The organism is Neochlamydia sp. AcF65 (genome assembly GCF_018342435.1).
GTDB lineage: Bacteria > Chlamydiota > Chlamydiia > Chlamydiales > Parachlamydiaceae > Neochlamydia.
Genome location: NZ_JAEMUE010000039.1, coordinates 1 through 57,671, shown reverse-complemented (window position 1 = coordinate 57,671; position 57,671 = coordinate 1). Strand labels below are relative to the sequence as shown.

The 57,671-nt window shown below is 38.6% G+C and carries 48 protein-coding genes, 1 tRNA gene and 1 other RNA gene (1 of these 50 running past the window's edge); 24 read left to right on the top strand and 26 right to left on the bottom strand.

Going from position 1 to position 57,671, the window contains the following annotated elements:
• The 6 genes from NEOC65_RS04495 to NEOC65_RS04470 form a co-directional block, all read right to left on the bottom strand.
• Positions 1-119: the beginning of a helix-turn-helix domain-containing protein gene (locus tag NEOC65_RS04495; protein WP_166154811.1), read on the bottom strand. Its footprint begins 193 nt before the window's first position; the window shows 119 of its 312 coding nt (coding positions 1-119); it begins with the start codon at positions 117-119; its stop codon lies beyond the left edge, outside the window.
• Positions 112-465 carry a type II toxin-antitoxin system RelE/ParE family toxin gene (locus NEOC65_RS04490; protein ID WP_213155884.1) on the bottom strand — a complete coding sequence of 118 codons (354 nt, stop codon included), beginning with the start codon at positions 463-465 and terminating at the stop codon, positions 112-114. The genes NEOC65_RS04495 and NEOC65_RS04490 overlap by 8 nt, the downstream gene beginning before the upstream one ends.
• Positions 466-847: 382 nt before the next feature.
• Positions 848-1,138 carry a transposase gene (locus NEOC65_RS04485; RefSeq protein ID WP_349305295.1) on the bottom strand — a complete coding sequence of 97 codons (291 nt, stop codon included), beginning with the start codon at positions 1,136-1,138 and terminating at the stop codon, positions 848-850.
• A 19-nt stretch (positions 1,139-1,157) separates the two neighbouring features.
• A complete protein-coding gene (locus NEOC65_RS04480; RefSeq protein WP_213155880.1) occupies positions 1,158-2,621 on the bottom strand; it encodes an efflux transporter outer membrane subunit in 1,464 nt (487 codons plus the stop codon).
• A complete protein-coding gene (locus tag NEOC65_RS04475) occupies positions 2,614-5,775 on the bottom strand; it encodes an efflux RND transporter permease subunit (protein ID WP_213155878.1) in 3,162 nt (1,053 codons plus the stop codon). The genes NEOC65_RS04480 and NEOC65_RS04475 overlap by 8 nt, the downstream gene beginning before the upstream one ends.
• A gap of 3 nt (positions 5,776-5,778) precedes the next feature.
• Positions 5,779-6,957: an efflux RND transporter periplasmic adaptor subunit gene (locus tag NEOC65_RS04470; RefSeq protein ID WP_213155877.1), complete on the bottom strand. Its 1,179-nt coding sequence runs from the start codon at positions 6,955-6,957 to the stop codon at positions 5,779-5,781.
• 152 nt (positions 6,958-7,109) lie between these two features.
• On the opposite strand from NEOC65_RS04470, the gene NEOC65_RS04465 reads away from it, so the two are divergent.
• Positions 7,110-8,234, top strand: a complete 1,125-nt coding sequence (locus tag NEOC65_RS04465; protein WP_213155876.1) for an acyl-CoA desaturase — start codon at positions 7,110-7,112, stop codon at positions 8,232-8,234.
• A gap of 81 nt (positions 8,235-8,315) precedes the next feature.
• On the opposite strand, the gene NEOC65_RS04460 is transcribed toward NEOC65_RS04465, so the two are convergent.
• Positions 8,316-9,734: a hypothetical protein gene (locus NEOC65_RS04460; RefSeq protein ID WP_213155875.1), complete on the bottom strand. Its 1,419-nt coding sequence runs from the start codon at positions 9,732-9,734 to the stop codon at positions 8,316-8,318.
• Between the two features lie 214 nt (positions 9,735-9,948).
• Here NEOC65_RS04460 and NEOC65_RS04455 point away from each other — a divergent pair.
• The 4 genes from NEOC65_RS04455 to NEOC65_RS09955 all read left to right on the top strand — a co-directional run bounded on the left by NEOC65_RS04455 (position 9,949) and on the right by NEOC65_RS09955 (position 12,704).
• Positions 9,949-10,019: transfer RNA gene (locus NEOC65_RS04455), tRNA-Cys, on the top strand.
• Positions 10,020-10,101: 82 nt separating this feature from the next.
• Positions 10,102-10,932: a 16S rRNA (cytidine(1402)-2'-O)-methyltransferase gene (gene rsmI, locus NEOC65_RS04450; RefSeq protein WP_213155874.1), complete on the top strand. Its 831-nt coding sequence runs from the start codon at positions 10,102-10,104 to the stop codon at positions 10,930-10,932.
• A gap of 91 nt (positions 10,933-11,023) precedes the next feature.
• A complete protein-coding gene (locus tag NEOC65_RS04445) occupies positions 11,024-12,301 on the top strand; it encodes an OmpP1/FadL family transporter (protein WP_213155873.1) in 1,278 nt (425 codons plus the stop codon).
• A 292-nt stretch (positions 12,302-12,593) separates the two neighbouring features.
• The gene (locus NEOC65_RS09955) at positions 12,594-12,704 is read left to right on the top strand and encodes a transposase (RefSeq protein WP_213155871.1); all 111 of its coding nucleotides are present in this window, start codon (positions 12,594-12,596) and stop codon (positions 12,702-12,704) included.
• Positions 12,705-12,865: 161 nt separating this feature from the next.
• On the opposite strand, the gene NEOC65_RS04435 is transcribed toward NEOC65_RS09955, so the two are convergent.
• Complete coding sequence (locus tag NEOC65_RS04435) at positions 12,866-14,419, bottom strand: leucine-rich repeat domain-containing protein (protein WP_213155870.1); 1,554 nt, start codon at positions 14,417-14,419, stop codon at positions 12,866-12,868.
• Between the two features lie 596 nt (positions 14,420-15,015).
• On the opposite strand from NEOC65_RS04435, the gene NEOC65_RS04430 reads away from it, so the two are divergent.
• The 8 genes from NEOC65_RS04430 to NEOC65_RS04395 all read left to right on the top strand — a co-directional run bounded on the left by NEOC65_RS04430 (position 15,016) and on the right by NEOC65_RS04395 (position 24,802).
• A complete protein-coding gene (locus NEOC65_RS04430; protein WP_213151044.1) occupies positions 15,016-15,243 on the top strand; it encodes a hypothetical protein in 228 nt (75 codons plus the stop codon).
• A gap of 138 nt (positions 15,244-15,381) precedes the next feature.
• A complete protein-coding gene (locus NEOC65_RS04425; RefSeq protein WP_213155868.1) occupies positions 15,382-15,573 on the top strand; it encodes a hypothetical protein in 192 nt (63 codons plus the stop codon).
• Positions 15,574-15,831: 258 nt separating this feature from the next.
• Complete coding sequence (gene groL, locus NEOC65_RS04420; protein WP_213155866.1) at positions 15,832-17,433, top strand: chaperonin GroEL; 1,602 nt, start codon at positions 15,832-15,834, stop codon at positions 17,431-17,433.
• A gap of 181 nt (positions 17,434-17,614) precedes the next feature.
• On the top strand, positions 17,615-18,811 hold the full coding sequence (locus tag NEOC65_RS04415; RefSeq protein WP_213155865.1) for an ABC transporter substrate-binding protein: 1,197 nt from the start codon (positions 17,615-17,617) through the stop codon (positions 18,809-18,811).
• 1 nt (position 18,812) lies between these two features.
• On the top strand, positions 18,813-19,886 hold the full coding sequence (locus tag NEOC65_RS04410) for a FecCD family ABC transporter permease (RefSeq protein ID WP_166154785.1): 1,074 nt from the start codon (positions 18,813-18,815) through the stop codon (positions 19,884-19,886).
• Complete coding sequence (locus NEOC65_RS04405) at positions 19,879-20,589, top strand: ABC transporter ATP-binding protein (protein WP_213155863.1); 711 nt, start codon at positions 19,879-19,881, stop codon at positions 20,587-20,589. Before NEOC65_RS04410 ends, NEOC65_RS04405 begins: the two co-directional genes overlap by 8 nt.
• Positions 20,590-21,008: 419 nt before the next feature.
• Positions 21,009-22,778 carry a phospho-sugar mutase gene (locus NEOC65_RS04400; protein WP_213155861.1) on the top strand — a complete coding sequence of 590 codons (1,770 nt, stop codon included), beginning with the start codon at positions 21,009-21,011 and terminating at the stop codon, positions 22,776-22,778.
• Between the two features lie 125 nt (positions 22,779-22,903).
• The gene (locus NEOC65_RS04395) at positions 22,904-24,802 is read left to right on the top strand and encodes a gamma-glutamyl-gamma-aminobutyrate hydrolase family protein (RefSeq protein WP_213155860.1); all 1,899 of its coding nucleotides are present in this window, start codon (positions 22,904-22,906) and stop codon (positions 24,800-24,802) included.
• A gap of 381 nt (positions 24,803-25,183) precedes the next feature.
• Here the strand turns inward: NEOC65_RS04395 and NEOC65_RS04390 are convergent, their stop codons facing one another.
• From NEOC65_RS04390 to NEOC65_RS04380, 3 genes are read right to left on the bottom strand one after another with little or no spacing between them, the layout of a single operon-like run.
• Positions 25,184-26,350, bottom strand: coding sequence for a DEAD/DEAH box helicase (locus tag NEOC65_RS04390; RefSeq protein ID WP_166154777.1), 1,167 nt, complete (start codon positions 26,348-26,350; stop codon positions 25,184-25,186).
• On the bottom strand, positions 26,347-27,156 hold the full coding sequence (locus NEOC65_RS04385) for an SDR family NAD(P)-dependent oxidoreductase (RefSeq protein WP_213155859.1): 810 nt from the start codon (positions 27,154-27,156) through the stop codon (positions 26,347-26,349). The genes NEOC65_RS04390 and NEOC65_RS04385 overlap by 4 nt, the downstream gene beginning before the upstream one ends.
• Positions 27,125-29,305 (bottom strand): HD family phosphohydrolase, encoded by a 2,181-nt coding sequence (locus NEOC65_RS04380; protein WP_213151059.1) that lies wholly within the window; start codon positions 29,303-29,305, stop codon positions 27,125-27,127. The genes NEOC65_RS04385 and NEOC65_RS04380 overlap by 32 nt, the downstream gene beginning before the upstream one ends.
• Before the next feature lie 391 nt (positions 29,306-29,696).
• On the opposite strand from NEOC65_RS04380, the gene galE reads away from it, so the two are divergent.
• From galE to NEOC65_RS09950, 6 genes are all read left to right on the top strand, one after another.
• Positions 29,697-30,677 (top strand): UDP-glucose 4-epimerase GalE, encoded by a 981-nt coding sequence (galE, locus tag NEOC65_RS04375; protein WP_213155858.1) that lies wholly within the window; start codon positions 29,697-29,699, stop codon positions 30,675-30,677.
• A gap of 489 nt (positions 30,678-31,166) precedes the next feature.
• The gene (gene dnaX, locus NEOC65_RS04370; RefSeq protein WP_213155857.1) at positions 31,167-32,876 is read left to right on the top strand and encodes a DNA polymerase III subunit gamma/tau; all 1,710 of its coding nucleotides are present in this window, start codon (positions 31,167-31,169) and stop codon (positions 32,874-32,876) included.
• Positions 32,877-32,884: 8 nt separating this feature from the next.
• Entirely contained in the window at positions 32,885-33,199 is a 315-nt protein-coding gene (locus NEOC65_RS04365; RefSeq protein WP_213155856.1) for a YbaB/EbfC family nucleoid-associated protein, read from the top strand.
• Between the two features lie 313 nt (positions 33,200-33,512).
• The gene (locus tag NEOC65_RS04360; RefSeq protein ID WP_213155854.1) at positions 33,513-33,968 is read left to right on the top strand and encodes a transposase; all 456 of its coding nucleotides are present in this window, start codon (positions 33,513-33,515) and stop codon (positions 33,966-33,968) included.
• A complete protein-coding gene (locus NEOC65_RS04355; RefSeq protein WP_249299047.1) occupies positions 33,968-34,801 on the top strand; it encodes an IS5 family transposase in 834 nt (277 codons plus the stop codon). The genes NEOC65_RS04360 and NEOC65_RS04355 overlap by 1 nt, the downstream gene beginning before the upstream one ends.
• Before the next feature lie 185 nt (positions 34,802-34,986).
• Entirely contained in the window at positions 34,987-35,286 is a 300-nt protein-coding gene (locus NEOC65_RS09950; protein WP_502710350.1) for a tetratricopeptide repeat protein, read from the top strand.
• Here NEOC65_RS09950 and NEOC65_RS04345 read toward each other — a convergent pair.
• The 4 genes from NEOC65_RS04345 to NEOC65_RS04330 form a co-directional block, all read right to left on the bottom strand.
• Positions 35,251-35,622 (bottom strand): IS66 family transposase, encoded by a 372-nt coding sequence (locus tag NEOC65_RS04345; RefSeq protein ID WP_213151089.1) that lies wholly within the window; start codon positions 35,620-35,622, stop codon positions 35,251-35,253. The genes NEOC65_RS09950 and NEOC65_RS04345 overlap by 36 nt on opposite strands.
• Positions 35,595-35,771, bottom strand: coding sequence for a hypothetical protein (locus tag NEOC65_RS04340; protein WP_213151087.1), 177 nt, complete (start codon positions 35,769-35,771; stop codon positions 35,595-35,597). The genes NEOC65_RS04345 and NEOC65_RS04340 overlap by 28 nt, the downstream gene beginning before the upstream one ends.
• A 602-nt stretch (positions 35,772-36,373) precedes the next feature.
• Positions 36,374-36,631 carry a hypothetical protein gene (locus NEOC65_RS04335; RefSeq protein ID WP_213155851.1) on the bottom strand — a complete coding sequence of 86 codons (258 nt, stop codon included), beginning with the start codon at positions 36,629-36,631 and terminating at the stop codon, positions 36,374-36,376.
• Positions 36,612-36,770, bottom strand: a complete 159-nt coding sequence (locus NEOC65_RS04330; RefSeq protein WP_213151085.1) for a hypothetical protein — start codon at positions 36,768-36,770, stop codon at positions 36,612-36,614. The genes NEOC65_RS04335 and NEOC65_RS04330 overlap by 20 nt, the downstream gene beginning before the upstream one ends.
• A 311-nt stretch (positions 36,771-37,081) precedes the next feature.
• Between NEOC65_RS04330 and NEOC65_RS04325 the strand changes: the two genes are divergently transcribed.
• Positions 37,082-39,835 (top strand): NB-ARC domain-containing protein, encoded by a 2,754-nt coding sequence (locus NEOC65_RS04325; protein ID WP_213151082.1) that lies wholly within the window; start codon positions 37,082-37,084, stop codon positions 39,833-39,835.
• A gap of 235 nt (positions 39,836-40,070) precedes the next feature.
• A complete protein-coding gene (locus tag NEOC65_RS04320) occupies positions 40,071-41,042 on the top strand; it encodes a histone deacetylase family protein (protein WP_166154620.1) in 972 nt (323 codons plus the stop codon).
• Here NEOC65_RS04320 and dapF read toward each other — a convergent pair.
• The 3 genes from dapF to NEOC65_RS04305 form a co-directional block, all read right to left on the bottom strand.
• Complete coding sequence (dapF, locus tag NEOC65_RS04315) at positions 41,005-41,814, bottom strand: diaminopimelate epimerase (RefSeq protein ID WP_166154622.1); 810 nt, start codon at positions 41,812-41,814, stop codon at positions 41,005-41,007. The genes NEOC65_RS04320 and dapF overlap by 38 nt on opposite strands.
• Before the next feature lie 101 nt (positions 41,815-41,915).
• A complete protein-coding gene (locus NEOC65_RS04310; RefSeq protein WP_042241773.1) occupies positions 41,916-42,527 on the bottom strand; it encodes an ATP-dependent Clp protease proteolytic subunit in 612 nt (203 codons plus the stop codon).
• 57 nt (positions 42,528-42,584) lie between these two features.
• The gene (locus NEOC65_RS04305; RefSeq protein ID WP_166154624.1) at positions 42,585-44,069 is read right to left on the bottom strand and encodes a glycine hydroxymethyltransferase; all 1,485 of its coding nucleotides are present in this window, start codon (positions 44,067-44,069) and stop codon (positions 42,585-42,587) included.
• A gap of 553 nt (positions 44,070-44,622) precedes the next feature.
• Here NEOC65_RS04305 and cdsZ point away from each other — a divergent pair.
• Both cdsZ and rnpB read left to right on the top strand, forming a co-directional pair.
• Complete coding sequence (gene cdsZ / locus NEOC65_RS04300) at positions 44,623-45,396, top strand: zinc ribbon domain regulatory protein CdsZ (RefSeq protein ID WP_166154626.1); 774 nt, start codon at positions 44,623-44,625, stop codon at positions 45,394-45,396.
• Positions 45,397-45,541: 145 nt separating this feature from the next.
• Positions 45,542-45,906, top strand: an RNA gene (gene rnpB / locus NEOC65_RS04295) — RNase P RNA component class A.
• 313 nt (positions 45,907-46,219) lie between these two features.
• On the opposite strand, the gene folE is transcribed toward rnpB, so the two are convergent.
• From folE to NEOC65_RS04260, 7 genes are all read right to left on the bottom strand, one after another.
• Positions 46,220-46,924 carry a GTP cyclohydrolase I FolE gene (gene folE, locus NEOC65_RS04290; protein WP_166154628.1) on the bottom strand — a complete coding sequence of 235 codons (705 nt, stop codon included), beginning with the start codon at positions 46,922-46,924 and terminating at the stop codon, positions 46,220-46,222.
• On the bottom strand, positions 46,905-47,624 hold the full coding sequence (locus NEOC65_RS04285) for a TrmH family RNA methyltransferase (RefSeq protein WP_166154630.1): 720 nt from the start codon (positions 47,622-47,624) through the stop codon (positions 46,905-46,907). Before NEOC65_RS04285 ends, folE begins: the two co-directional genes overlap by 20 nt.
• Positions 47,625-47,673: 49 nt before the next feature.
• Positions 47,674-49,269 (bottom strand): ATP-binding cassette domain-containing protein, encoded by a 1,596-nt coding sequence (locus NEOC65_RS04280; protein ID WP_166154632.1) that lies wholly within the window; start codon positions 49,267-49,269, stop codon positions 47,674-47,676.
• 251 nt (positions 49,270-49,520) lie between these two features.
• Positions 49,521-50,516, bottom strand: a complete 996-nt coding sequence (locus tag NEOC65_RS04275; RefSeq protein ID WP_166154634.1) for a tyrosine recombinase XerC — start codon at positions 50,514-50,516, stop codon at positions 49,521-49,523.
• 11 nt (positions 50,517-50,527) lie between these two features.
• Positions 50,528-51,439 carry a ribonuclease Z gene (locus NEOC65_RS04270; protein WP_166154636.1) on the bottom strand — a complete coding sequence of 304 codons (912 nt, stop codon included), beginning with the start codon at positions 51,437-51,439 and terminating at the stop codon, positions 50,528-50,530.
• Positions 51,440-51,451: 12 nt separating this feature from the next.
• Positions 51,452-52,630: a rhomboid family intramembrane serine protease gene (locus tag NEOC65_RS04265; RefSeq protein ID WP_213155850.1), complete on the bottom strand. Its 1,179-nt coding sequence runs from the start codon at positions 52,628-52,630 to the stop codon at positions 51,452-51,454.
• An 11-nt stretch (positions 52,631-52,641) separates the two neighbouring features.
• Positions 52,642-53,142 carry an adenylyltransferase/cytidyltransferase family protein gene (locus tag NEOC65_RS04260; protein WP_213151074.1) on the bottom strand — a complete coding sequence of 167 codons (501 nt, stop codon included), beginning with the start codon at positions 53,140-53,142 and terminating at the stop codon, positions 52,642-52,644.
• 217 nt (positions 53,143-53,359) lie between these two features.
• Between NEOC65_RS04260 and NEOC65_RS04255 the strand changes: the two genes are divergently transcribed.
• Positions 53,360-54,847, top strand: coding sequence for a leucine-rich repeat domain-containing protein (locus NEOC65_RS04255; protein ID WP_213155848.1), 1,488 nt, complete (start codon positions 53,360-53,362; stop codon positions 54,845-54,847).
• 246 nt (positions 54,848-55,093) lie between these two features.
• Here the strand turns inward: NEOC65_RS04255 and NEOC65_RS04250 are convergent.
• On the bottom strand, positions 55,094-57,671 hold a 2,578-nt coding region (locus tag NEOC65_RS04250; RefSeq protein ID WP_213155846.1), incomplete at its 5' end, for a tetratricopeptide repeat protein.

Below are 57,671 nucleotides of genomic sequence, written 5' to 3'. Positions count from 1 at the left end.
TTATATTCATTTGGAGGCTCAGGGATTTCGATAAGCTCTGACTTAAGCGTAACCTTTCTTTCTGTGAATGCTAGAGCTTCCTCAAGCCCTTTTTTAAGCCCTTTAAATAACTTACTCATTTTTAATCCTTTTTTTGATTGCTTCAGCTATTTGTTTTAACTCCCCTTTCTCTTCTTGGGATAAATTTTCTTGCTCATTTTTTGAATAAATGAACAACAAGAAAAGAATTACTCGATCTTCTATATTTAAATAGCATACTCTAAATCCACCCCTTTTCCCTTTAGAAGTTGATTTCAAACGAGCTTTCCTTATTCCCCCTGTTCCAGTAATTACATCCCCTTGCTCTGGGTTTTCGGCTAAGCTTTTTTTGAAATCATCGAAATCTTCCTTTTTTAGCTTTCTTTTCTTTATGAGCCTTTCAATCTCTTCTTCGAAAATTTTTGTCTGTAAAATCTGTCTTTTCATAACTTAATTGTACTACCTTGTAGGATAGATAGTCAAATGCTTTCTATTTTGTATTGCATAAGTTAACAGCCATTCTAATATGCCATCTTTATAATCCGCTTATCAAGCTATCATTTTTAATGCATTTGCCTTTATAGACATTTTTTGAGAAATTAATTTTTTAATGCTTTAAAACTTGCATCAAGCATTTAATGTAGAAGAGATAAATTATACAAGTCAGCTTCTAGGGAAGATATGATAAAATCTCGATACAGCTTATGACCAGCCACTGATGTATTTGATTTCTTTATACAAGCTCATAAACTTCCAGCAAGTCCTGCTCAAGCCCCTATACTGTAGTTATAGTGATTTAAATTTTATACTTCTTATCATCGACATATACTTAAAAAAGATTAATTAATGGTTTGGCAAGAGTAGAAGATGTGCTTAAGTTTGCTGCTACGATCTTCTTAAAATTAGGCCAAAAGGTTTCAATAAGGTTTAAACCTGGAGAATAAGGCGGCAAGAATAAAATCTCACATCCTGCCTTTTTGATAAGTTCATGAGTGGCTTGCGATTTATAGAGGGTAGCATTATCCATAATCAGAACTTGCCCTACTCTAAGCTCGGGTATCAATTTTTTTTCTAGCCAAAAGTTAAACACAAGAGAATTACAAGTACCTGTATAACAAATCTGAATAGAATATAATTTTTTAGGGATAAACGCAATTTTGCCCTTCAGTAGCTAATGTATCCGCCTCTTGTACCCATCCCCCTCCTAAAGCTTTATAGACTCCAATAAAGGTAGTATAGGTAGCACTGCGAGCTTGCACTAAGTTAAGCTGTGCGGAAAACAGATTTCTTTGGGCATCCAAAACATTTAAGTAATCCACCTGGCCATTATCATAGGCTAGTGAAGCCAGTGCAAGAGATTTTTGTAAAGCTTGCACTTGATCTTTTTGTATTTCTAATACTTCTAAGCTCTTAGAATGGCTAATTAATGCATTTTCTACTTCTTTAAAAGCAGTTTGTATAGTGTTATAGTAAGAAAACAACGCTTGCTTTTCTTGCGCATGCGCCTTATCTAATTGAGCAATGTAGAGACCCCCATTAAATATCTGCTCGCTAAAAGTTGTACCGACTTGCCAAGCGCAAGCAGCACCTTTAAAAAGCGTATTTAATGCAAAGCTTTGATTTCCATAATAACCGGTAAGAGATATACGAGGGAATAGATTAGCTTTAGCCACTCCCACATTGGCATGGGCAGCTATTAAATTCAATTCGGCTTGCATCACATCTGGCCTTTGCTCTAGCACGTCGGAAGGCAATCCAGCAGGAATGGAAGGAGGTTGCGCAAGCTCTTCAAGTATTTTACCCCGCCTAATATTACCGGGATTACGCCCTAGTAAAATACATAAAAGATTTTCTTGCTGAGCTACATTAACTTCTAGTTGTTTAACAAGGCTAGCAGCAGTGTCTCTTTCTGCGCTTGCTTGGGTAATAGGTAATTCAGAACTTTCTCCTTGCTCCCATTGATCTGTCATCAATTCCAAAGACTCTTGAAAGGAGTTTAGAGTTTGCTGCGCCACTTGCAATTGCTCATCATATTGCCGTAAAGTAATATAGCTATTGGCTAGCGCACTTACTAAGGTAAGGATAACAGTGCGGCGCGCTTGAATTTCCCCTAAATATTGAGCTAAAGCCACATCAGAAGCAGAACCTAGACGTCCCCAAATATCTAATTCATAAGCACAAGATAACAAGGCAGAAAAGCTATTTATTAAACGTAAGTTTTGCGCAAGACCTAAATTAGACTGAGCCGAAAGCCCTTGCCTTAAGGCGCTACCATCCCCCGTGATTTGAGGAAAAAGCTGGGAGTTAGTGGCTCTGAATTGGCTATAATAAGCTTCTACCGAAGCCATCGCTGCTTGCAGAGTGTAATTATTTTTTAAAGCTTCTATAATTAAAGCTTCTAATACAGGATCGCCTAGTTGCTGCCACCAATAGATATTTGCTAAGCCACACGCCTCATGAACAGGCAAGCGCCAATTTTCAGGAACATTGACAGGGGGACGTGTATAATTTGGCCTAAATACACAAGAGGAAACTATAAATAAGCCTATACAGGCGAGAAAAAAACGCCCGCCTTTGTAAGCTTTTGCCTTTAAATTATACATTTGTCTTGTCCGATGTTTCTTTAGAAGTTTGTATGGATGGATAGCCAGCTTTTTTTCCTCTCCAATTTGCTATTTCTTCTAATAGCTTATAGAAAAATGGAACAAAAAAAATAGCTAGAAAGGTAGCTGTTATCATTCCCCCTAAGACGCCCGTGCCCACCGAATTACGGCTGGCAGCTCCTGCTCCTTTAGCCATAAATAAAGGCACAACGCCTAGTATAAATGTTAATGAAGTCATCATAATAGCTCTTAAGCGCAGCTTTCCAGCTTCTAAAGCCGCTTCTGCTAAAGGCAAGCCTTCTTGGTGCTTGATCACCGCAAACTCTACAATAAGAATTGCATTTTTTGCAGAAAGAGCAATTAAGGTAATCAAGCCTACTTGAAAATAGACGTCATTGCTCATTCCATTCATCCACACAGCCAAAAAGGCTCCCAAGAGGCCAAAAGGCACTACCATTAAAATGGAAAAAGGCAGAGACCATTTTTCATAAAGGGCTGCCAGTATCAGAAAAACCATGAATAGACCCGCCGCCATGACTTTAAGGCCTGTGCCTACCATTTTTTTCTCTTGATAGGATTGTCCCCCCCATGAGAATGACATTTCAGGAGGAAGTATCTCTCGCGCTATCTCCTCCATAGCAGCCATGGCCTGGCCTGAGCTAAAGCCTGCCGCTGCACTTCCATTGATTCTGGCGGCATTAAAACTATTAAAGCGGCTAATCAGAGAAGGCCCTTTGATATTACGTATATTTATCAAGGATTTTAAAGGAACCATGCTTGCATTTAAAGATCTGACATAGATCTCTCCAAGCTTATAAGGAGTACTACGGTAAATATCTTCTGCTTGCACATAGACGTTATATACGCGGCCAAACTTGTTAAAATTGTTAACATATAAAGAGCCCATCATGGCTTGTAGAGTTTGATAAACCTCAGCAATGGAGACAGCCATGCTTTTAGATTTTTCACGATCATAGGAAAGAAAAAATTGTTTAGCCGTAGCGTCAATATTGGTAGAAACACCCCTAAGGACAGGACTTTGGTTAGCCTTAGCAACAATTTCTTTTGCGTATTTTTCCAAAGATTCAATATTACCTGAAGATCTGGACTGTACCCAAAATTCAAAGCCGCCCACACTGCCAATGCCTTGAATAGCAGGTGGATTGAAAGGAATAACCACCGCCTCTTGCAAAGCTGCATATTTAGGAGCTAACTGCTGCAATAAGGCTGGAGCCGCTTGATTCTTGCCCGTTCGCTTACTCCAATCTTTGAATACGATAAAATAGCTAGATTGGTTATTTCTATTTAAACCATCTAATAATCCAAAACCATCTAGGGCAACCACATCGGTGACAGCAGGATGAGTCTTGGCTAGGTTATCTATCTGGCTAGTTACAGCATCGACGCGATGTAGGCTAGCCCCATCGGGCAGCATGCCGACTGCCATGATATAACCTTGATCTTCGATAGGAATAAAACTAGAAGGTACTAGTTTATACATAAAACCTACGGCCGAGCAAACGATTACAAAAATAGATAGAGCCCATAGAGGATTCATAAGGAGTAGGCGTGCAATTTTTACATATCGATTTCCCAACCTTTCAAAAGCATGATTAAATCTAATCGTAAATTTTGAATCCTCTTTTTTATGCTTCAACAATAGAGCAGCAAGCGCAGGACTTAAGGTTAACGCAACCACGCCTGAAATCACCACGGCAATGGAAATAGTAATAGCAAACTGACGATAGAGCTCGCCTGTAATTCCACCTAGAAAGGCTACGGGAATAAAGACTGCACACAGTACAAAAACAATGGCTATTACAGGACCTGAGACTTCGGCCATGGCTTTTTTAGCAGCTTCTGGGGCTGATAATTTTAAGGCGCGCATATTATGTTCAACATTCTCAATAACGACAATTGCATCATCGACTACAATACCGATAGCCAAAACCATTGCAAATAATGTTAAAGTATTGATGGAGTATCCCAGAACAAGCATCCCTGCAAATGCTCCCACGATAGATACAAGCATGGCAAGCATCGGAATCAAGGTAGCCCGCAAATTTTGCAAGAAAAGAAGCACCACTAAAACCACTAATATGGCAGCTTCTAAAATAGTAATGGCCACTTCATGAATAGAGGCTTTTACAAATTTGGTGGTATCATAAGGGATAGTATATTCGATGCCGTTGGGAAATCTGGTAGCTAATTCTTTCATCTTCGTTTTAACCTTATCGGCAACTTCTAGAGCATTGGCTCCATATTGCTGATAAATAGCAATGGCTGTCATCGACTTATTATTAAGCTTAGCATTTACGTCATAATTAGCAGCACCCAGCTCAACTTCTGCTATATCTCTCACAAAAACCATCGAACCATCGGCATTTGCTTTGATAATAATGTTTTCAAATTCTTCTGCCGTCGTTAATCGCCCAGTAGCTAGCATGGGTAAAGTTAGCTCAATAGGTAGAGAGGTAGGGTTTCCTCCTATCATACCAGCTGGTACCTGGCTGTTTTGCTCCCTAATAGAATCCACTACATCGGATGTCGTAATTCCCAATTGTGCCATCCGATCGGGTTTAAGCCATATGCGCATCGCATAATCTCGAGCCCCTATAATGCTAACTTGGCTTACTCCGGGAATCAACTGTAATTCAGTTACCACATTAATAGTGGCATAATTACTCATAAAAATATCATTATAACGACCATCCGGCGATTGCAAAGCTACAAACAAAAGAATATTAGGAGTCTGCTTTTGTACGATTACTCCCTGGCGTTGCACTTCCTCAGGTAATTGAGCCAATACCTTACTTACGTTGTTATTGACATCAATTTGGGCTTTTTTAGGATCAGAACCCACTTCGAAATACACATTCAAAAGATAATTGCCTGAAGATGAATTTTGGGAAGACATATAAATCATATTCTCCACCCCATTGATTTGCTGTTCTAAAGGAGCGGCCACGCTATCAGCAATGGTTTGGGCCCCCGCGCCTGGATAATAGGTAGAAACTTGGATAAGTGGGGGGGTAATGTTGGGGTACTGCTCAATCGGCAAATTCATTAAAGCAATGAAACCGGCAAACATGATAATAATCGACAAGACGCTAGCAAAGATGGGGCGGTCGATAAAAAAGTTGGAAATTTTCATTCTTTATTCCCCTATTTGGGGCAAGATGGGCTCTTGCTTGTGACTCTTATCCACCTTAATTTCCTTGGTGACCTTGATGGGAGTGCCCTGTCCCACTTTGTTAATACCATCGACAATCACTTGGTCTCCCTCTCTCAATCCCTCTTCTATAATCCAGTCATCGCCATACCAATCTCCTACAGTCACATTTTGTATGGCAGCTTTCCCTTCGCTTACGATGTAAACATACATCCCGGTCTTACTTTCCAAAAGGGCTTTTTGAGGAACATAGATGGTGTTAGGTTTAATAGCTCCTTTAACCTTGACGCGGACAAATTGACCCGGCTTAAGAATAAGGTTAGGATTAGGAAGCTGGGCACGCATCGACAAGGTGCCTGTTTTTTGATCATAGGTGGGAGCAGAAAAGTTAACTTCTCCTCGAAAAGGATACCGGCTGCCATCCGCTAATATCACCTCTACCCCATAATTTTTATCCTTTGGTAAAACTAACGTACGATTTTTAACCTCTTTATCTATTTTTAAAATCTCATTTTCAGAAATACTAAATGAAATCCAGATAGGATCCAAAGCTGTGATAGAAGTCATTAGCTGATTAGAGCCAGGGGAAATAAGAGCGCCTTGACGATAGCTTGATTTTCCCGAAAGACCGTTAATAGGAGAAGTTAGGAGAGTATAGCTTAAATTAATTTCCGCCACCTTTAAAGCAGCCTCTGCTACTTGCACACTAGCTTGGGAAGCTGATAAATTGGCTGTAGCCTCATCTAAATCTTTTTTGCTGGCGGCATGTTTGGCATACAAAGGTGTTAAGCGCTCTACAGTTTGTTGTGCATTCCATAAAAAAGCTTTTTCTCTTGCTAGGTTTCCTTTTGCTTGTTCAACAGCCGCTATAAAAGGAGTTTGTTCTAATTTGAAAAGCAGCTGCCCTTTTGTTACTTCGGCCCCCTCTATATAGGCGATCTCTTCCAAGTAACCTTCTACGCGGGCACGGATTTCAACCTGATGAGAACTTTCGGCATAGCCCACCGATTCATAAATCCAGGGAATAGTGGTTTTTTGAATAGTTAAAGCACTTACTTCTACTAAAGGAGGAGGAGGCAAGGATTTTTCACCTTTGCATGAAGTAGCTAGCAAAAGCATTAAAGCTATTAATAAGAAGGGGCGTAAAAAATCTACTTTTATCATAATCTGTCATCTTACGTGCTTGATCAAAATTTTTATCTTGTAGCAGAAGATGGAAATGCAAACAATAAATTTTATCCTTACATTGACTTTTATACTTTAGCGCGTTACACTCCCCCTCTTAAACATCTATTCTTTATAACCTATGGCTTTCCATGATAAATTTAAAAAAGGGAGTTAATTGGTCTCCCACCATTTTTCTTATCATTTTCCAGGCAGCATTAATTATCTGGCTTCCTTTTTATTTTTATTATAATAAGCCTACTTTTTCGATGGGGGCGACAAGCGTGGGGCTTTTATATGCTACTGGCTTAAGCATTACAGGCGGCTATCACCGTTTTTATTCTCATCGTTCTTATAAAACAAATCTTTTTCTAGAAGGACTTTTACTGTTTTTTGGATCCATGGCAGGCCAAGGAAGTGCTCTACGCTGGTCTTACGATCATCGTCTGCATCATGCCTTTGTAGACACTGACCAGGATCCTTACTCTATCCAAAAAGGTTTCTGGTACGCTCACTTCTTGTGGATCATCGAGAAACCTCAGCCCATCAACCCTAAAGTAGTTTCTGATTTAATCAGCAATCCTTTAGTTGTTTTCCAACACCGCTTTTACCTGCTTTTATTTATTTTAACCAATTCATTAGTTTTCTTCAGTTTAGGCTGGTTTTTAAATGATTATATAGGAGCTTTAACTTTTGCCGTAGGAGTAAGATTATTTTGTCTTTATCATTCCACCTGGTTCATTAACTCTCTTGCTCATACCTGGGGAGATCAACCCTTTTCACAGGAGCATTCGGCCGTTAACAATTATATCATTTCTTTTCTGACTTTTGGAGAGGGATATCATAACTATCACCATACCTACGCTAACGATTATCGCAATGGTATCTATTGGTATCAGTTTGATCCTACGAAATGGCTGATCTGGCTACTTAGCAAATTAGGTTTAGCCTATCATTTACGTAAGACCGATAAGTACACTATCAAAAAGCGAATGGTGACAGAGCATGCCTACTTGCTTCGAGAAAAATTAGTAAAGTCGTGGGAAAGCAAAAGGGTAGAATGGGATCCTATCATTAATGAATTGTCTAGTAACATAGTCAGAAAGATGACAGATTTTTCTCAGCTTAAGAGCCATTATGGAGAGTTAAAAGCGCATTGCACCGAAACTCCTTTATTAAAAGAGATTAAAAGGGAAATGAAAGCCTTACAAAAAAGCCTTCGTCAAGACTGGAAAAAATGGTGGCAGCTTTCTAAAACAATAATGACCCATGCCTAAAGAAAAAGAAGCTTTGAATGCGGCGTGTGGGCAACGCTTTCAAAGCCTTTCAAAGGAAAGAAGCCTATAAAGCTTTTGTGTTCATAGATAAATGGATTCAATTTTAAAGTCTGCTTTTTTTATCCCCGCTTCTAACTTATCTTGTATTTTATTTTTAGTCTCTTGCCAAAGTCCATCCTCTTTAGCGGACATCTCATTCAAATAGGTTTCTATCTCTTTGTAAAATTTATTTAGCTCACCATAGAATTGCTGATGATCTTCTTTGGTTTCAGACTCGGCAATATTTGGAGTAAAGGAAGGAGCTACTTTGATCTCATGCTTTATCCATTGGATAATTACCCGAGCAAGATCAATGGCTTGATGCTGCAAAGGGATCTCGCCTTCATCATAAGGATCAATAATGACACTGTGATCTTCTTTAGTACGGACATTACCAGGCGATAAGTCCGCAATGTAATAAGCCGGGTTAGCAAATATCTGAGAAAATACATCCTTTATATCTTTAAAAGCAGTTTCTCCGGCAATATATTCATAAATGTAGTAGCCTCTCTCCCAAATATCCTCAATGTTATAAATATGGGCAACAGATATTCCTTTCATCTGAGGAGTCAAATTTAACAGTTTTTTATAAGCCCTTTCCGTAGTGATAATCGATTGTTTTCTCTTCATTTCACTTAATGTATCATCTCTCAATATTTTAATCACCAGATCAACATTTTCCACCTTCCATACATGATGAAAATCTCCATGCCCTAGATAAGTTAAAACTAATTTCTCTCCTTTTTTTATCAATATTTTCCCCGCTTTATCCTCTAAGTCCGGGCCCTCATAGAGCAGACCTTTTTTATCATCCGGCAATAGCTCCAGCTCAGGTTTTACTAATTCTTGTTTATAATAGGAAAGAGGAAGAACAGCACTTTGAGTTAAAGCATTTTGCTTTTTTTCTTCTTTTGGCGGAAGTGAAAATTGCAAGCGCTGGGGCTTCTCAGCAACTTTACCTGCACCAGGAAGGGAAAAAAGTTTTCGAGCTAAAACAGAACTTTTTGAAAGCATCGTAGGTTTAGTGCCAGCAAATGGCAAAGGTGGAAGAGAAGAGGAAGTCCCAAAAGCGATCTTTAACGCAGGCTTATTCTTAGGCAAAGCTGTCTCATCAAAATCTAATTTGCGATGCTTACAATTGAGGCTATCTACATCCTTTTCATCATGGCTAAGCTCTTCGATGGTTCTTGCTCTTTTTGTACAAGGCGGGAAAGATAGCTTTTTGGGCTCATTTAAAGCAGCCCCGAAGTCTAATTTTATCCCCAGACTGGTTTTGGGTGAAGGAGTATCCTCCTGTTCTAATTTAGGTAATTTAAAAGGAGGTAAAAGCAAATCTTTTTCTTCGTTTCTAGGATGTTTTCCTCTAGAAGCGCTATTTCTACTTGGCGTAGGTGGGGGTTGCTTAGGCTCACGAGGGGGTGAAAGATTCTTGAGGTAAGAACCGTTAGGGGAAATGTTCATTTTATCTCCATATTAGCAATAAATCTATATTTATGGTAAATATTGTAGTTAACCACCTTATAAACTTCAATATAATAAAATATAAAACTTAATATTATTTAAAAATATATTTATATAAATAAAAAATTTAAGCTTAAGTCTTTAAAATCAGTCCAACATTTTTATATTGACGGTATAAAAGGTGATAGGATATAAGGTTCTCTTGCTTAACTAAGGTGGCATGGCCAAGTGGTAAGGCAGAAGCCTGCAAAGCTTCGATCCCCAGTTCGAATCTGGGTGCCACCTTAATTTATTAGGCTTTCCAGCTCTCTCTTAACATTAACTCATTCTTAAAAGCTCTTTACCCTCTCTCTTCGAGGTATTTAATTTGCTATACCTAGTTGCAACACCGATCGGTCACTTAAAAGATATTACCTTAAGAGCAATTGAAACTCTGCAAGCCTGCGATTATATTTTATGTGAAGACACACGGCATAGCCTGATCCTACTTAAACATTATGAGATTCATAAGCCTTTAATTAGCTTTCATAAATTTAATGAAGCTTATAAAGAAGAACAAGTTATCCAAGATTTAAAAAACAGCAAAACCATCTGTTTAATCTCCGATGCAGGTACCCCTGGTATTTCTGATCCAGGTGCTCGCCTGGTTAAAAGATGCCTACAAGAAAATTTAAAAGTTTCCTCTATTCCCGGCGCCTGTGCAGCCATAAGCGCTCTATGCATTTCAGGATTGGAGACCGACCATTTTTTATTTTATGGTTTTCTGCCGCGTCCACAAGGCGTCTTAATAAAAGCTCTTGCAGAAATTTTAAACCAACCTTTTACCTCCATTTGTTATGAATCCCCTGAACGCATTCAGAAGGCATTAGAAGCCATCCATCGTCTAGATGCTCATCGCGAAGTCGTTATCGCCCGTGAGCTTACCAAAAAATTTGAAGAAGTAGTGCGCGGCACAGCCCAGCAATTAATTGCCCGTCATTTAGAGAAGAAATTCAAAGGTGAAATTGTGTTGCTCATTGCTAAAAATTCTGGTCCTTCTTATGAAGAATGGGCCGACCTACCAATTGAAGCACATGTTTTTAGGCTTCAGCAAGAAAATGCTATCTCTTTACCAGAAGCCATCAAACAGGTCGCTACCCTGCGTTCTATTCCTAAACGACAAGTTTACAATAAAATTCATCATCCTAAAAAACTTTAGTTTTTATTTGATTTTTTTACCTTTATACTCTACAGTACCCACTAAAAACTGCTTTATTTAATTAAAGCAGTCCAAACATAAAGGAGAAAAAGTGGTAAAGTTTTCATTTAAAAAAATGATAGCCTCTCTGTGCTTCGTGCCCTGTCTTGTCCTAACACCTACAAGTGCCCACGCTGTTATTGCTAGCGTAAAAACCTTTGGTATGGCAGCTACCGGTATTGCTTACCCTCAAGATGCTCAAGCAGCTGTTTTTAATCCTGCCGGGATGGCTGACGTGGGAGATCGCTATGATCTAGGATTTGAAGTAGCCCGTACCTCACGCCAAGCTACAGTTAGAGGTAATCTTTCACCTCTTCCCGGTGTAAATGGCAAATTTGACGCCAACCATAAGGCAAAATATGCTTACAACGGCGATTTTGGTATCAACAAAATGTTGGGAAACAACATGTCGTTAGGCTTAGTTGTTTATAACCGCAACTTTAGCAAGACCAAATATAAACATGCATTACCTTTGTTTGGCACCTCCAAAGTAGGTATGGAATATGCTCATGAAACCATTTCCCCCACATTTTCCATCAAATTATTAGAAAAACATAATTTTGGTGTTTCTCTTAATTATATGATTCAACGTCTATGGGTTCAAGGGTTGCAAAATTTTGCTAAAGAAGCATTTGGCGTAGGCATTTTCAGCAAATTTCCAAAATATGTGACGAACCATAAATATAGCTATTCACAAGGGGTAGGCTTTACCTTCGGTTATAGATGCCAAGTGGCAGATAGATTAAGCGTTGGTGTCACCTATCAGCCAAAAACTTACATGAGCAAATTTAAAAAATACAAGGGTTTCTTAGCAGGAAAAGGAAGACTTAATATCCCTCAAAAAATTGGGGCAGGTTTTGCTTGGCGTCTACTCCCCTATGCAACCTTAGCCTTTGATGTCGAATATATCAATTGGCGAAAAGTAAAAGCCCTTCACAGGCCTTTACAGGATAACTTAACAGCTCATAAGCTTGGCGCCCATAACGGTACCGGTTTTGGTTTCCGCGATCAATGGTTTTATCGTTTAGGCTTAGATTACGAACTTACCGAATGGTTAACTGTTCGTGCTGGCTATCGCCATACTCGAGCTCCTATCAAACGCTCTCAAACAGCTGTCAATGTTTTGACTGTTGACACCATCGAAGATTACCTTACACTAGGTGCGACCGCTTGTCTTAACTCGAGTAATGAAATCTCGATATTTTATGGACATGGTTTCAGCCATAAGATTAAGGGTAAAAACTCTATTCCTCCTTCATTTGGCTTAGGAGAAGCCAATATTAAACAGTCTGACGATGTACTTGGCATCTCTTGGGGCCATACCTATTAGACAAGTTTAATATGGCTATCAATTAAACGCTTAAGGGCTAAAACTTTTGTTTTAGCCCTTTTTTATTTTAATGCCTTTTTATAAACTTTTTCTGAAGCAAAAGCTTGCAATCATCTCTAAGAATGTGCCTCGAAACTCTTGCTTATTGATAAAATGAAAGCAGACTCCAAAAAGGAGGAGCATCATGCGTGAAAGCTATCCTGAGGATTTAAAGTGATAAAGAGTGGGAAGAAATCAAGCCTATTTTCTCTGTTTTCTATGAAAAAGAAGGGAAGCACTGTAAATCTTCTAAATGAGACTTATTGATGCTATCTTTTATATGAACTATACTGGATGCCAATGGAGACATCTTCCTCATGATTTTCCTCCTTGGAAGACAATGTTTGATTGTTTTTCTAGGTAGAAGCTTGCTGAGAAATTTGAGGAGATGAATGCTACCTAAGAAAGAAGAAAAGATATTAGTGACTTTTGATGAGACGGAAAGCTCTCTACATTCTTGGAATCTTTTAAGCATATGATTTGTTCCTTTAACCTATTAGCTGATGAAGACGCAAGCCATTTCAGTTACAAGCAAAAACGCTGCTTTATTATATTTGGAATATTTTCCAGCGGATTTTCTTTCACCTGAAGCTTTCGTAGAGCTGGTAGCTGTCCTATCTCGGCAGGGAGTGAGGTAAGGTGGTTGTTGTTTAAGTAAAGACACTCCAGCTGAGAAAGCTGTCCTATCTCGGCAGGAAGAGAGGTTAGCTGGTTGTTATCTAAGTAGAGCTCTTGCAGCTGAGAAAGCTGCCCTATCTCTGCAGGAAGAGTAGCAAGCTGGTTACCTTCTAAGTGAAAATATTCTAGCTGAGATAGCTGCCCTATCTCTGCAGGAAGAGTAGCAAGCTGGTTACCTTCTAAGTAAAGCTCTTGCAGCTGAGAAAGCTGCCCAATTTCCGCAGGAAGAGAGGTTAGCTGGTTGCTGCTTAAGTAAAGCTTTTGCAGCTGCGATAGCCGCCCTATCTCTGCGGGAAAGGCGGTGCGTTGGTTATTGCTTAAGTTAAGCACTTCCAGTTGCGATAGGTGTCCTATCTCTGCTGGAAGGAAAGCAAGCTGGTTGCTGTTTAAGTAAAGCTCTTGCAGCTGAGAAAGCTGCCCTATCTCTGCTGGAAGGAAAGCAAGCTGGTTGTTGTTTAAGTAAAGCTCTTGCAGCTGAGAAAGCTGCCCTATCTCTACAGGAAGAGTAGCAAGCTGGTTACCTTCTAAGTAAAGCTCTTGCAGCTGAGAAAGCTGCCCAATTTCCGCAGGTAGAGTGTTTAGCTGGTTGTATTCTAAGTTAAGCATTTCCAGTTGCGATAGGTGTCCTATCTCTGCTGGAAGGGAGACAAGCTGGTTGCTGCTTAAGTCAAGTTTTTGCAGCTGCGATAGCTGCCCCAACTCTGCAGGAAGGGAGATAAGCTGGTTGCTGCTTAAGTTAAGCGCTTGCAGTCGAAGCAGATGGCCTATCTCTGCAGGAAGGGAAGTGAGCTGGTTGCTGCTTAAGTAAAGGCCTCTTAGCTGTGATATCTGCCCTATCTCTGGGGGTAAAGAAGTCAAGCCAGTTCCTGTTAAATTTAAGCTCGTAATATTTTTGCCATATCTTATGATCCACTCTCTAAACAGCTCTCCTTTCTTTTCTAAAGGCAAATACTTGATTTTTTCTTGGTCTAAGTATTTCTCTCCACCAGGAATTTTTTTCCACACTAACAGGCGATTAATATTCACCAGATGAGAAGAGTAATTAGTCAGAGTAAGATATCTTTTTTCCTCGGTTATCCATTTAAATTCTAATTCTAAAGGTGAAAGAGAGCTAGCTAGAGTGAAGGTTTGTTTAAAGATGGCATTTACCTTTGCTGTTTTGGAAAGCTCTTCTTCTAGCTTATAAATCCTATCTAGAACAATAACCTGCTTAGCAACATCTCCTTGAGGAACATGCACTTTACCTATTTGCCAATAAAGAGAAGGCATGACCTCGTTAGTTAGCAGATGGCGCCATCTTCCACATACGCTAAATAAGGAAGGGCTAGCACAAGCCTTTAAAATAGGGACTAGTATTTCATTAGGTAAATGCTCAATGTTGGCAGAAGAGCTAGGGTTCATTGTATAGTCTCTTTAATTGTCATGCATATTTTTAATCGTTTTTTAGGCAATATATAGAAAAGAACACAAAACATACAAGAAAATATTAGAAACAAGACCCTTAGCCTTTAAGTTTGGAAGTAGTGAAATATCAAATGGATGTAAACAGAAGTATTGGCAAGAAGAAGATAAGGAAGGATGAATACATACTAAAAGCGTAGCAAAATGAGATTGCATATGCTCGAAAATGGTTTAGTAAGATGTTATAGATATATGGAATAAAGATTGGATTTGATGAATTATAAAAGTGCTTTAGATAAAGTTTTATCCATTGGCTTTAGGCGAGATAGAAGATAACCTTAAGGTATGCCAAACGAGGCTGAAAATAGCGGGAGCGTGGCGGAAGATAGAAAATGTTCATGCAATGCTGAACTTAAAAATAGGTAGATTAGATGATCTCATTGGGAAGCTTACTGGAATTCTTATAAAGCTGCTGCTTAGAAAAAATTGCCAACAATTTTTTTATACCCTCCTAGAGACTCTAATAAGCTTTTTACTTGCCACACTACTTATGATTTTGCTATGTTGATTAGACTTTTCACCTGGAGATTCTAGCTATGGCCTTCCATCCACATAAAGACCTTAAATACATTCTACACCCTTATATATTCGTGCTTAAAGAAAACCAAGGAATCCAAAACGACCTTTTCGACTATTCACTGTGGATGATGCGTATTTCTCCTGAAACTATACGTTCTCCTAAAGGCGTCGAAGGGAAAAAAGGAGTAGTGGGGAACGATTTTGATGCTCTTCAAGCGCATCTAAATTTTTCTTCCCTTCTATAAAAGATTTAGAAAATTAAACCTTCGAGAATAAATTTTGACAACTAGCACTCTTCTGATTGAAGTGCTAAAAAAATCTAAAACTCCTTGCAAACTTTTCCCGATTCCTATATCTTTTGGTTTTCAAATTAAGGTAGAAAAATGAATTTAACTTCTGCGATTCACTGCCTAGCAAATGTAGTGATTAGTACAGATAGAGGTATAGGCAATCTTTTATTTTCAGCTTTTCTAGCTAACAAATTAAGTAAACACTATCTTCGCTCGCCGGGTGAAATTGAAACTAGAAATCTTGGTAATTTACAGAATTTTTTAAAGACTAGGACAACCTCTTAGAATGGATCTGCCTTTTGATAAAGGGGTCTCTATCCTTTGAAAGCTAAAAAAGCAACCAAAATTTAGGCTAAGCGGACATAAAGGTTACTATAATATCTACCTTACAAGGGTAGGATAAAGTATTTAGGATGGATAGATTAACAAGTGAATGGTTTCAGTTTATCTAGTCCCCTAACTCTATAATAGGCAATTAAAACAAACTTTTTTTTGTATTTTAAATAACTTGTACAATTCGTTGACAACAAGGAGTAAAGAACAATGTCTTCTGCACCAAAACAAATTATATTTGAAGAAGAAGCTCGCGAAAAGCTACTTGCGGGTATTAAAGAACTTTCTACAATTGTAGCATTCACTCTTGGACCACGGGGTCGAAACGTTGGCTTAGAAAAATCCTGGGGAGCACCTACCATCACTAACGATGGGAGCACGATTGTTAAAGACATTAGCTTAAAAGATCAGTATAAAAACATGGGCATTTCCATGGCTAAAGAAGCCGTACAGAAGATGAAGGAAACCTGTGGGGATGGAACTACGCGAGCCACCTTACTTTTAGGAGCGATGGTAGAAAATGGCATTAAATTAATTGCCTCCGGTGCAAGCCCTATCAGCGTGAAAAGAGGGATTGACAAAGCTGTTGAAGCAATAGTGAACGAAATAGATAAGCAAGCTATCTCTGTACAAAGTGATCGGGAGATCCTTTCTATTGCCAATGTGGCAGCTTCTGGTGATGAAGAAGTGGGCAAAATGATTGCCGAAGCTATAAAAAAAGTAGGTAAGAATGGCGTAATCACCATTGAAGAGGCCAAAGGGACAGATACAACTTTAGAGATGGTAGAGGGGATGCGTTTTGACCGTGGCTACTTGAGCGCTTACTTTTGTACGAACAACGACAAAATGATTGTCGAAATGGAAAATCCTCAGATTCTTCTTATCGATCGTAAAATTAATAGCATTCATGAATTATTGCCCATCTTGCAGTCAGTCGCTACCACAGGTAAAAATCTACTCATTGTTGCTGAAGATCTAGAAGGAGAGGCATTATCTACACTGGTAGTAAACAAACTAAGAGGAACTTTGAAAGTAGCTGCGGTAAAAGCTCCCGGATTTGGGGATAGACGAAAAGCTATGCTAGAAGATATTGCTATCTTGACTGGAGCAGGAGTCGTGTCGGAGGAGACAGGAATTTCCATGAAAGAAATTCCTGATCATGTCCTAGGGTCTGCTGAAAAAGTTATCATCACTAAAGAGCATACCACTATTATGAATGGTGCTGGCCAGCCCGATGCTATCCAAGCCAGAGTGAAGCAAATTGAAAACGAAATTAATAATACCACTAGCACTTATGACAAAGAAAAGCTAGAAGAACGTAAAGCTAAATTAAGTGGTGGAGTAGCAGTCGTTCGCGTAGGAGCAGTGACTGAAGTCGAGCTCAAGCCCAAAAAACAACTTTTCGAAGATAGTTTAAACTCTACCAAAGCTGCTATTGAAGGTGGCATTGTGCCTGGTGGAGGGGTGGCTTTCATTCGTGCTAGCCAAATTGTCCCTACCCTTAAACTGGAAGGTGACGAAGCTCTTGGAGCTAAAATTGTGGCCACTGCCTGCGAGGCCCCTCTTAAGCAAATCGTATTTAATGCTGGACATGATGGATTAGTGATGCTAGCAGAAGTGCGACAAGCAAGCGCCAACTTTGGCTTCAACGTAATGAGTGAAAAGATTGAAGATTTAGTAGCTAGTGGCGTAGTAGACCCGGCTAAAGTCATAAAAAATGCATTAACCTATTCGGCTTCCGTAGCAGGTATTGTGCTGATTTCTGAAGCGCTTATCGGCGATGCTGAAGAAGAGGAAGAAAAACAGAAATAATAAGGGTGGAGTGTAAGCCAGATAGAGGATAGAAAAACTAAAACATTCTAGCTTAGCATCCCTTACACTCCTCTTGCTTTTCTACTTCTCTTGTTTTTCAATTTGAGCCTCCTTTTATCTAAAAATGAAAAAAAAATATTTTCTTGGCCCCTTTGCTTTTTATGTCCTTCCAGTTAGTATCATGCTCATCTGGTGGTCTGTAGCTTTTAAACCATCTAATGATCAATTATCCGACCTGTATCCCCCTTGTCCTTCCTCTAGGCCCCTACCCTCTATATTTAAATACCTCTCTACTCTCCAACGTGAAAACATTCATCAAGCGTTAAATGGAGATTACTCCATGATGAGTAAGCTCATCACTGACTGGGACCATGATGCTCAAATCATGGAGCAGTATGGCTATAACACTGTCAAGCGCTTGTTAAGAGAGGATTTTCTAAGATGCCAGCTTTTGGCAAGGCAAATTAATAATAGTTCTAGAGAAGATCTTAATCTTCTTCATGATCATTACCGTCTTCCCTCTATTCAAGATGATAATGGGAACATATTTGATTTATCAACTTCTTATAAACGCTTTCTTCCGCAAACTTTTGTGGCAGCAAGCTTTTTGTTAGCGCTTAGTGAGCCCGAATTGATCGTTGCTTTACCCGCTGGAATGCGCAAGCAGGCCGCTATCTATCCTAAAAAGCTCACCCATCTTATTGCTTTAGATGCAGATCGCTATCATACAGAAAAATTGTACAATGCCCGCCCTGATATCGCTTTTGTAGCAGACTATTCAAACCCCTCCACACTGGAAGCCTTAAAAAAGCAAGGGATTCCCCTCTTTACTTTAAAACATGTTAACTCGCCTGAAGAAGTTCAAAATGCCCTACTTCGTATTGGACACATCATCAATCGCCCGATAGAAGCTGAGCTGCTAAATTATTTTGTTGAAGCGGCTATGCTAGCTATTGATAATCGCTTTAACATGATAAGCAGCACCTTCCCTTCTACCCATCTACCCCCTAAAGTTCTTTTCCTTAAGCACCATCTGACCTTTTCAACGCCTTCCTCTCATACCCTTACAGGCAAGCTACTCAATCGTATGGGCGTTAAACAATTATTGGGCAGCGCGGGAAATTCACATAAGCACGCTTGGACACTACCCATCCATCAAGAGCACATTAGGCAGATGGATCCAGATTATATCATTATTGCTACCTCTGATATGGATAGTAATAAGCGTAGTTTCCTTAAAAAACAACTCTTCTGCCTATTAAAAGAAAAGACAAATAAACCTATTGCTTTTGTAAATGAAGCCATTCAAGAAAGTCCTTCCCAGTATATGGTTTTGGCTTATTATGATTTGTATACAGCGTTAACGCGAGTCAATTAAAATGCATAAGCATCTTTTATACGTTATCCTTTATTTGATTCTCCTTTTATCTATCATCCTTACTTTAACAAGTGGCGAGACAGAATTTATTCAAGTGTGGAAAGATGCGTTAGCACAATTATCAGGTTCTTCATCCTATTGGAATCCTCTTTTAGACGAGAGGCTTCCAAGGCTTATTGTATTGTTATGTACAGGAGCTTCTTTAGCTGTAGCAGGAACGGTCACTCAAGCCCTTTTCCAAAACCCTCTAGCCTCTCCTGGTGTTTTAGGAATCCCAGCGGGAGGCAGCCTACTGGTTGTGATAATTTTTATTTGTGAATTACACTACCATTATCCCTACGCTATCCCTATTGCCGCATTTATTGGTTGTTTAGGTACCCTGCTTGTCGTCTACTCTCTTTCTCGTAGAAAAGGGTATGTGGAATTAACCCATATGGTCTTGACAGGTATTGCTGTGTCTACGCTTATAGTTACTATTCAAAGCTCTATTATCTATGCTTTTCGAGATCGCTGGCATATTATACAAACTTTAACCGAATGGGAGGCTGGGTCTACCTCTGATCGCAGCTGGATGCATGTGCATTTGCAACTTCCTCTTACTCTTTTTGGCCTCTCAAGTTGCTGGCTCTATAGCAAAGAAATCAATATCATGGCCTTTGGAGAGGAAGAAGCTAAAAATCTAGGGGTAGAAGTAGATAAAATTCGCTGGCGGCTATTTTTAAGTATCTCTTTATTAATTAGCGGCGCTGTTGCCGCGGTGGGAAATATAGCATTTTTTGGTCTTCTACTCCCCCATCTTATTCGCCGCTTTGCAGGTCCTAATAACCAGCAACTGATCCCTCTTGCTATTCTTGGCGGTGGTGCTATTTTAACTGCTATGGATGTAGGCTTGCGCTTTTTTTCCTTGCAAGCTTTTTCTATAGGAAATATCTCAGGTATAATGGGAGGAATCTTTTTTCTTTGTATTTTAATGGGAAGTCGTTATAGGCACGCTTTGTTCAGAAAAGGAGACTATGCGTGTATGCTTCCACTAGCTTTCATTCTGGCTGCTAACTTACAGGAAATTAATGCTTGAATTAAAGAATTTAACTTATAAAGTAGGCCATAAAGTCCTAATCGATAATATTTCTTTAAAATTTATACCTGGCTCTATCTATGGTATTATTGGCCCTAATGGTGCAGGAAAAAGTACTTTGCTTAAAACTTTGACAGGTATATGGAAAGCTACCGCGGGAGAGGTATTTTGGAATAACCAAGAACTCCTCTCTCAGGATAGGACAACAATTAGCCGCACCTTATCCCTCGTTCTTCAAAATCCACAGCCCCATTTTGCTTTTAGCGTAGCTGAAATGGTGGAAATGGGCACTTATCCTCGCCATGACCTTGGAAAAAAAGAAAAAAAAGCTAAAGTTCAGTGGGCTTTAGAATTAGTCAATGGTTGGCATTTAAGAGATGAACGTATAACTGAAATCTCGCAAGGAGAAAGGCAAAGAATTTATATTGCTCGCTCGTTAGTCACGCAATCGCCTATATTGGTATTAGATGAACCTACCTCTAATTTAGATATCAAACATCAACTAGAAATATGGAATTTACTGCGCCAATTGTCTCAAGAAGATAAATTAATTATTGTAGCCAACCATGATTTATATGCCACTGAACGTTTTTGCGATCAAGTAGCCGTTTTGAAGCAGGGATGTCTTTTCTATCAAGGACCCTTTGCCGCCATGAAATCCTCCTCTTTGCTTTACGAAGTGTTTGAAATAGCCCACCTATGAGGGAGCTTTTAAAGGAATAGCTTTGTTTCTTGCATGAATACCTTAAATTTTAGCTTACACCTTTTAAAGCAACTACGTCTGTTTAGTCAAAAAGAATTAACCTTTTTCTAAGCTGACTCTCCCCGTAAAAACGAGCTTTTTATTAAGTGTATGGCTACATAAAGAGTTGCTCAAAAAGCGTATTATTATTTGATCATACAAGCAGCTTTCTTATCTTTCAGGCAATATGCCTACCCTAAAAAATCCAGTAAGCTTATAGGCTTTTAACTTAGATTTTTAATTGCTTTTTCTCTAAGCAATTAACTTTTTTTACTTTTTATTTATATGTTTTTATATTAAAATCATTTATTTAAACTAACACCTCTCTATTTTTCATTTTATTTATGACCCAAATTTTGTGCGTTACCCAGTTTGATGCGGTGACTAATCGTAATATCAATGCCTGGCTTAAAGAAGGGTATGATGAACAGACAAAGTTAACCATAAAGAAATTACTCAAAGAACATCCTGAGGAAATAGCTGATGCATTTTCTACCAACCTCTCTTTTGGTACAGGAGGTCTACGGGGGCTCATAGGAATAGGAACCAATCGCATCAATCAATATACCATTAGGGCTTGTACGCAGGGCCTGGCTAATTACTTAAATAAACAGCCTACCCACGCTGCTCAGATTTCTGTATTAATTGGATACGATTGCCGTCATTATTCGCGTGAGTTTGCAGAAGAATGCGCTAAAGTTTTAGCAGGCAACAACATTCAGGTATATATCTATCAAGATATTCGCCCTACTCCTTTAGTCTCCTTCGGATGTCGTTATAAAAAATGTGACGCTGCTATTATGCTAACAGCTTCGCATAATCCTGCGCAGTATAACGGCTATAAACTGTATGGAAAAGATGGAGCACAGGTATCACCTCCTCATGATCAACTGATTGTTAAAGAAATTAATGAAATTACCGCTCTTAAAATGATTAAGTATGAAAAAGAGCTCAATCACCCCCTTATAAAATGGATAAAAGATGAAATCGATCAAGCGTATTTAAAAGCTATCATGCCCCTGCAACTCTATCCAGAAGAAAATAAAAAGGAAGGCAGTACTTTAAAAATTGTCTACACTAGCTTGCATGGGACTGGGATTACAATTTTGCCTACAGCTATGAAAAGCTGGGGATTTTCAACTATAAAATTAGTGACTAAACAAGTAACTGTTGATGGGAATTTTCCTACAGTAAAATCACCTAATCCGGAAGAAGAAGAAGCCTTAAAGCTAGGCAAAAACACCCTTAAGTATGTTAAGGGAGAAATTTTAATCGCTACTGATCCGGATGCTGATCGCGTCGGCATCGTGATTAACCATCACGGCCACATGTATTCTCTTGATGGTAATCAGCTGGCTTGTCTATTGCTGGATCATATTTTAGAAGCACTTTCCAAGCAAAAACGTCTTCCTAAAAATGCTGCTTTTGTGAAAACTATCGTTACCTCAGAACTTTTTCAAAAAATATGTGAAAGCTATGGTAAACCATGCTTTAATGTACTTTCAGGCTTTAAGTATATAGCGGAAAAAATTCGTGAATGGGAAAGCTCATTGCCCTGTTATCAGTATTTATTTGGTGTTGAAGAGTCTTGCGGCTATCTCTATGGAACTTTAGCACGCGATAAAGATGCAGTCCTCACCTCCCTATTAATTTGTGAAATGGCTTTACACACCAAACTTCAAGGCAAAACATTAATAGATAAACTCCACGAGCTTTGGCAAAAGTATGGCACTTATGTAGAAAAAACTTTTGTTTTAAAATTCAAGGATACTAGCGCTGGCAAAGAGCAAATACTAAGAGGAATGAGTGCATTACAAACAAATCCTCCTCAAGCAATTGGAGGGATTGAAGTGATTAGGATGGAAGATTACTTGACATCCAAACGAATGGATTTGAAAACAGGAAAAAGTGAGGAAATTTTTCTTCATAAATCGGAATTTTTGGTATTTTATTTAGCTGATGAGTCTAAACTAGCCATTCGCCCTTCAGGAACAGAACCCAAGCTTAAAGTTTACTGTGGGGTGAGAAAGAAAAATTTTATAAATGTGGAAGAGGCTGCAGCGGAAGGAAAAAAGCATGCTCAATTTCTTCTAACAGCCTTTCAATGCCAGCTTTATAAAGATTATCTAGGAAGCATAAGCAATGATTAGCCCCACTTTTTCTTCCAAGCGATGCTATCTATGTGAAGGCGAATAGCAAAGCTAGTAAGAAATAACTAACTTTTCAACATAATTAAGCTCCTTATTTTGAAGATAGCTTAAGGAAAAATTTTTGTATGATGCCTATAAATTCAGATGATCCTTTTAGTTGCTTAAGGCAAAGCTTTTTAGAAATAGATCCTGCTCGAAAAAAGCTACTTTTGAATCAACTCTCTTATTCCCAACGAGAAGATCTTCTTAAAATCATTCGTCAGGGAGCTAAGGCGCAAGTTAGTAAAGAAAATTTTCTTTTTCTAAAAAGCCAAGTAAAAAACATTCATCATTTAATGCCTAATTTAACGAGCACACGCAATTATTCCATTCTTTCTCAAATGCTTGCCAAATGCAAAGCCTTGGTAAAGCATCTACTAGCTTTTTTCAATATTATGACTGCTATGGCTACTCACTTAGTGGCTCAAAAGATTTTATTTAAAAATAAAACTTCCGTAGAACAAAAACCCTATATTACTGAACTGGCTTTTCTGAAACTTCTCCAAGCAATCCCCAGCTCTCAGGAAGGTAGCCATAAAATCAACTTCGCAAAATTACTAACCGAGCATGGCTATGCTGCCGAGTTTAAAAATATTGAATTTTCTGCTGACTTTCAATTTTTTAAGAATGCTGATTTGGAAGGAATTGTTTTTAACCACTGTACCCTTCGCTGGAATCATTTTGGAAAATCAAAATTAGAAAATGTGGTTTTTCAGGGATGCAATTTATCGAATATATCTTTTATGAATACCTCTCTTACAAATTGTTTCTTTAATCACTGTGAAATGCGCGAAGTAATGTTTACAGCAGCCGAGCTGCATAACACGGCGTTTAAAAGCAGCTCGCTTATTACTTGTAGTTTTGAGGACGCCACTCTACGCCAATGTTCTTTTCATAAAGTTATTATGCCAGCCACACATTTTCTTGAAGCGGTAGTCATTGATACTGCCATCCAAAAAAGTGAATTAAAAAATACAGTATTTTTTGGCAACTTAGATAAGTTTGATTTTCCTGCCCATGATCCATCTCGTCAAAGTGCTATAATTTCTAAACCCGCTACAGCTATTTTAGTCGATCCTGAGAATCGAGGGTTAAGTGTTCCCAAAGTATTCATCAAATTAGATAAGATTGCTGGCTTGCTGCCGCTTCGTATTACCGTTCAACCACAAAAGCTTACTAAAGAAGCTACAAATCAAGAAGCTGACATTCTAATCAATAAGGTAGGCCCCTATCACAAAAGTAAAACTCCTATTCCTCAACGCATCATGCAGGCTATAGCTGAAAACCCTCATCTCTACCCCAGCTGTGCTTCAATTTTAAAAAAAGCTCACGCATTAGCCTCTGAAGTAGATTCTTTCTTACTGCCTGGTGGTGAAGATATACCCCCTGCCCTTTATGGAAGAAAACAGGAAAAACCTACAGAATGGGATAGAGATTATCGTCGTTCTTTTCTAGAATTGTCGATGATGCATTACGTCCATCATCAAGGGCTTCCTCTAATGGCTAATTGCCGAGGCTTCCAGCTAGCCAATGTTTATTTTGGAGCCCAGCTTGAGCAACATGTGGAGGGGCATAACAATGTTTTACAAATATTACATCGTGCGAAAAAATTTTATCACGGGCTTACTTATAAAGCCTTAAAAAAGCCTATGATTAGCTTAAGCTCCCACCATCAGGGGATTCCCACGGAATTAGCAGCCACTGAATTTATTGAGCCTTTAATAGAATATGAGGGCTTAGTGAAGGCTTCTGAAGCTAAACATTCGGGAGCCACGCCCCTAATATTATTGCAATTTCATCCCGAATTTCTCAAAGCTCAAACTGCTCACACATTTTTTTTAGAGTTAATTGATAAAGCCCTAAACTTCCTTCTGTCTAAAAGAAACGATCTCTTTTGGAAAATATTTTTCGACAGTGCGAATACCCATCGCTACCGCAAAATTGCCTTAGCGGCTTTAAAAAATTCTGTAAAACTTCATCGATAATTTTTTTGAGAGCACTTTCGGCATCTTTCAAAAATATGATTATGGATTTGAAAACTTAAGCTTACCAAGTAAACTTTCTAATAGTTATTTCTCTACTTAAAAAGAGGGCTTATAAAATGGGGAGTAGCTTAAAAGGCTTATTATACGTTTAAAAAAACATAAGTCTGTATGCCCAATCCTTTAAAAAGCTTCTCTTTACTTTAACAAGAGGAATTTTATAAAGTACCGGGCGGCATAAGGAGCAACTCAAAAACGTATGAGGGGTTTTTAAAAAAATTACGTGGATAGCCTGAAAAAAAATCTCCTCTCCGATCATTTTTCCTCTACTTTAATGCCTACTTTTTTAAGATGAATGAGTGATTAAGAAGTTACTTAAGAAGCCTATGATTTATTATTTTTATGAGCAACCGCCCGTTTTCTAGGATGATTACGCTCAGGAGGAGGACTTCCTATCCAGATAGGCTTGCGTCGAATGTGGTGTAAGACGCGGCTTAAAGCTTTTAGCTCTTTATCTGTCACCAAAGTAACGACAACTCCTGCCCGCTCTTGACGGCCCGTACGGCCAGAGCGATGGACATATACATCGGGGCTATCAGAAAGTTGATAGATAAACACATGGGTGATATTAGAAAAATCTAAGCCTCTTGCCGCAATATCAGTAGCTACTAAATGACGTATTTTGCCATGGCGAAATTTATTGGTAATTATAGAACGTACATCTTGACCCAATCCCGCATGCAACAAATCAACATCCCCCATTTTACGTTGCAACGTTCGGCAAACTTTTTCGCATTGGATTCTTGAATGGCAAAAAATAATGGTTTGCTTAGGCTTTAATTCTTCTAATAAGCTACATAAAGCTTGATCTCGCTGATCATAACGGCAATATAAAAAGCGATGCTCTATTGACTCTGGAGAGACTTCATTTGACAACAAAGAGATTTCTTGCGGCGCTTTCATATGTTTTTTTGCCATGCTACGAATCTCTTCTTGCATCGTCGCAGAAAATAATAACGTTTGATGCTCATGGACCAGGCAATTAATAATGAAGGCCAGGTCATCATAAAAACCCATGCCAAGCATTTCATCAGCTTCATCTAATACTAGGATATCTACTTGTGTCAAGTCGATTTGTCGGCTATAGATAAAGTCAATTAAACGCCCTGGTGTAGCTACTAGCACCTGCACACCCGATTTTAGTTTAGCTTGCTGCATGGTCGCATCTTCCCCTCCAAAAATAGCAAAAGCTTTCACTTTTTTTTCATAGCCAATTTTTTGAGCTTCCGTGGCATATTGCATAGCCAGTTCACGCGTGGGAACAATGATAAGAGCTTGTACGTGAGGAGAGTCAGGATTTACTTTATTACAAATCGGGATTGCACAGGCGGCTGTTTTACCTGAGCCTGTTTTAGACAAAGCGATAAGGTCTTTTCCTTGTAGTATCAAGGGGATAGCTTGGGCTTGAATAGCAGAAGGTTGTTTGTATTGCATCCTTTCAAGAGATTTAAGAATCAAAGGATCAAGGTTCATATTTTCAAATAATGTCATTGGCACCGTTTTTTAATATTATTCGCAAGAATTTTTATAGATATAAAACTAGGGATAAAATGACGAAAGAAGACAGCTAAGCGGTATTTCCAGTTAAAAACATTGATAGTTTTTAAGCTTTTAATTTGCTTCCATATCTGTTCAGCAGCAAACTGAGAAGTCATAATGCCCTTTTTATTAATCGCAGGATTTCCGCCTGCGCGGATTCTAAAATTAGTGTCAACCATGCCTGGGCAAGCTACCAAAACTCTTATTCCTTTCGAACGCAGCTCATAATCTAAAGAATAGGACAGCTTATTCACAAAGCTTTTGGAGGCAGCATATACCGAGAAATAAGGAAATGTAAAAAATGCAGCCACCGAAGAGACATTCATAATTACCCCTGTTTTATTAGCTTTTTCCATAGCTTTAGCGGCCTCAAGGCTTAATTCAAGTAAAGCCACACCGTTAACCTCTAATATTTGCATCTGTTGTTCTGTAGTATAGTTAATAGCTTCATTATATAAAGCAAAACCAGCATTATTGATAATTAGATCCGGAGCTTGTTGACGAATAATCTTTACGAGAGCTTGCCTTCCTTCTGAGGTAGAAAGGTCTGCTGGGGCAGTCTCCACGCTTACTTTTAGCCTTAAGACTTGCGCAGCTTTTTCCAGCTGAACAAGATGACGGCCACTTATAATTAAACGAATGCCCTCAGAAGCTAGAACCTCACAAAGAGCATAGCCAATTCCTGAGGTAGCACCGGTCACTAATGCTAAAGAAGGGGCTGGCACTCTAAGCCTCACAGGAAGGAATTGTTTCACCATTAGCTGTTTCTTTTTTAAGCTCTTTGGTAGGATATTTGACACGAGAGTGACCTGAAGCCACCAGTGTTTTAATCAATGTTTCTTTCACCATAGCTAATTCTTCAAAAGTCAGTAAACAATCATCAAACTGCCCATCATCTGCTTTTTCACGAATTAAGCGATTAGACAACTCGGATAAAGTATGCTCAGTTACTTTATCTAAAGATCTTGAAGCAGCCTCTAGGGTATCCGCAATCATAATGATGACAGATTCTTTGCTACGTGGCCTAGGTCCTGAATAGCGGAAATCTTTTTCATCCACCCGATCGATATCCCCCTCCATTTTTTCTAATTGCTTACGATAGAAATAATAGACCCGCGTAGTTCCATGATGTTCTTTAATAATATCGATGAATTGTTCAGGCAGACCTGCTTTGCGCCCCATAGCTACACCTTCACTGACGTGAGCCAAAATCACCTGTGCTGATTCTAAAGGCGTTAGCAATTGGTGAATATTCATCCCTCCTTGTTGGTTTTCAGTAAAATATTGAGGGGTTGCCAACTTGCCCACATCATGGTACAAGGTGGCCACTCTACAAAAAAGTCCATTAGCTCCTATAGCAGAAGCAGCTGACTCTGCTAGATTACCCACAACTACCGAATGCTGATAGGTACCGGGGGCTTCTATAGTCAGACGGCGTAGCAAATCGTTATTAGGATCCATGTATTCCATTAAAGTGACATCGGTCATGATACGAAAGACTGATTCGAAAAGAGGTAGAAGCCCTACCACGAGGATAGCACTTAAAAGTAGAAAAAAAGCTACACACATAATATCGGGAAAAAGAGAAAAATTCCATAAAGAATTATTATAGAAAGACATGGCTAATATCAGTCCCACTGCACTAACCCAGGCTTTGCCACAGACTACAAATATTTCTTTACGTTTACGCAGCGAATGAGTACTTAAGATGGCCACTAAGGCAGTGGCTAAGTTTAGAATCATAAACCCTTGCCGATCAAACGCCAGGGTCATAGTGAAAATAAAGGTTAAAAGAGCGCTTACAAAAGTGGCAACAGCTGAATTCATCAAACTACAAAGTAAAATAGCTGCAAAGGGAACGAATAGAGGATATCGCACCACTTCAATTAAATTGATTTTAGAGTTAAGTAAAAAAAACTCGGTAATCTTAGTTAACCCTAGAGTGAGGAGCACAATGGTAACAATGAGAAATAGCTTACGATTAGAGGTTAGTATAGAGGGGCTATTAACATGAAAATAGGCTACACAAATACCTGTCAAAAGCAAAGCCATAACAAAGCTACCCAGCAAAGTCAAAGGATGCCATAGGTTGCGGCTTTCCCCTAAAGCTTTTTTCATGGCTTGCAACATGGCAATGTGCCGAGCAGTTACTTTATCGCCCTGATTTATTATCCGACTTCCTGCACTTACATGCGTATACTTATCAGGCACTAAAGCTTGAATTTTTCTACTAATGTAGCGATAAGCGGGAAAATCTTCTTGAACTTTCCAGGTTTTAGCTTGAAAATAATCAATAATAAAATTAGCCGTTACATTTGATATAAAAGTGGTAGGAAAAGTAAATTCTTTGACATAATCCCACACGGATGAAGGAATGATAACATCCTCCATTTCTTCTGGAGTGTAAGCTAAGTAATTTTCCGTTGATAACCCTATATCTTGCATCTTCTGCATCGTACGAGGATCAGTAAAACGCAGTTTTAACAGAGTTTTTTCCAGGGCATCTACCCCTTTATACATTTCTTCAAAAGTGCTTTTTTCTGAGTATTTGCGCCAATCCTGATTATAGATAAGAAAGTTTTCAAACTCTATTCGTCTTTGCCGTACATACTTTTCAGATAAAGCATAAATCTTGCCTACATCTTTAACTACTTCTTGTTTTAAAATGATGGTGGCTTCTTCATCATAAAAGTCAAAATCTACTTGTGTAACAGTATAGTTAGGAGCAATACTATTTAACTCAAGCACTTCTACACGAACTTCTCGAAAGTGGAGAAAAGCAAAAAAGCAAATGAAAAAAATAGTACCAATGAGTAAACGTATTCCAAAACTTTTGTCAAAAAAACCTTGCTCGCGGGAAAACTTTAACTCATTATAGTTGGCAATCTCGCTCGCTTTGTCATTCATATTGTTTTATCCTAATCTTCTATAAATTCTTGTTCCCATCCTATAAAATGCTTAGTGAACCAAGAGTTACATCAAGTCACCATCATAACATATTAATTAAAATTAATCCCCACTTTTATTTGTTGCTGCCCCCTCAAATCATGAGCCATGCCATGCTGCAAAGATAAATGCGACAATTTTTTAGAGGCTAGATGCCCTAATTTACAGCTGCTAGCTTATTTCTTTCTTGTTAACGTCTCTCTTGCAAAAAGCCTACCCAAGCCCTATCCTAGCTAAAAAATATTTTTTGCCGACAGGTCAAAATTATCCATTTTATTATTTATTTCTTGCAGCATATTGGCAGCTTTCTTCAGAATCAGTTACTCAATTCCTTTAGTCGTTCGATCTACATATGCATAAGAGTAATAAAAAAAAAGTGTTAGTTACCGGTGGAGCTGGCTTTATTGGCTCAACTGTGAACAAGTTACTTCATGAAGCTGACTATGATACTGTCATTTTGGATAACTTAAGCCAGGGCAAACGCAACCGTGTAAAGTGGGGAACTTTTATTGAAGGCGACATGGGTGATCCCCTTCTCTTAAAAAAACTTTTTGCTAACCAGCAGTTTGATGCTGTGATGCACTTTGCTGCCTTTATTAATGTAGGTGAATCTGTACATAGCCCAGAAAAATATTATATTAACAACGTTTCCTCTACATTAAATTTATTGAAATGTATTAAAGAATTTAGTGTTAAGGTCTTTATATTTTCTTCCTCCGCAGCTGTATATGGTTTACCTCAGGCTAACTTCATTTCTGAAGATCATCCCACTCATCCTATTAATCCCTACGGTGAAAGCAAGCTTATTATTGAGAAAATTTTAGATGATATGGATAGGGCTTATGGAATTAAATCTGCTAAACTGCGCTACTTTAATGCGGCCGGTGGGGATCCTGAAGGAAAAATCAAAAATGATTTCTCTGCCTCCTCCAATCTTATTCCTATCGTTCTTCAAGCTATTTTAGATAATCGACCTGTCACTATTTTTGGAAAAGACTACCCTACTCCCGATGGAACTTGTTTAAGAGACTACATTCATATCTACGACTTAGCTACTGCACATATCAAAGCCATGGAGAAATTATTAGCTGGAGGCTCCACGGAAATTTATAATTTAGGAAATGGAAAGGGATTTAGTGTACAAGAAGTCCTTCAAGCCGCTGAAAAGGTGACTAAGCGAAAAATTCAAGTCCTTGAAGGCCCCCCACGTCCGGGAGATCCTCCTTATCTTGTAGCCAATGCTCATAAAGCTAAACAAGAGTTAAACTGGCAGATTAAATACCCTAGCCTTGAAGAGATGATTGACCACGCTTGGGCCTCTTTGGAACAGTAATAAATAAAACAATCACTTGGTCTTTAGATGGAAAGCTAGCCTTTTAATTTAAAAATTAATTTGATTGTTCTATCCTTTAAAGCTGCTTTTTTCATTGGCATGCGCTTTATTAATTTGTATTTGGCAGCTTATGCATTCACTGACTATTAAGTTTACGATAGGCTCCTTGGGCAGGAGTTAATGCAATTCTATATTTAATAAAAGCCTAATTTTAAGGGAAGAGTTAGCCTGCAAATGCTAAATTTTCTTTTTGGAGGATAGAGCTATAGCTTCTTTAGCCGTTAGGTTTAATCTTTCCTTTTCTTAAGAAGTTGGCTTAAAATTGGCCATTTTTCTACATAAAAGAATTACACCTTAGAAGAGCTTAATTATGTTAAGGGCCCATCCTAAGTAGGCCTGTAAGAAGTTTTTTTGTTTAGCACAAATTCCTCCTTCCTTAAAATTACTCAAGGCAAGTAAAATAGATAAAAAAACATTCAAACATCTTTTATGACCTCCTATCAAGTTCTGGCTAGAAAATATCGACCTCAAACTTTTGCTGAAGTTCTAAACCAAGATGCTATTGTAACAACGCTTAAAAATGCCATTAAGAATAATCGCCTGGCACAAGCTTACCTGTTTTGTGGCTCTAGAGGAACAGGCAAGACTACCCTAGCTCGTATCCTTGCCAAAGCATTAAATTGCCACCATCTTACTGAGCAGTTTGAGCCCTGCAATCGATGTAAATCTTGCCAAGAAATCACTTCTGGCCATTCCTTAGACGTTCTAGAGATTGATGGAGCTTCTAACCGGGGGATTGACGACATTCGTCAAATTAATGAAACTGTGGGGTATGCTGCCTCAGCGGGTGGATATAAAATCTACATTATCGACGAAGTCCATATGCTCACTAAAGAAGCTTTTAATGCTTTGTTGAAAACCCTTGAAGAGCCGCCTCCTAAAGTTAAATTTTTATTTGCTACTACCGAGGCGCATAAAGTTCTGCCTACTATTTTAAGTCGCTGTCAACGTTTTAATCTTAAACGCATCTCTCCCCTACTCATCCAAGCAAAGCTACGTAAGATTGCAGAAGAGCAAAATATTCAGGTCGAAGATGAGGCCCTTCGTCTAATAGCTAATCATGCGGAGGGAGGGCTGCGCGATGCTGAATCTCTTTTTGACCAAGTCTTATCTTTTCATGATGGTTTGATTACTGCTTCCACGGTAGCTTGCATGTTAGGTATTGTGGAAAGCGATTATTTTTTCAAATTAGATAAAGCTAGCCAAGAAAGTAATTTAGCGGTAGCGTTTGACATTAGCGAAGAGGTATTTTCTCAAGGTAAGGATATAGTTTATTTTGTTGAGAAATTAACCGAGCACTTTCGCAATATCTTGGTTGTCAAGCTCTCGGGCACGCAAGCACCTTTCTTGCATCTATCCGAGGAAGAACGCGAGAAATATGCAGTTTCTGCTAAAGTGTATTCCCAAGAAGCTTGCTTAATGATTTTAGACTTTTTAGTAGAAGCTCATCAGCAAATCCGATTCGCTCCTTCACCTAAAACAACTCTAGAAGCTTTATTCTTGCGGATCATTCGTGCTCAATCCCGAATTCCTGTAGACATTCTTGTGCGTCGCTTAGTGGATCTAGAGCAAAAGATAAGCAAAGAAGGATCCTCACTAGAAAACCCTTCTAAAGTTACAGCTGTGCCACCTGGTGCTACACCAGCTATCTCTTCTGCGCCACCCAGTTCGCCTATCAAGCCAGAAGCACCTTCTCCTGCTCCTAAATTAGAACCCTTAGCAGATAGAGTTGCGAAAGAAATTCCTTCATTATCTAAAACTAGCGATAAGCTTGCCTCTACTACTGTTGATCCCAATCCTTATGCTACACCAGCTATCTCTTCTGCGCCACTTGGTTCACCTATCAGGCCCGAAGCGCCTCCTCCTCCAGCTCCTAAGTTAGAACCCTTAGCAGAGAGAACTGCAAAAGAAATTCCTTCATTATCTAAAACTAGCGATAAACTTGCCTCTACTAGTGTTGATCCTACTCCTTCCCCTGCTGACCTTGGAATCGTAGAAATAGTAGAAAAAAAAGGTCTGCTTGCCAATAGCAAAGTCATAAAGGAGAAGCTCGATCCTAGCAAGATCAGTCGCTATGATACGATTATGCAATTTGCAGCCGTAGAATTAGAAGGAACCATTCAAAAAAAATTAAGTTAAGGAAATATATGGGCACAGGTTTTTCAAAGCAAAAGAAACAAGCTAAAATGCTACAGGATCAATTCTCCAAATTGCAGACCCAATTACAAGCCACTGAAGTGATAGGAAGTGCTGGTAACGGTCTTGTATCGATTACCTTATCGGGCGAGCACGAACTAAAGCAGATTAAAATTAAGCCTGAATGTGTAGATCCTGAAGATGTGGAAGGACTTGAAGATCTTATCAAAGCCGCTTATAAAGATGCTTTTACTAAGCTTAAAGAGCAAAGCCCCAAAATACCTAGCCTGCCTGGTATGCCTAATTTAGGTGGATTTGGCTTCTAAAGCCATTTATTTGCTTATAAAAATCAAATATTTATTATTGTTATTGGAATTTTATAAATTTCTTCCTTAATGCGTAACACATGAAAAGGAAGCTTAATTGAAATAAACATTACACTCTAACCTTGTGCTATGTTTAACTTTTTAATTAAAGGCTTTTAAGCAGTTCTTTATGAACCTCCCACTAATTAGTTCAACATGATTTAAAGCCTTTTTGCCCTGAGACAATATTTTAGGAGAGTTTTATATCAAAAAATGCTATATTTTCTTTACAAGTAAATCATTACAAAGCTCTTAATTTCTTGCAAAGTTTACTATGAAACCAAATAAACTAAACAATCAACAAGACCTGCTTTTTAAATTCCGCTTTAGCAATGAACTTAACCAAAATCATCCTCTTGTCCAGCTATCCAAGTTGATTGAATGGAAGCAGCTGGAAGAAGAGTTTGATAAGCTGTTTGTAGAAAATGTAGGCCAGCCAGCTAAGCCTGTAAGGTTAGTTGTAGGTCTCTTTATCTTGCAACACATGTATGGAATTTCTGATGAAAATGTGGTGCATCGATGGGTAGAAAATCCTTATTGGCAATACTTTTGTGGATATGATCACTTCAAGCATGAGCTGCCTATCCATCCTACTTCTTTAATTAAATGGAGAGATAGATTGGGTGAAGCTGGACTTAGTAAAGTCTTACAAGAAACGATTGTAGTAGCTGTTTTGACAGGCGCGGTGAAAAAAAAAGCCTTAAAAAAGTCATTGCCGATACAACGGTGATGCCCAAAGCTATCGCTTTTCCTACCGATGCAAAGCTTTACTTTAAGTCTATTCAGGCGCTTGTAAAAATAGCCAATAATTACAAAATCATTTTGCGACAAACCTATAAAAAGCTAGCCAAAACAGCTTTGTGTATGCGTGCTCGTTATGCCCATGCTCGTCAAATGAAAAGAGCTAAAAGGGAAGAAAAAAGGCTGCATACTTATTTGGGAAGAGTAATTCGGGATTTTGAGAGAAAGATAGAAGGACAAAAGTTAGATCAAGAAGGCTCCTTTCTTTTAGACACTATTAAACGTATTTTTAACCAAAAAAGAAACGATTCGCCTAAGGTGTATAGCTTGCATGAGCCCCATGTGGAATGTATTGCTAAAGGTAAAGTAGAAAAAAGATATGAATTTGGCTGCAAAACTTCGCTAGTCATCACTCATCAAGAAGGGTTAGCTTTAGATGTTAGAGCCATTCATGGCAATCCGTACGATGGGCACACTCTTGAAGAAGCTATTAAAAATGCTCAAAACAACAGCGGTAAGAATATTGAAGTAGCATTTGTAGATAAAGGCTATCGAGGTCATACAGTAGAAGGTAAAACCATATTTATTTCTGGGCAAAGAAAAGGCCTTACACATTGGATTAAGTCCCAACTTAAAAGGCGCCAAGCCATAGAACCTCATATAGGCCATATGAAGAATGATGGCAAACTGGGACGTAATTACCTTAAAGGCCGTTTGGGAGATTGTTTTAACGCCATTTTATGTGGAATTGGCCATAACATGCGTTTAATTTACAACTGGCTAGTCGCTCAAAATTCTCCCAAACGTCTTTATTCAGGCTAAAAAAACTCATTTTCTTCTTTAAATTGCTTTAACGCTCTATCTTGAAGGCTACCTCCTGCTCTAAAACTCCTAATTTTTAGCCAATTTTCATATTCATCAACAAAAATACTTGGATTTTCAATTTTTTAACTTAGGGCTAAATGAAAATTCATAATTTTTCTTTCTAAAATAGATGCAATGAAGAAATTTTTAAGGTTAATTCAGGTCGAACTACTGAGTGTATCCATCAAGCGCTTGACATTGACATTAAATTGCTTGGGAAAAATCATCTTAATGTGGCCGTTATTTACAGTAATCTGGCTATGCTCTATCAAGTACAAGGAAATTCGTTCAAGGCGGCAGAATTTGCTAACCAATCACTAAGAATATTTGTCACTATTTATGGGAGATATCATCCCAGCTTAAAAGCTTTATACCATAGCCTCCACATTCTTATTCCAAGCCTAGAATTATACACGCAAGAATTCACTTATTTGAAAAATTAAAATAAATTTTTTCAAAAAAATATAAAGCCTTTTCTGAGGAGGATAGGACTTTTGAGCAATAGGGATAGGTTGCTTGATACAAGCTGCATAGATAGCGTCTGCTAGAAAATCTAGAATAGATTTTCCTTGTCGATAAAGAGTTCCGATACAGCTATGCAGCGCTCCCTTCCACCTTTTGCTATAGGTAGACTGGTTATCTAGGCATAACTTACGTACAATGGCTAGATTTCTTAAAGATTCTTCGGCAGCATTATTGATCATAGGGATAGCAGGATCTTTCAAGTAAGCCTGGAAATATTTGATCTGTTTTAAAAGCTTTTGGCAAAACTTCCGCAATTTCTTGGTGCTACTCCAGCCCCCAGTCCTTGCAATTCTTCTTGTATATAACGCCAGTTAAGATACCCATACTGCTGCCAAGTAGACTGGCTGATCTGGCCTTTTTCTAGAGGATGTTTATCTTTAATAAGCAACTTGCAAGTTAGCATATAGGGTTCCTAGGCGCTGTGCACCCCTCAAAGGGGTGTGGGGCTGTTTTGCTCACCCTTGTCTATTAAGGAGCCAATGAGCTTAAGCAATACTGTTTGATCTTTACCTCAATTTGATAAATAGCTTTAGCCTCGATCATTTACTAAGCAATAAATCTTCTGATCGACTAGCACTTTTAGAGTAACGCCATTTTGATAAGCTCTTCATCCATAAGCAATCACATTTCCTACACGTAGTACTAGCAAATGTTCGTTAGTGGCAGCATGACGCCAGCTCGTTGGATCTATATGCAAAGGCTACTGAGTGGTAGTAGCTGCTTTAACGAGTGTTTCATAAGACGAAAAAAGTAAGGCAGCGTGCGAGCTTTAACTTTAAAAATAAAACCTTGGCTTAAAGCCACGCTAGGCAGTAAGGCCCTAATCATGGGGCGCACGGCCTGGAGGCCTTGGGCGTGTTGGCCCCATCAGCAGATTAATAAAGCCTTCCAGTCTTAAAACCAAGCAAGAATTACTCATTTTCTTTAAGTTCAGGCCGTGTTTCTAGATGGCAGCAAGGGCATCTGCTCGTTACTAAATCGATTTGATGCATTAAAGGTTTAATTTCAGGAAGCTCGATCTGCTGCCATGGAAAAAATCTTATCAGTGGCATGCATAGCAGAGTGGCAATGTGGGCAAACTTTTAGGCAACGCACCTCATGCAAGGTAACCGCACTAGCAGGTAGCAGTTGACGATTAGCACCAGGATGATAAGGTCGATTTTTTACTTTTGGAGTAATTGGACGATTAGCTTTATGATCAATGGATGGCTGCTTGGAGCTATTCTTGGAATTTTGATTAAGCTTAAGCCTCAAGCTGGGCAATGCGCGCTTCAAGCTTAGTGATTATCTTTTCCAATCTATTTATCACGGCTTTTAACTCCCCATTTTCCGCTCGAAGCTGAACATTTTCAACCCTTAGTTCTGCATTCTCTTTAAATAGCTGTTCGTATGAAGATTGCATGCTACTCAATATATGATTAAGTAAATATAAACTCTAGAATTAGTTCTACTCATCAGAAAATAATTGATAAACTCCATGGCCGCTTACTATATACCTACAGTTTGTGCTACGCAACCTAAACTCTCTATTATTTAAAGAACTATCTTTAATTAGGTATATCTTAATTAGAGTTTAAATAATTAAGAGTTTTAAACTTTAATTTAATTGATGTTTAAATTAATAAAAGTTAAAATAAATGCTTATTTGTGAAGTTAATTTTTTAAGCATTGCTTTGCGAATAATGAACATTTAATCTAAAGGGGTTTAATAATATGTCAATTTCTTCTTCTAAATCAGCTTCTTCGCTAAGTAAGAGCCTTTATCCTAAAATAGGGATAACTGCACGGGCAGCCAATAAACCTATTTCCTCTGCTCTTTTTCACTCTACCTCGATTCCTGTGGCTTTAAAAAGTCTTCAGGTAAGTCATCCATTGGTACCAGCAGTTAGCAATGGTAGAATGTCCAAATATGCCATTTCACGAAGTCATTCTAACCAGAAGAGCTGTTTTCCTTGGCCTAGAGGCAAACGCTTTTATAGTAGAAAGCTAAATGTTAAGCCTCAGCCAAGTTCTTCTAAAGTTTTTAGAGAATTAAAGAAGTTGCATAGGGAAATAAAAGGTAAAAGTGATAAAAATGGGCCAGGAGAAACTTTTCAAACGTTTGTAAGCAAAAAATGTCAAGATGTTAAGAATATGACTCCTTTTGAGATGTCTAGGAAGTGGTTGTGGATACCTGTTAGTGGCCTAGCTTATCATTTGCTTCGCTCACATTTCACTGATCAGGTAAAAAAATCATTAAAAGTAGAAATTAATCATATTAGCGTGCCAGAGGAAACTTTATCTCACAAAGAGGTATGGGTGCAGACAAAAAATATTGATAAGTTAGATGGAAGTTTTAGCTCTCAACAAGCTATTCCTCAAAAGCTGGCGATTACAGGAATTGGTGGCTCAGGAAAAACTGTTTTAGCTAAGCAATATATAGAGCATTATGAACAAAAAATGAAAGGCCAGCAGGATAAGATAAGTACTCCATTCTTTGGAGATATGCAAGACATGGAAAGCTTTTTTGAATCTTATAGGAAATTTGCCGTAGAGCTAGGCGTTCATGTGCCATTGAAAGCTCAAAAAGAGGTGATTATTAGTGAAGTCAATAAGAAGCTTGCCCAAAGGCCTGATTGGCTTTTTGTGATTGATAACGTAGATCCGAAGAATTACGAGGAGCTGCAAGCTTTCCTTCCTCAGGATTCTAAGGGTAGGATTTTAATGGTGAGCCGCGAAAAGCTAAATAAAGTGAAAACTTTTGATATGCAAGTAAATCATATCAGTGAAGATGAAGCGCTAGAGATTTTCCACCTCAATCTCGGTAGTGATCATTGGGCTCTTAATCAAGCCAGCAACTCAAAACGTGATCTTGCCTTGCAGCTTTCTTATTTGCCTCTCGCTTTAAAGCAAGCGGCGCTTTACTTAAAAGCCGCTAAGCCATCTGCTTCGTTTGATTCTATAGTAAGTACTTATACTGATAAACTAAGGAGCTTGATGGGAGTATCCAAAGAAACTTCTATGCATTTAGCTGAGACTAGCCAGATATTAAAAGCTGTGCTACTTTTAAGCATAGAAGCATGTGAAAAACAAAGAAGTGAAGCGAAAGAGCTCTTTACTATTATACCTTTCTTAAATCCTTATTTTATTGAGGAGTCTCTTTTAAAGCTTTGGGGTAAAAGCCATCTAAAGAGTCCTAAGTCGCTAACCTCTTTATTGGATGAGCTAGAGGGTTATGGGTTGATTGCTAGAAAGGGAGCTGAAGCATGGGAAATTCATTCTTCCTTGCAAGAGTTGCTTCTTGAGAAAATGAGTAAAGAAGGAAAGAAGACCGAACAGGTCTTAAAAAACTTTCTAGGCATGCTTAAGGATAATTACAGCTTGAATATGGTCTCCAAAGATAGCCACCACCAAGCAAAAGCTATTGAAAACCAATGGAGATTTCTTTCAAAATATGCCACAGAACATCAACTAGCTCATGAATTAAAGCATTGCTTTGTGCATGTTTATAATGTGCTAGGCAATTATTATCTGCAATCTAATAATTTTTTTGAAGCCCGTCAGGCCTTTGAGAGAAGTTTAGAGCTTGCAGGGTTAAAGCTTGAAGATAAAGAAGCTGAAGAAATCTGCAGGATTTTAAAAGATCATCAAGAGCTTCCCGCGCTTTACTCTCAAACGCTCCATTATCTAGGTATTATCCATTTTCATGCACGAGAATGGGAGCAAGCTGAAAGATATTTTAATAAAGCCGTTGACATTCAAAAAGAGATAGCAAAAAATGCTGATGTCTATAAAAATCCAAATCCTGTAGACCTTCTAATTTTCCAAAGGCAAGGGCCAGGCTGGCTTCTTATAGAAGGGGATAAAGATGATTTGTTAAAAGCAGAAAAGCTTTATTTAGATTTATTTCAAGAAAAAAGGTTTGCACCGCCAGGAAAAGAGCAAGATGTAACTAACCAAAGGTATTGCAATCTTCAATTAGGTAGAGTTTATCTTAAGCTAGCCCAGGCGGCTTCTAAAGAAGATGAAGCCGTAATGTATTATCAAAAAGCTTTAGGAAGGCTTGAAAAAGGTGGGCTTGAACAGGGCGCCTCTTTTCAAGGAGCCATTCAAATGAGGGAATCAGGGCACAGAAAGGCTGGGGAAGCTTACCTAGTATTAGGGGAGCTTTACTTAGATAAAAATTGCCCTTTTAAAGATTTAGAAAAAGCAAAAAACTGTTTTAAAAAAGCCGTAGAGGTATCTGAAACGGACTTAAGAATTTGTGCTAAATCTAGCTACTATCTTACTAAGCTTTATTGGGAAAAAGGCCGTTTGGATAAAGCTTTTAAAGCTAATACAGGCTCTATTGACTTGTATAATCAAGTAGGAGGTAAAGGGCTAACCAAGCTTCCAATCCCTGCCCTTAGGGAAGCAGAAATGATAAGAGACACTTTGATAGCCGATATTAAAGGAGCTTTTAGAAACGATGCTGCTTTAATTGGCTAAAAACGATGGACCCCTCTATTTAAAACAAACTGTTTAATGAGCTTTACAAAGGTAAAGGGAGGAATGGGCTTCAAGCTGCCCTCGTCCATCAAGCATCTTAGCCATTTGTATATCATATGGCTAAGCTTGGTTTGCTTATCGGAAAGAAGGTCTAGCATGGTGATGGTATCCTAAAAAAAGTACCATCACTGTTCTACTTTTTATCTTTTACTTTTTTAATAACTTGCAGGCCTATATGCTATCTACCCTCATTGTAGAAGACTTTCTCTTTACTCATCACCTCACAGGGTCTAGCCACCCTGAATCTCCTTATAGGTTTAAAGTAAGTAGGCAAGCTTTACAAACTCAAGGGCTATTAAAAAGAGGAGGTGTTCTTCGGCCTCGCCTAGCAGAAGAAAATGAGCTTTTGTTGTGTCATACTCCTGGCTATCTACAGGAAGTGCAAGATAATATTCAGCAATGTATTTATAGTGGCTCTAAAGATGGCTCTTTTCAACTTTCTACCGGAGATGTACAGATATGTCCTGCATCTGAAAAAATTGCACGCCATGCTGTTGGTGCTGTATTAAATGCTGTAGATAGCGTTATGCTTGCCCAAGCACGCAATGCTTTTTGTCTAGTGCGTCCACCAGGGCATCATGCCTGTATGGATAAGGGCATGGGCTTTTGCCTATATAACAATGTAGCCATCGGTGCGCGCTATGCTTGCCAAAGATACGGATTGCGAAAAGTTTTAATTATAGATTGGGACGTTCATCATGGCAACGGTATACAAGATATTTTTTATGAAGATCCTACAGTTTTTTACTTTAGCACCCATAATAAAAGAATCTATCCGGGTACAGGTTTAAGCCAGGAAGGGGGAAGAGGGGCTGGCAAAGGGTTTAATCTTAACTTTCCTATCGAGCCCCACGAGAATCCTCGACAGAAAATTAAAGAAATTTTTAGTTACCAGCTTATGGAAAGTACAAAAAGCTTTCAACCCGAGTTTATTTTTATTTCGGCAGGTTTTGATGCACATGCACAGGATCCTTTAGGAGGCTTTAATTTGACTACACCAGATTTTGTAGATTTGACACAAATTGTTAAAGATTTAGCAGAAAAGTATTGTAAAGGTCGCTTAGTATCGGCATTGGAAGGTGGCTATAACTTAGAAGTTTTAAAAGAAGTCATTCCAGCGCATGTTCAAGAATTACTGTCCCCTTAAAAACTAGCTTTGCAGGCCCTATCATACGCACCTTGGTAAAGCAGCCCTTATTATATTCAAAATCAATTTTCAGAAAATCTTCCGAGCGGACTTTCACAGTTAAGGGGCCTTCTAATTGATGAAGCTTGGCAGCTGCTAATGCCGCTGCGGTAGCTCCTGTTCCACAGGCAAGTGTTTCTTGCTCCACCCCGCGTTCATAGGTTCTAACATGAAGGATGCCTTGGTCATCTATTTGTACAAAGTTTACATTAACTCCGCGTGGAGCAAAGAGAGGATGAAAGCGTATGGTGCGCCCACATTCATTAAGATTTAAGAAATCGAGTTTGTCCGTAAAGATTACCGCATGAGGCACGCCCGTATCCAAATAATGAATTGTCCAAGGAAAAAGATCAAGCGACCATCGTATTTCAGAAGGGCTTCCCATTTGTACAGCTACATCCTCATCCTCAGAACTAACCTTCAAAGTACTAAATAAAGTTTCAATATTCAGCCACTCTTCTTGAATGCCACATTCTTGAGTAAACTTGAATAGGCAGCGGATACCATTTCCGCACATTTCGGCTTCACTACCATCGGCGTTAAAAATGCGCATTTTGTAATGAGCCTTTTGCGATGTTTCTAAAAGAATAACCCCATCTGCCCCAATCCCTTTTTGCCGAGCGCACAATTTTTGGATAAGGGTAGGAGTTAAAGCAGGAAGCTTAGAAGTTCGATTATCAAAAAGGATGAAATCATTTCCACATCCTGAGTATTTTGAAAAATTAAATAGCATGAATAAAATTAATAAAAATTAAAAGAAGATCACCGACAAGGAAAAAAAAGAAATTAAAAAAGTAATCGTTCTTAATGCTTATCAGGAATTTTCTTTTATTTTTACATCTCTAAATCGTCTATAGAATGAACAATGCCATCTAGCAAACCAAATTCTAGGGCTTCTTGGGGACTTAACCAGTTATCGCGATCCATCGCTTTTTGAATGGTTTCATAGTCTTTACCTGTCTGATGCATGTAAAGTCTTATCAGAGCTTCATGCGTCTTAAGCATTTCTTTTGCTTGAATCTCTAAATCAGTCGCTTGGCCTTTAATCACCCCTCCAATCAGAGGTTGGTGAATCATTATCCTTGACTGAGGGGTAGCAAAGCGTCGTTTCGGAGCTGCTGAAAGGCTTAATACAGAGCCCATAGAGGCTGCTAAGCCGCACACTAAAGTTGTAACAGGAGATTTCATAAGTTGAATTTGATCCCAAATAGCAAATCCTGAGTCGACAGAACCACCGGGGCTATTGATTACAAATAAAATAGGTTTTCCTGGAGCCGTAAGTTCTAAATACCAAAGCTTACGAATAATGCTTTCGGCTGAATTGCTGTCAACCGCATCACTTAAAAAAATGCGGCGGGATTCAAGGATTACGCTATCTATACGATCTTCGAGCCTAATAAAAGGTATGCTGCTATAGTTATCTTTTTCTTTATCTGCTTTAGCCATGGATGTCTTCTCCGAAGATTAAATTAAGCCTTATTATCCTTATTTTAGCTTGCAAAATCAAGCATCATTTACAATGATTTCAGGATAAAGAGGATAGTGCTGCAAAAGTTCTGCTACACGGCTGCGGGATCTTTCTAAAATTGCAGGCTCTACGATTGCTTGTGCTTTACTGGGTTGCCCGGTTTTATTATTTATAATTGGGGTAGTATGAGTAAGGATATCAGCAGAGATATCTGCAATTTCAGCCATTTCCTCAACACCTAATCCTAACGTTGTGACTGCTGCTGCTCCCATGCGGACGCCAGAAGTGTACCAGGGTCCATTTTTGTCAAAAGGTATGGCATTACGATTGACAGTCAACATAGCTTGGCGTAATGCCGTCTCAGCGTGCCTGCCCGTCAACCCATATTGAGTTAAGTCTAAAATTAGCAAATGATTTTCTGTTCCTCCTGTCACTAATCGAATCCCTCTTTTGCGAAATTGAGCAGCAAGGGCTTGCATGTTATCCACAATTTTTTGTGCATAATCGCAGAATGCCTTGCTATTAGCCTCTTTGAAAGCAATAGCTTTTGCAGCTATCACATGGGGCAAAGGACCTCCCAGGACAAGGGGGCATCCTTTATTGACAATGTCGATATATTCTTTAGTGCATAGGATAATGCCGCCACGTGGTCCGCGCAGGGTTTTGTGGGTGGTAGACGTGACAATATGGGCATAAGGAATAGGATTAAACTCACCAGTGAATACTTTCCCCGCCACTAATCCGGCAAAATGAGCCATATCGACCATTAACACAGCCCCCACGCTATCTGCTATTTCACGCATTTTAGCAAAGTTAATTCTGCGAGGATAAGCTGAATAACCTGCTAAAAGAATAGTAGGTTTCTCTTGTTTAGCCATGTTTGCAAGCTGTGAGTAATCTAAAAGCTCAGTAGAGGGATCCACATCATAAAGAACAGCTTTCATCATTTTACTCGATATATTATGCCGGTAGCCGTGTGTTAAATGCCCTCCAGAGTTTAAAGACATTCCCATGACTTTTTGATTAAGCATTAGTTGACGAATATTTTCATATTCGTGGGGAGCTAATTCATCGAGATTTTTTTTACCTAGCTTTTCAATGGCAGGATTTTGCACACGTTGCACAAGAATAGACCAAAAAGCAACCAAATTAGCATCTGCTCCAGAGTGAGGCTGGACATAAGCTTCTTCGCAGCCAAAAATAGACTTAAGCTCTTTGATGGCTATTTCTTCAACTGTATCGACGTTTTCGCAGCCTGCATAAAAACGATGATGGGCAAATCCTTCGGCATACTTATCTGTCAGAAGATTTCCCATAGCAAGTTGAACAGCTAGGGAAGAAAAATTTTCTGAAGCAATAAGCTTAAGATATGAGCGCTGATCTTTAAGTTCTTGCAAGATGCTCGCACTGATTTGAGGGGCTGCTGTTTCAATATAATCTAAAGCTGCTAAGTAGGCGATAGTAGCTTTATTACGTTCGCTGGGGGCACTTTTTGCAAAATAATTGTCTAATAATGTCATACGCAAGCTCCTCATTAAGGATCATAAGAGGAACCAATTTATCTTAAATATGCAAATTTGTAAATGAGATTACTTTTAAGGTTAAGAAATATAAAAGAAGGATTTTTATCGATTGAAGAAGATAACCAAGTTTATGGACTAAATTAAAAAAAATGCAAAATTTAATAATAGATAAATATCTAAATATAAAACCTTTGAGTTTGAATTGAGGTTTTTTTATCAAGGAAGCTGAAAGTTAAGAGGGAATAAGAAAAGAAAAACAATTGAGAAAATTTTAAAAAATTAAGCCATTTGAGTCATTTTAAGCTGATTGAGAGAAGGAGAGGGTGTAAAAAATAATTTATATCGATTAAGTAAAGCTTTTTTTTGTTTTTCTATAAAAATTCTTTTAACTTTTGCATTTCTTCTAGCTGGCTTTCTTTACAAGATGGGTTCATTCAGAAATAAACTTTTTCAGACTTTTTTCTTGAGAATTATCCTGGAAGGAACTATGCTTTATAGCAAAATAGCAAAGACCTGATTAAGGCCACCTTTACAACGCGTAGGAAAAAGCATGCAAGAAGCTCTTAACATAATTTTAGAAATACAAGAATTTGATATGCAGCTTATTCAATTAATGAGGCTCAAAAAAGAGCGCCAAGATGAATTGCATAATATTAATTCTGTTAAATCGGACTTGCAACACCAATCTCTTGTAAAAGAATCGGAAATTGCAGAATTAAAAAAGCATATACGTCTTGTGGAAGGTGAGCATCATGACATTGTCGCTAAGCTAAAGAAGCTGGAAGCGCAACAAAATCATGTAAAAAAGGTAGAAGAGTTTAATGCTTTAAGCCAAGAGATGTCGGCAGTAGATCGAGAACGTATAGCTAAAGAATTGCGATTAAGTGACCTTTATGACAAGCTAGCTATAGAAGAAGACCATCTGAAAAATCTTACTCAAAGCCTTGAAGCAACTAGCGAAAGTAGTAAAGCTCTTGAAGCTGAAATTATGGAAAGTATTCGTGAAATTAATGCTGAGGGAAGACAACTCAAGCAAAAACGTGATGAGCTTGTCCTTAAGGCTGATCCCGAAACATTTCGCATCTACGAGAGATTACTGCGCAATAAAAAAGACCGCGTGGTTGTTCCTATTGAAAACCGTTGCTGTAGTGGATGCCACATTATGTTAACAGCTCAAGATGAAAACCTAGTACGAAAAGGTGAGCGTTTAGTCTTCTGTGAGCATTGCGCACGTATTCATTATTGGCAAGAAAGCGAAGCACTTGAAGGTACAAGTGTGGCTACAAAGACGCGTCGTCGCCGTTCTACAAAAATAAAAAGTTAAGTTTAATCTAAGCGTTTACTTACTATTAAAGCCTTAATTTTTTAAGTAAATCCTACAGTTAAGCCTTTAAGTTTACTTGTCCTTTAGGAAATATCTACCTATAATCACTTCAAGTGAATAAAAGCTCAAGTGAATAAAAGCATGTCTGGGAAGAGAGGCAATCGCTCTTACTTTTTAAGTAAGGGAGGAAAGTCTGGACTTCATAGGAGAGGATACCAGCGAAAAGCTGGGGGCCGTAAGGCTACGGAAAGTGTAACAGAAAATATACCGCTGTTTAACTTCTAGTTAAATAGACAGGGTGAAATGCTAACTTTAAGAGGAAGCTCTACTTGAGGAGACTCAAGAGATGACAAACCCTATCCGAAGCAAGACCGAATTAAAGCTTTATAGTTCTCCGCTATGCTTTATAAGGGTCGCTTGAGCATGTTAGTGATAATGTGCCTAGATGAATGATTGCCCAACGGTCACAAGGCCGTGAGACAGAATCCGGCTTAAAATCTTCCCAGACTTTTATTTTTCTTCTTATCCATTCAAGAAATTAACTTTTTTCAAGCTGGCTCTCTCCTTAAGGCAAGCTTTTTATTAGGTATACGATTACATAAAGAGTTGCTTAAAAAGCAAATTAGATTTTCCTGAGCTGCTTTTCTTACCTAAAGGCCTATCAAAAGCATAGGGTGAATACTTTTTAGTGCATTCATGGGGGTGAATTTTTGCATGGCGAGCAAAAAAGCCCCTCGAAAAGTTTTTTACCTCTAGCTAGGATGGGTTTTTAAGTTTATCCTTTGGATAAAATAGCAAGATAGTTAATGCTATTATCCCTGCCTTACACAGGCGTATTATTATACATCCTAATGCTTTCAAAAAATTCCCGGCGCACTACCTCATTATTTTGAAAGTTACCTCGCAGAATATTAGTGACCGTGTGGCTATGTTCATTTTCAATGCCGCGAGCAATGACACAGTAGTGTTCTGCAATAATCGAAATAGCTACATTCTCAGTATCAAGTAGATGAGCAAGCGAATCTACGATTTGCGCAGCTAATCTTTCTTGCACTTGAGGTCGCTTAGCAAAAAAACGCACGATGCGGGGGATTTTTGATAAGCCGATCAATTTTTTATGAGGGATGTAAGCGACATACGCATAGCCGCGCATAGGAACAAAGTGGTGTTCACAAAAGCTAGTAAAATTAACTTTTACTAGGATAATATTAGCATCTTCCCTTTTAGAAGGTTCATATTTGTTCTCAAAAAAACTCACCTCAGGAAAGTTATCATCTTTAAGCCCAGAAAAGATCTCCTTAACATACATACGAGCAATACGGCTTGGAGTATCTTGCAGGGAATCATCGGATAAATCGAGCCCTAGTATTTGTAGAATCTCGGTGTACTTTTCAGCGATCAGTTTAATTTTTTCCTCATCCGTCTTATCATCTATGCTTTCTAAAATAGGAGATGGATAGCAGGTGCGGATGTGTAAGGGTGCGTTTGCTTGTAGGGGAAGTTGTTTTTTAGGTGCTTTTTTGGCCATGATCTTCCTTCTTTTGCCTATAAATTTCGCTAGCAGTTATGGCAAAGGCATTTGCCACATTTAATGAATTCTTACGGCCTCTCAGGGGGATTTCAATAAGGTGGTCAGCTATCTTTAAAACTTCATCTGAGCAACCATATTCTTCATTGCCTAAGGCTAAGGTAAAGGTTTCAGGAAAAACAAAGTCATATAAAGATATAGCTTGTGGGCTTGTCTCCATCACAATCAAGGGACGAGGCAAATCAGTTGCTTTACAGCTAGGGTGGCACTCTATCCATTGAAAGGTTCCCATAGAAGCATTTTGCACCTGTTGATTGTTTATATAGGGAGTATGCTCAGAGAAATAGATAGCTCCTAAAGCAAAAGCTTCGGTGGTTCGAATAATACTCCCTACGTTATGAGCTGATCTTAAAGAGTCTAAATAGATAGAGATGGGCCATATTTTCTCTCCTTGCGCTCGATCTCCTCGCCGGATAGATGGCAATAAATGATGCTCTCGAACTTTTCGATTAGATAACTTAAGATGGTAATGATAACGATTGGCGATCTCTTTAGCATCCGAGGAGAGTTTATCTTCCGCCTGCATCCATCCTTGTAGCTCATGATAATGAGTTAACATCTCCTCTATAGGTTGGAAGGCAATTTTGCTTTTGTAAATGGCTAATAAAAGCTCTGCACATTTTTTATGTTGTTTTTCCATAGAAAATGATAAGAACTTTCTTTTAGTAAACATTTGGCCTTGACGAATCTTAAGCTTTTTGTTTCTCTGCTTTGACAGCTAAATATTCATCTAAATTTCCGTCAAATACTTGGATACCATTTTCTTCAAAAGCAATAATTTTGTTAGCTACTTGAGAGATCAGATCACGATCATGACTGACGACTACTACTGTGCCTTTATACTCATTTAATCCCCATGCTAACGCAGAGACAGCCTCTAGGTCGAGATGATTATTAGGCTCATCCAGCAAAAGAACGTTATGCTCGGCTAACATCATACCCGCGATAATCAGGCGTGCTGTCTCACCACCAGAAAGACTAGCTACCGGCTTAAAAGCATCGTCTCCACCAAATAGCATTTTGCCCATTACACTACGGATATCTTGATCATAGATACCAGGGCGTCTTTCTTTAAGCCATTCAAACGCTGTTTGCTTAACGTTTTTGTCTACAGCTTCCATATGATTTTGTGGAAAATAACAGATCTGTACTTGATGGCCATGTTCTATATTTCCTTTATCAGGAGATAAAGCTTGTGCTAGCATTCTAATCAGAGTCGTCTTTCCGCGGCCATTATTACCGATAATACCAATTTTATCTTCCCTAGCAATTTCTAAAGAAAAATTGGTAACAACCGCCGGTCCATCATAAGCTTTTTGTATATTGTCTACTTTCAATACAATTTTACCTGGCTGCTTTTCTGTGGGTATAAAACGGATGTAAGGACGTTGAATATTTGTTTTCTTTAGCTCTTGAGGCTGTAAACGAGAAATTTCCCGTTGGCGTGACTGCACTTGGCTTGCACGTGTTCCGGCGCCAAATTTAGACACAAATTCGCGCAGTTGAGCAATCTTTTTTTCTTTAGATTTAGCATCTGCTTCCGCCCGATCGCGTACTGCACTTTTAGCTGCAATCATATCATCATAGTTGCCAGGATAAAGGATGATAGTCTCATAATCGATATCCGCTATATGGGTAGTCACCGAATTCAAGAAATGGCGATCATGGCTGATCACAATAAGCACGCCTTTATAACCGTGCAAAAAGTTCTCCAGCCACCCAATAGACTCTAAATCGAGGTGGTTAGTAGGTTCATCCAGCAGCAAGGCTTGAGGATCTCCAAATAAAGCTTGACATAGTAGCACTCTAAATTGATGGTCTAAGGGAATCTCATGCATTTTAAGATAAAAAAATTCTTCCGCAATTCCCATACCTGCTAATAAAATTTCCGCATTAGATTCAGCAGAATAGCCATCTTCTTCGGCGATAATTCCTTCTATTTCCCCCAGACGCATGCCTACATCATCTGTCATTTCTACTTCATAAAGAGCGTCACGTTCTTTAAAGGCATCCCACAAGCGTTTATTACCCATGATTACGACATCGACCACTTTAATATCGCTATAGGCTTCGATATTTTGTTTTAGAATCCCTACTCGGTCAGGCAGAGTAATGCTTCCACTTGTGGCCTCTTCCACGCCCATAATGATTTTAAGTAAAGTAGTTTTTCCTGCTCCGTTAGGCCCTGTTAAGCCATAGCGATTCCCCGCATTAAAAGTCATAATAACTTCTTCAAATAGGACGCGGCTACCAAAGCTTTTAGATATTTTATTTAAAGTCAGCATAAGATAATAAATTTTAGATTTTTTCCTTATTATATTACCTAGAATACAGATAACTCGCAACTAAAATTCAGGATTAACTTTACCCCCTTTTAAACCCCTTACGCTGCTTTAGAAGTATGTTGAAGCCTTATTACAAAATAATGACCTAAATTTTTTTGCATGAGGCAGAGTTAAATAAATTTAACCATAGAAATTTTTTTGGAAAAATTATCCATCAAAGCGGCAAAAAGAATTAGCTTTTGTGCTCTAGCTTATGAAGCTTTTGCACGGGGATGAGATTGATGATAAACTTTTTTCTTAAGCTTAGGTGATACTTGAGTATAAATAGTGGTGGTAGATAACGAGGTATGGCCTAACAAAACTTGAATGGTTTTTAGGTCCATGCCATTCTCTAACCAATGCGTAGCAATTGTGTGACGAATCGTGTGAGGCGTAATTTTGCCGGCTAAGCCACTATTTCTTATATAATTATCAAATGTTCGATCGATTGAGCGCGTGGTAAGTCGAGTGCCTAACTTATTCAAAAAGATTGCCTGGGAGTCCACTTGTTCTCTATGTCCATCCGTACACGTATGGCGTTCAGGATGCTCGAGATATTTTTGAATCCATTGAGCAGCATTTTTGGTAATGGGAATCACTCTTTCTTTTTTTCCTTTACCTTTAAGGCGTACAAGCAAGTTTTGATGATCAAAATCGCGACGATTAAGAGAAGCTAGCTCACTGACGCGTAATCCAGAGCTGTAAAATAGCTCCATAATTACGCGATCGCGAAAACCTAAGAAAGTAGAGAGGTCCGGTGCTGCAAAGATTTTTAAAACTTGATCGTAGGAAAGAGAGGTGGGAAGCTTTTTTTCTATTTTCGGCGTATCTAGCTCTTCCGTAGGATTAATGCTTATAAATTTATGGGCAAAAGCATATTTAAAGAAGGCACGAATTGAGGAAAGCCGTCTAACAATTGTCTTTTTATTGATACCGCCTTGAGTAAGTGTGGCTAAAAATCCCCGAATGGTTTTACGGTCGATCATGGACAGAGGAATAAGGGCATCATAGGCAGTAGAATATTTATCTATCATGTTATGATGAATTTTAGGTGCTATTTCTTGAGAAGCTCTAGGAGGTAAATGGTGAGTTTCAATATAAATTTTAAAGGCATTTAGATCGATGGCATAATTACGGACAGTATGTTCCGAAGCATTTTTGATGGTTTTAAGATGCTTTAAAAACTTTTGGGCCGTAGAGATAAACATACATTTTTTTCTTAAAGATTTTTAGGAAAAGGAAATGTTAATAAATCATCAGCAATATAAGTGTGGGGGAAGACGGCTCGAGCTTCTTCTTCAAAAGGCCTTAAGTTTTGGTAGCGTGCGGAAAAATGAGTGAGTATAAGTTGCTTTACACCGGCTTCTTTGGCAATAGTAGCAGCTTGCTTGGCGGTTAGATGAAAATGCTTACGTGCTAGTTCCTGATGCTCCTCCAGGTAGGTGCTTTCACAGATTAAAACCTTAGCATGGCGAGCGATATCGATGGCGTTTTGACAGTAACGGGTATCGATAACTACTGCAAGGCTGTCGCCTTTCCTAATATGGCTGACCTGATCTAAAGTCACCGTTTTTCCATCTAAGACCAGAAAACCTTTCTGCTCCAGTTCACGCACTAAAGGTCCTTTAACACCCAAAGTTTGCAGATTATTGCGTTCATATTTGCGGGTGTCAGGTTCTGTAATTCTCCACCCTAAGTTTTCTACACCATGATCCAATTCCACAGCTTCAATGCGAAATTTACCATCATCGTGAACTAGCCCCCCTTTAGAGACGGGATGTTCGACCACATGGATGAGCTCATGATAAATGGTTCCATAGCGCAGACGATCAAAAAAGCGTTTGCCACTTGCCGGGTAATAGCAGTGAATAGGATGAGTAACCTTATCGAGATTAAGACGCATCAAAACAGAACCTAGCCCTAAGCAATGATCTCCATGGAAATGGGAGACAAAGATACGTGTCACCACTGTAGGAGCTACATTAGCGAAAATAAATTGCCTCTGTGTGCCTTCCCCTGGATCAAACAATAGCCCTTCATCATTCCATCGTACTAAATAGGCACCATGGTTGCGCATGCGGGTGGGTTGCTGACTTGAGCAGCCTAAAATGATGATATCTCGTACGGTCATAAACTAAAAAAATTAACGGTTTTTATAAGCAAAAAAGTCCAGGCTACCTAGCAGAAGGCCAACAATAGCTCCTGATAAGTGCGCTGTATTCGCTATACCGGGGGAAAAGGCTGATTTGGTGTAAATTTCCATCAAAAATGATACCAGTTGAATGCCAAACATCGCAATGATAAATACCATAATAAATGTAAAAGTTGAGGCCTGCAATTGATATCCTTCCCAAGCAGCCTTCTTCTGGCGCATCCAGACAAAGGTGAGCATGGCACAGAGCACCCCTGAAAATCCCAGAAAATTAGGCCCCCCCATCAAATATTGTAGAGTATTTGTTAATATGCCTGCGAGAACGATAAATAAAATGTAACGGCTAGAACGCAGGCGCTCTTCCATTTGTTTACCTAAAACAAGGAGCCATATCATGTTAAAGAATAGATGAAAAATATCATCATGGAGCAAAGTAGGGGTTAATAAGCGCCAAATTTGCCCTTCACGAATTTTTTCAAATAAAGGAGGATTAGACTCTTCGGAAGCATTCGCAGTGAAAAAACGATTGCTCAGTTTAGCATACAGTCCTTTCCAGTAGGGGGTATGATTAAAGGTGTTAAGGAGGATCTGCTCCTGAAACGACATTTCCGTAGGATCTTGAAGGCTTTCGATCCCATAAGCACTAATAATTTTATCCATTATGGTGTAAGCGTAAGGATAATCATACATCAAAGCTTTATGGACAGGGGAGTTTAATAGCACGGTGCTGGGTAGTTTATTAGGGATACGATTAAGTGAAGGTGCTGTGAAGGTAGAAAGAAAAAGTAGAAGAGAGCAAAGAATTAATAAGGTGGTAGTAATTTTACCCCAGCCACTGGGTTTAGCATATTGCACTTTTTTTTGGCCTATCATTTTTAAGTGAGCTTCTTTGATTTTTTCTTTCACAGGCTCTTTTAGCCAACTTTTTGAGGTAGGAGCAGCCGCCATAGCAGCTTGAGGATTATCTAAAAAAGCTTGCACTTTTTCCAAGGCTTTTTCTAAGTCTTCTTCTTCAATGACCCACAGTTTATAAATCATATCGCCATAATTTTGGCTGCCCCAATCGGTATTCTTCTCTATTTCCAGTTGATGATTAATGCCGTAGCCTCCAAGGAAAGCAGAAAGGTTTTGTGCTTGCTTTTGATTTTTAAATGTTCCTATCAAACGCATGATCGGATCTCCTAAGATGGTAACGAGGAAATTTTCTTTAATATTTGTGAGGTAGATAGGCCAGGAATCAAATTCACGAGGTGCAGACGCCCGCCACTCGCGCGAACTATCTCTGCTTCTAGGCAATTTTCTCCATATTCTGCTCCATTGACATGTACATCCGGTTTAATAATTTTAAGCAGTTCAATAGGATTAGTTTCTTCAAACCAGGTCACATAATCGATAAAGCTAAGAGCACTTATCATTTGCAAGCGAAATTCTAAAGGAATGATAGGACGCCAAGGGCTTTTATATTGCTTGATCGATTGATCACTATTAAGGGCTGCAATAAGAATATCTGCTTGCTGAGAAGCTTCGAATAAAATTTGCAAATGCCCAGCATGTAGCAAATCGAAGGACCCATTAATCGTGGCAATCTTTTGACCTTGCTCACGTAGCTCTTCAATTTTTTGAGCCAAGTTTATAGGGGTAATATGTTTTTTTAAGCATTCTATAGACCATGTTTTAGACATATAAGCACCTTATCCAAAAGTAACGATTATTTTAACAAGCTCGGCTAATTACTAGGTATGGAAATATGCAGATTTATGGTCTATTCTTTCTCTTGCCTTTTTATCGCTTGCTAAAAGAAAAAGGTCTTTATTAATTTCACGCTGATTTTTATGTAGAGATAGAAATTTTTTTATGTTATGGGTGAAAAACAAAACTTAAAATAAAGCTGACGATAATATGCGTATGCCGTTAGGGACACCGCTTCATTTGATGAAATATAGCAAGATCGAAAAAGAAGAAGAGTTTATTGAACAGCTATCTAGGCATTCTGCGGATTTAGTCTCTTTTTTCCTCGCTGCTTGCAATGATGAGCACTGGATTGAATCCTATCTTAGCCCGATGAAAGCCCTTTTTAAATGGTTTACGGATGCCCATATTCATACCAATCTTCCTTATCATTTCTTTTATCAGGTCATACCTTCTACTTATCAGCATATGGAATTTCTAAAAGCTTTTATTCCTTTAGATTTAACGATTAAAAGCGGGGAGCAAGAATATTTTTTTAATAGCTTACTATTAAGCCATCATAGTTACTATTTTAGACGACGTATCATGAAAGAGTGCTCTTATGTAGAAAGACGTATTCTTAAGATTGATGGTATTTTTCCTCAAACGATGGAGGTGATTGAAAAGTTTGCCCTGACAAATATAGCGGAAGATGTATGGAAAAAGTCGCCAGAGGAGCTTTGGGCCCTTCTCAAAGATCTAAAAATTTTAGGCTTTGCACCCCTCGGGGAAGCCTGCGAAAGGGTTTTACATCGATACATAGATAGGAATAACGTATTAGAGATATTGATTAAAGCTCATCATCATTCCTTACCACTTTTAAAAAGTGGCTGCATAGAGTTTATCAATCAGCTAGATTGGGGCGTGCGTTTTCTGGTGACTTCGCTAAACCGTCTTTCAATAGAATTTCTACATTACAAGTCGATCGCCTTAGAAGTATTCAATACCCTCTCTTCATCTATTACCCACCTTACTTTTTCAGGTAAAATGGCTGCTGATCCTTATTTTAAAATGATGACCAATCATACCCCCCAGCTAATAGGATTAGATTTGAGTGAGTCAGCTATTTTCTTAGATCATCTAGCCGATTTTCCACCCACATTGCAAGAGTTGTGTTTATCGCGTTGCTCCTGGGTTAATGCTGAGGCTTTAAATATCTTAGCAAATACCTGCCCACATCTTTTAAAACTAGATTTAAGCAGTAATGAACATTTAAACTATGGAATATGGCCTCATCTACAACATTTCAAACAACTAAAGACTTTTGACATCTCGCGTTGCATACAAATTAACGATAATGATTTAAAAATGATTATTCAAGCCTGCCCTTCCCTTATAGAATTAAGCCTTGCCAATTGTCAAAAAGTCAGTGGTGAGGCTTTTTTTCACCTAGGTAGGTTGTTACCCAATTTATCCGCTTTAAATCTTTCACGTTCCTTGGTTATAGACGCTGCTTTAATTGATATTATGATGCATTGTAAAAATCTATATTTTCTAGACATTTCTAGATGTGACTCTCTTTCTGAAAAGGGAGTTTTAGAGGGGATTAAAAGATGCCCAAGCTTAAAAAAAGTACTTTTGAAGCATTCACCCATTAGCAAAAATGGAATTGAGTTAATTAGGAAAACTTTTCCTTATCTAGAATTAGAAATTGAGTAGGTTTATCTTTCTTTAATAACCGTTAGTGCTAGCATTTAAAAACCACTGTAGTAGATGTTAAAAGGGCTTAATGATAGGAGTGGCTACAGGCCTATGCAAGCTTGCAATTTTAAAAAAAAATTAAGTTTTTTACATATGCTTATTTGCTGCTTAAAATTCTTCTAGCAGGGGGGTTGAATAATCAATTAAACTTCATATTATCCTAGGCTAAATAAATTTTTAATCGTAAAATTTTTTAGCATCTCCTTACGACATTGTTGTTAGCTTGTTGGCTAGTATTGTCACTATAGGGTGGTTTTCATTAAAGAGCTTAAGAGCAATAGCAAGCGCTTTCTTGGTATATTTTTTTGCTTGGCCTAAATTGCCTTGCTGTTGGTAGATTCCTCCCAAAGCTTGGTAGATTTGTCCTAGGTTATTGTAATAGATTACCACCCTGGGATGATTTTCGCCGAAATGGTTAAGATCGATGGCAAGTGCTTTGTTAATATGCTCTTCCGCCTGGCCTAAATTTCCTTGTTCTTGGCAGATTCCTCCTAGGTTATTGTAATAAATTGCCATCCTGGGATGATTTTCACCATAAAGCTTAAGATCGATGGCAAGTGCTTTCTTGATATATTCAGCCGCTTTGTCTAAATTATGTTGGCCTTGGTAGATTGTCGCTAAGTTATTGTAGTCTCTTGCCACCCTGGGATGATTTTCATCAAAAAGTTTAAGGTCGATAGCGAGTGCTTTGTTAATAAGCTCTTCCGCTTGGACTAAGCTGCCCTCTTGCTGGTAGATCAATCTTAGGTTGTTGTAACAATTTGCCACCTCGGGATGATATTTACCAAAAAGTTCAAGGTTAATAGCGAGCGCTCTGTGAATAAACTCTACGGCCTGGCTTAAATTGCGTTGATTTTGGTAGATTCTTCCTAGGTTGTTGTAACGAATTGCCACCCTGGGATGTTTTTCTCCATAATGCTTAAGATCAATGGTGAGTGCCTTATTAATAAACTCTTCTGCCTGACTAAAATTGCCTTTTTCCTGGTAAATGAGCCCTAGGTTGTTGTAACGAGTGGCCACCCTGGGATGATTTCCTCCATAATGCTTAAGGTCGAGGGTGAGTGCTTTATTAATAAACTCTATTGCCTGGTCTAACTTGCCTTGGCCTTGATAAATTCTTCCTAGGTTATTGTAATGAATTGCCGCATCGGAATGATTTTCACCCGAAAGCTTAAGGTTAATAGCAAGCGCTTTGTTAATATACTTTTCCGCCTGGACTAGATTGCCTTGCTCTTTGTAGATGAGTCCTAGGTTATCATAACGAATGGCTACATCAGGATGATATTCACCAAAAAGCCTAATGGCAATGGCAAGCGCTTTGTTAATAAACTCTACGGCCTGGCCTAAATTGCCTTGGCTTTGGTAGATTGCTCCTAGGTTATTGTAATAAATTGCCACTCTGGAATGAGTTTCGCCGAATAGGTTAAGGTCGATGGCAAGCGCTTTTTTAGTATACTGTGCTGCTTTGCATAAGTTGCCTTGTTCTTTGTAGATTGATCCCAGATTATTGTAAAAATTTGCCACCTCGGGATGATTTTCACCAAAAAGCTTAAAGGCAATGGCAAGTGCTTTGTTACTATAATCTTTCGCTTTATCTAAATTGCCTTGTTCTTTGTAGATTTGTCCTAAGTTATTGTAATCTCTTGCCAGTATGGGATGATTTTCACCAAAAAGGTTAAGATCAATGATAAGCGCTTTCTCAATAGACTTAACAGCCTGTTCTAAATTTCCTTGGGCTTGATAAATTGTTCCTAGATTATTATAACGAAGTGCCACCCTGGGATGATATTCACCAAAAAGCTCAAGGTCAACCGCAAGCGCTTTGTTGCTATACTCTTTCGCTTTGTCTAAATTACCTTGGTCTTGGTAAATGATGGCAAGAGCATTTAAAACCTCTGCATTTTGTGGATTTTCTTGTTCTGCTAAAAGATAGTATTTTTCTGCTTTCGTATGTTGGAAAAGCCTTAAGGCTATACCTCCTTGCGTCTGTAGTGAGTTATCCTCCAACCCAGAAGATTTAAGTATATCTTCATTACCTGATAAAAAATCTTGAATAACTTGATAGAAAGGAATGAAGATGTGGTAGATTTCTTTTATCTTTTTTAAGGCTTTATGATCTAGGGCAAACTGCTTTTTAATAAGATCTGGATCCTCAAACCCAAAAGGCTTAAGCAGAGGATTCATCATTTCCTGTTGAGCTTGGTAATGAGAATAAGTCTTAAGACGCATGAATAATGCTACGCTCATCCAATCTTTTAGCTTTTCACTGGCTCTTTTCGTTATAATTTCTAACTCTCTTAGTTTATCAATCCTAGCAAAAGTGTCGGAAGCTTCTACTTTTTTAAGAAGGGCTAGCCGGTCCAACGCTAAATGAGGAAACCGATAAAAGTCATTTTTAACTTTAAATAACATTCCTTGTTTGCTTAGGTTACCTATCCCTGGATCAAAATTTTCCATATCTTCATAAACTAAATGATGTTGAGCTAGGTATTGGCATATATTAAGATTTTGGTGATAAGGAGTAGTAAGCTGATGCTGAACATTTTGTCTATATTGCTCAGTTAGCTCTTTGTTACCTAACAAATGAGTAAAGTTTAGCAACTCCATAGGAAGATGAGGCTCTCTTTCATGCCACCATCGGCCTTTTTCATCTTTACCTACATATTGGGCCATCTGTCCAGGGGTTTGGATAAGCTCAAATGTCTTACCATTGCCCAAAGGAGTTTTGCAGCCTTTTCCTTCTACTCCTGCTCCATCAAAGGCAAAGCCCCGTGGCGTCATG

Excerpts from the sequence above, each read along its gene's own strand:
- NEOC65_RS04490 (WP_213155884.1), bottom strand. The coding sequence starts at position 465 with ATGAAAAGACAGATTTTACAGACAAAAATTTTCGAAGAAGAGATTGAA.
- NEOC65_RS04480 (WP_213155880.1), bottom strand. The coding sequence starts at position 2,621 with ATGTATAATTTAAAGGCAAAAGCTTACAAAGGCGGGCGTTTTTTTCTC.
- NEOC65_RS04475 (WP_213155878.1), bottom strand. The coding sequence starts at position 5,775 with ATGAAAATTTCCAACTTTTTTATCGACCGCCCCATCTTTGCTAGCGTC.
- NEOC65_RS04470 (WP_213155877.1), bottom strand. The coding sequence starts at position 6,957 with ATGATAAAAGTAGATTTTTTACGCCCCTTCTTATTAATAGCTTTAATG.
- NEOC65_RS04465 (WP_213155876.1), top strand. The coding sequence starts at position 7,110 with ATGATAAATTTAAAAAAGGGAGTTAATTGGTCTCCCACCATTTTTCTT.
- NEOC65_RS04460 (WP_213155875.1), bottom strand. The coding sequence starts at position 9,734 with ATGAACATTTCCCCTAACGGTTCTTACCTCAAGAATCTTTCACCCCCT.
- NEOC65_RS09955 (WP_213155871.1), top strand. The coding sequence starts at position 12,594 with ATGAGACTTATTGATGCTATCTTTTATATGAACTATACTGGATGCCAA.
- NEOC65_RS04435 (WP_213155870.1), bottom strand. The coding sequence starts at position 14,419 with ATGAACCCTAGCTCTTCTGCCAACATTGAGCATTTACCTAATGAAATA.
- NEOC65_RS04430 (WP_213151044.1), top strand. The coding sequence starts at position 15,016 with ATGGCCTTCCATCCACATAAAGACCTTAAATACATTCTACACCCTTAT.
- NEOC65_RS04425 (WP_213155868.1), top strand. The coding sequence starts at position 15,382 with ATGAATTTAACTTCTGCGATTCACTGCCTAGCAAATGTAGTGATTAGT.
- groL (WP_213155866.1), top strand. The coding sequence starts at position 15,832 with ATGTCTTCTGCACCAAAACAAATTATATTTGAAGAAGAAGCTCGCGAA.
- NEOC65_RS04415 (WP_213155865.1), top strand. The coding sequence starts at position 17,615 with ATGCTCATCTGGTGGTCTGTAGCTTTTAAACCATCTAATGATCAATTA.
- NEOC65_RS04410 (WP_166154785.1), top strand. The coding sequence starts at position 18,813 with ATGCATAAGCATCTTTTATACGTTATCCTTTATTTGATTCTCCTTTTA.
- NEOC65_RS04405 (WP_213155863.1), top strand. The coding sequence starts at position 19,879 with ATGCTTGAATTAAAGAATTTAACTTATAAAGTAGGCCATAAAGTCCTA.
- NEOC65_RS04395 (WP_213155860.1), top strand. The coding sequence starts at position 22,904 with ATGATGCCTATAAATTCAGATGATCCTTTTAGTTGCTTAAGGCAAAGC.
- NEOC65_RS04390 (WP_166154777.1), bottom strand. The coding sequence starts at position 26,350 with ATGACATTATTTGAAAATATGAACCTTGATCCTTTGATTCTTAAATCT.
- NEOC65_RS04385 (WP_213155859.1), bottom strand. The coding sequence starts at position 27,156 with ATGGTGAAACAATTCCTTCCTGTGAGGCTTAGAGTGCCAGCCCCTTCT.
- NEOC65_RS04380 (WP_213151059.1), bottom strand. The coding sequence starts at position 29,305 with ATGAATGACAAAGCGAGCGAGATTGCCAACTATAATGAGTTAAAGTTT.
- galE (WP_213155858.1), top strand. The coding sequence starts at position 29,697 with ATGCATAAGAGTAATAAAAAAAAAGTGTTAGTTACCGGTGGAGCTGGC.
- dnaX (WP_213155857.1), top strand. The coding sequence starts at position 31,167 with ATGACCTCCTATCAAGTTCTGGCTAGAAAATATCGACCTCAAACTTTT.
- NEOC65_RS04365 (WP_213155856.1), top strand. The coding sequence starts at position 32,885 with ATGGGCACAGGTTTTTCAAAGCAAAAGAAACAAGCTAAAATGCTACAG.
- NEOC65_RS04360 (WP_213155854.1), top strand. The coding sequence starts at position 33,513 with ATGAAACCAAATAAACTAAACAATCAACAAGACCTGCTTTTTAAATTC.
- NEOC65_RS04355 (WP_249299047.1), top strand. The coding sequence starts at position 33,968 with ATGCCCAAAGCTATCGCTTTTCCTACCGATGCAAAGCTTTACTTTAAG.
- NEOC65_RS04340 (WP_213151087.1), bottom strand. The coding sequence starts at position 35,771 with ATGCTAACTTGCAAGTTGCTTATTAAAGATAAACATCCTCTAGAAAAA.
- NEOC65_RS04330 (WP_213151085.1), bottom strand. The coding sequence starts at position 36,770 with ATGCAATCTTCATACGAACAGCTATTTAAAGAGAATGCAGAACTAAGG.
- NEOC65_RS04325 (WP_213151082.1), top strand. The coding sequence starts at position 37,082 with ATGTCAATTTCTTCTTCTAAATCAGCTTCTTCGCTAAGTAAGAGCCTT.
- NEOC65_RS04320 (WP_166154620.1), top strand. The coding sequence starts at position 40,071 with ATGCTATCTACCCTCATTGTAGAAGACTTTCTCTTTACTCATCACCTC.
- dapF (WP_166154622.1), bottom strand. The coding sequence starts at position 41,814 with ATGCTATTTAATTTTTCAAAATACTCAGGATGTGGAAATGATTTCATC.
- NEOC65_RS04310 (WP_042241773.1), bottom strand. The coding sequence starts at position 42,527 with ATGGCTAAAGCAGATAAAGAAAAAGATAACTATAGCAGCATACCTTTT.
- NEOC65_RS04305 (WP_166154624.1), bottom strand. The coding sequence starts at position 44,069 with ATGACATTATTAGACAATTATTTTGCAAAAAGTGCCCCCAGCGAACGT.
- cdsZ (WP_166154626.1), top strand. The coding sequence starts at position 44,623 with ATGCAAGAAGCTCTTAACATAATTTTAGAAATACAAGAATTTGATATG.
- folE (WP_166154628.1), bottom strand. The coding sequence starts at position 46,924 with ATGGCCAAAAAAGCACCTAAAAAACAACTTCCCCTACAAGCAAACGCA.
- NEOC65_RS04285 (WP_166154630.1), bottom strand. The coding sequence starts at position 47,624 with ATGGAAAAACAACATAAAAAATGTGCAGAGCTTTTATTAGCCATTTAC.
- NEOC65_RS04280 (WP_166154632.1), bottom strand. The coding sequence starts at position 49,269 with ATGCTGACTTTAAATAAAATATCTAAAAGCTTTGGTAGCCGCGTCCTA.
- NEOC65_RS04275 (WP_166154634.1), bottom strand. The coding sequence starts at position 50,516 with ATGTTTATCTCTACGGCCCAAAAGTTTTTAAAGCATCTTAAAACCATC.
- NEOC65_RS04270 (WP_166154636.1), bottom strand. The coding sequence starts at position 51,439 with ATGACCGTACGAGATATCATCATTTTAGGCTGCTCAAGTCAGCAACCC.
- NEOC65_RS04265 (WP_213155850.1), bottom strand. The coding sequence starts at position 52,630 with ATGCGTTTGATAGGAACATTTAAAAATCAAAAGCAAGCACAAAACCTT.
- NEOC65_RS04260 (WP_213151074.1), bottom strand. The coding sequence starts at position 53,142 with ATGTCTAAAACATGGTCTATAGAATGCTTAAAAAAACATATTACCCCT.
- NEOC65_RS04255 (WP_213155848.1), top strand. The coding sequence starts at position 53,360 with ATGCGTATGCCGTTAGGGACACCGCTTCATTTGATGAAATATAGCAAG.